This window comes from Proteus sp. CD3, from assembly GCF_008808075.1.
In the GTDB taxonomy this organism is placed as follows: domain Bacteria; phylum Pseudomonadota; class Gammaproteobacteria; order Enterobacterales; family Enterobacteriaceae; genus Proteus; species Proteus appendicitidis.
Map to the genome: position 1 here is coordinate 1,730,146 of NZ_CP019686.1, position 57,671 is coordinate 1,787,816.

Annotated in this window: 46 protein-coding genes and 1 pseudogene (1 of these 47 running past the window's edge); 15 read left to right on the forward strand and 32 right to left on the reverse strand. The window is 35.9% G+C overall.

Annotation, left to right across the window (positions count from 1 at the left end; translation table 11 throughout):
- Window positions 1-341 precede the first annotated feature (341 nt).
- From BTA34_RS07925 to BTA34_RS07940, 4 genes are all read right to left on the reverse strand, one after another.
- Window positions 342-545 carry a hypothetical protein gene (locus tag BTA34_RS07925; RefSeq protein ID WP_151435187.1) on the reverse strand — a complete coding sequence of 68 codons (204 nt, stop codon included), beginning with the start codon at window positions 543-545 and terminating at the stop codon, window positions 342-344.
- A gap of 347 nt (window positions 546-892) precedes the next feature.
- Window positions 893-2,020, reverse strand: a complete 1,128-nt coding sequence (locus tag BTA34_RS07930; protein WP_151435188.1) for an ABC transporter permease — start codon at window positions 2,018-2,020, stop codon at window positions 893-895.
- Window positions 2,021-4,777: a ribosome-associated ATPase/putative transporter RbbA gene (rbbA, locus tag BTA34_RS07935; protein WP_265576326.1), complete on the reverse strand. Its 2,757-nt coding sequence runs from the start codon at window positions 4,775-4,777 to the stop codon at window positions 2,021-2,023.
- Between the two features lie 8 nt (window positions 4,778-4,785).
- Window positions 4,786-5,859 carry an HlyD family secretion protein gene (locus BTA34_RS07940; protein WP_151435190.1) on the reverse strand — a complete coding sequence of 358 codons (1,074 nt, stop codon included), beginning with the start codon at window positions 5,857-5,859 and terminating at the stop codon, window positions 4,786-4,788.
- A gap of 863 nt (window positions 5,860-6,722) precedes the next feature.
- Here BTA34_RS07940 and BTA34_RS07945 point away from each other — a divergent pair.
- Together BTA34_RS07945 and BTA34_RS07950 are read left to right on the forward strand one after the other, a co-directional pair.
- Window positions 6,723-7,757: an isoaspartyl peptidase/L-asparaginase family protein gene (locus tag BTA34_RS07945; protein WP_151435191.1), complete on the forward strand. Its 1,035-nt coding sequence runs from the start codon at window positions 6,723-6,725 to the stop codon at window positions 7,755-7,757.
- 339 nt (window positions 7,758-8,096) lie between these two features.
- Entirely contained in the window at window positions 8,097-9,089 is a 993-nt protein-coding gene (locus BTA34_RS07950) for a tyrosine-type recombinase/integrase (RefSeq protein WP_151435192.1), read from the forward strand.
- A 109-nt stretch (window positions 9,090-9,198) separates the two neighbouring features.
- Here the strand turns inward: BTA34_RS07950 and BTA34_RS07955 are convergent, their stop codons facing one another.
- The 4 genes from BTA34_RS07955 to BTA34_RS07970 all read right to left on the reverse strand — a co-directional run bounded on the left by BTA34_RS07955 (window position 9,199) and on the right by BTA34_RS07970 (window position 13,721).
- Complete coding sequence (locus BTA34_RS07955; protein WP_151435193.1) at window positions 9,199-10,650, reverse strand: AMP nucleosidase; 1,452 nt, start codon at window positions 10,648-10,650, stop codon at window positions 9,199-9,201.
- Between the two features lie 64 nt (window positions 10,651-10,714).
- Window positions 10,715-12,013 carry a hypothetical protein gene (locus tag BTA34_RS07960; RefSeq protein WP_151435194.1) on the reverse strand — a complete coding sequence of 433 codons (1,299 nt, stop codon included), beginning with the start codon at window positions 12,011-12,013 and terminating at the stop codon, window positions 10,715-10,717.
- A 120-nt stretch (window positions 12,014-12,133) separates the two neighbouring features.
- Window positions 12,134-13,042: an AEC family transporter gene (locus BTA34_RS07965; protein WP_151435195.1), complete on the reverse strand. Its 909-nt coding sequence runs from the start codon at window positions 13,040-13,042 to the stop codon at window positions 12,134-12,136.
- A gap of 193 nt (window positions 13,043-13,235) precedes the next feature.
- Entirely contained in the window at window positions 13,236-13,721 is a 486-nt protein-coding gene (locus tag BTA34_RS07970; RefSeq protein ID WP_151435196.1) for a GNAT family N-acetyltransferase, read from the reverse strand.
- 143 nt (window positions 13,722-13,864) lie between these two features.
- Between BTA34_RS07970 and BTA34_RS07975 the strand changes: the two genes are divergently transcribed.
- From BTA34_RS07975 to BTA34_RS07985, 3 genes are read left to right on the forward strand one after another with little or no spacing between them, the layout of a single operon-like run.
- On the forward strand, window positions 13,865-14,974 hold the full coding sequence (locus BTA34_RS07975; RefSeq protein ID WP_151435197.1) for a 1-acyl-sn-glycerol-3-phosphate acyltransferase: 1,110 nt from the start codon (window positions 13,865-13,867) through the stop codon (window positions 14,972-14,974).
- A 14-nt stretch (window positions 14,975-14,988) separates the two neighbouring features.
- Window positions 14,989-15,849, forward strand: a complete 861-nt coding sequence (locus BTA34_RS07980) for a phosphatase PAP2 family protein (protein ID WP_265576304.1) — start codon at window positions 14,989-14,991, stop codon at window positions 15,847-15,849.
- Window positions 15,833-18,346: a PEP/pyruvate-binding domain-containing protein gene (locus BTA34_RS07985; RefSeq protein ID WP_151435199.1), complete on the forward strand. Its 2,514-nt coding sequence runs from the start codon at window positions 15,833-15,835 to the stop codon at window positions 18,344-18,346. Before BTA34_RS07980 ends, BTA34_RS07985 begins: the two co-directional genes overlap by 17 nt.
- A 74-nt stretch (window positions 18,347-18,420) precedes the next feature.
- Here BTA34_RS07985 and BTA34_RS07990 read toward each other — a convergent pair whose 3' ends face one another.
- The 3 genes from BTA34_RS07990 to BTA34_RS08000 form a co-directional block, all read right to left on the reverse strand.
- Complete coding sequence (locus tag BTA34_RS07990; RefSeq protein WP_265576305.1) at window positions 18,421-18,906, reverse strand: hypothetical protein; 486 nt, start codon at window positions 18,904-18,906, stop codon at window positions 18,421-18,423.
- Between the two features lie 162 nt (window positions 18,907-19,068).
- A complete protein-coding gene (locus BTA34_RS07995; RefSeq protein WP_151435201.1) occupies window positions 19,069-20,061 on the reverse strand; it encodes an alpha/beta hydrolase family protein in 993 nt (330 codons plus the stop codon).
- A gap of 350 nt (window positions 20,062-20,411) precedes the next feature.
- Complete coding sequence (locus BTA34_RS08000) at window positions 20,412-21,551, reverse strand: MBL fold metallo-hydrolase (protein WP_151435202.1); 1,140 nt, start codon at window positions 21,549-21,551, stop codon at window positions 20,412-20,414.
- A 263-nt stretch (window positions 21,552-21,814) separates the two neighbouring features.
- On the opposite strand from BTA34_RS08000, the gene BTA34_RS08005 reads away from it, so the two are divergent.
- Window positions 21,815-22,018 (forward strand): hypothetical protein, encoded by a 204-nt coding sequence (locus BTA34_RS08005; protein WP_109849530.1) that lies wholly within the window; start codon window positions 21,815-21,817, stop codon window positions 22,016-22,018.
- Window positions 22,019-22,064: 46 nt separating this feature from the next.
- Here BTA34_RS08005 and BTA34_RS08010 read toward each other — a convergent pair whose 3' ends face one another.
- Genes BTA34_RS08010 through BTA34_RS08020 form a run of 3 tightly spaced genes read right to left on the reverse strand, consistent with a single transcriptional unit; the run spans window position 22,065 to window position 23,897 of the window.
- Entirely contained in the window at window positions 22,065-22,283 is a 219-nt protein-coding gene (locus tag BTA34_RS08010) for an ogr/Delta-like zinc finger family protein (RefSeq protein WP_151435203.1), read from the reverse strand.
- A gap of 52 nt (window positions 22,284-22,335) precedes the next feature.
- Window positions 22,336-23,433: a phage late control D family protein gene (locus BTA34_RS08015; RefSeq protein ID WP_151435204.1), complete on the reverse strand. Its 1,098-nt coding sequence runs from the start codon at window positions 23,431-23,433 to the stop codon at window positions 22,336-22,338.
- Entirely contained in the window at window positions 23,433-23,897 is a 465-nt protein-coding gene (locus BTA34_RS08020; protein ID WP_151435205.1) for a phage tail protein, read from the reverse strand. Before BTA34_RS08020 ends, BTA34_RS08015 begins: the two co-directional genes overlap by 1 nt.
- 155 nt (window positions 23,898-24,052) lie before the next feature.
- Here BTA34_RS08020 and BTA34_RS08025 point away from each other — a divergent pair, with 155 nt between their 5' ends.
- Window positions 24,053-25,792 (forward strand): terminase ATPase subunit family protein, encoded by a 1,740-nt coding sequence (locus BTA34_RS08025; protein WP_151435206.1) that lies wholly within the window; start codon window positions 24,053-24,055, stop codon window positions 25,790-25,792.
- The gene (locus BTA34_RS08030) at window positions 25,792-26,820 is read left to right on the forward strand and encodes a phage portal protein (RefSeq protein ID WP_151435207.1); all 1,029 of its coding nucleotides are present in this window, start codon (window positions 25,792-25,794) and stop codon (window positions 26,818-26,820) included. Before BTA34_RS08025 ends, BTA34_RS08030 begins: the two co-directional genes overlap by 1 nt.
- Window positions 26,821-27,249: 429 nt before the next feature.
- Here BTA34_RS08030 and BTA34_RS08035 read toward each other — a convergent pair whose 3' ends face one another.
- From BTA34_RS08035 to BTA34_RS08045, 3 genes are all read right to left on the reverse strand, one after another.
- Window positions 27,250-28,086, reverse strand: coding sequence for a DUF4435 domain-containing protein (locus BTA34_RS08035; RefSeq protein ID WP_151435208.1), 837 nt, complete (start codon window positions 28,084-28,086; stop codon window positions 27,250-27,252).
- Window positions 28,079-29,362 (reverse strand): AAA family ATPase, encoded by a 1,284-nt coding sequence (locus tag BTA34_RS08040; protein ID WP_151435209.1) that lies wholly within the window; start codon window positions 29,360-29,362, stop codon window positions 28,079-28,081. Before BTA34_RS08040 ends, BTA34_RS08035 begins: the two co-directional genes overlap by 8 nt.
- Window positions 29,363-29,750: 388 nt before the next feature.
- Window positions 29,751-29,939: a hypothetical protein gene (locus tag BTA34_RS08045; RefSeq protein ID WP_151435210.1), complete on the reverse strand. Its 189-nt coding sequence runs from the start codon at window positions 29,937-29,939 to the stop codon at window positions 29,751-29,753.
- 245 nt (window positions 29,940-30,184) lie between these two features.
- On the opposite strand from BTA34_RS08045, the gene BTA34_RS08050 reads away from it, so the two are divergent.
- On the forward strand, window positions 30,185-30,784 hold the full coding sequence (locus tag BTA34_RS08050) for a hypothetical protein (RefSeq protein ID WP_151435211.1): 600 nt from the start codon (window positions 30,185-30,187) through the stop codon (window positions 30,782-30,784).
- A gap of 558 nt (window positions 30,785-31,342) precedes the next feature.
- Here BTA34_RS08050 and BTA34_RS08055 read toward each other — a convergent pair.
- Complete coding sequence (locus tag BTA34_RS08055; RefSeq protein ID WP_265576306.1) at window positions 31,343-33,709, reverse strand: toprim domain-containing protein; 2,367 nt, start codon at window positions 33,707-33,709, stop codon at window positions 31,343-31,345.
- Window positions 33,710-33,724: 15 nt separating this feature from the next.
- Here BTA34_RS08055 and BTA34_RS08060 point away from each other — a divergent pair.
- Window positions 33,725-33,964: pseudogene (locus tag BTA34_RS08060) on the forward strand (tyrosine-type recombinase/integrase); the annotation flags it as partial.
- 131 nt (window positions 33,965-34,095) lie between these two features.
- On the opposite strand, the gene ahpF reads toward BTA34_RS08060, so the two are convergent.
- From ahpF to BTA34_RS08075, 3 genes are all read right to left on the reverse strand, one after another.
- A complete protein-coding gene (ahpF, locus tag BTA34_RS08065; protein ID WP_151435212.1) occupies window positions 34,096-35,661 on the reverse strand; it encodes an alkyl hydroperoxide reductase subunit F in 1,566 nt (521 codons plus the stop codon).
- A 70-nt stretch (window positions 35,662-35,731) separates the two neighbouring features.
- The gene (gene ahpC, locus BTA34_RS08070; protein ID WP_151435213.1) at window positions 35,732-36,295 is read right to left on the reverse strand and encodes an alkyl hydroperoxide reductase subunit C; all 564 of its coding nucleotides are present in this window, start codon (window positions 36,293-36,295) and stop codon (window positions 35,732-35,734) included.
- Between the two features lie 294 nt (window positions 36,296-36,589).
- Complete coding sequence (locus BTA34_RS08075) at window positions 36,590-37,240, reverse strand: hypothetical protein (protein WP_265576307.1); 651 nt, start codon at window positions 37,238-37,240, stop codon at window positions 36,590-36,592.
- 251 nt (window positions 37,241-37,491) lie between these two features.
- Between BTA34_RS08075 and BTA34_RS08080 the strand changes: the two genes are divergently transcribed.
- On the forward strand, window positions 37,492-38,277 hold the full coding sequence (locus BTA34_RS08080; RefSeq protein WP_151435214.1) for an ATP-grasp domain-containing protein: 786 nt from the start codon (window positions 37,492-37,494) through the stop codon (window positions 38,275-38,277).
- A 124-nt stretch (window positions 38,278-38,401) separates the two neighbouring features.
- On the opposite strand, the gene BTA34_RS08085 is transcribed toward BTA34_RS08080, so the two are convergent.
- The 9 genes from BTA34_RS08085 to BTA34_RS08120 all read right to left on the reverse strand — a co-directional run bounded on the left by BTA34_RS08085 (window position 38,402) and on the right by BTA34_RS08120 (window position 50,366).
- A complete protein-coding gene (locus BTA34_RS08085; protein ID WP_151435215.1) occupies window positions 38,402-39,913 on the reverse strand; it encodes a carbohydrate porin in 1,512 nt (503 codons plus the stop codon).
- A gap of 733 nt (window positions 39,914-40,646) precedes the next feature.
- Window positions 40,647-40,802 carry a hypothetical protein gene (locus tag BTA34_RS18355; RefSeq protein ID WP_164996164.1) on the reverse strand — a complete coding sequence of 52 codons (156 nt, stop codon included), beginning with the start codon at window positions 40,800-40,802 and terminating at the stop codon, window positions 40,647-40,649.
- The gene (locus BTA34_RS08090) at window positions 40,795-41,661 is read right to left on the reverse strand and encodes a PadR family transcriptional regulator (protein ID WP_151435216.1); all 867 of its coding nucleotides are present in this window, start codon (window positions 41,659-41,661) and stop codon (window positions 40,795-40,797) included. The genes BTA34_RS18355 and BTA34_RS08090 overlap by 8 nt, the downstream gene beginning before the upstream one ends.
- Before the next feature lie 415 nt (window positions 41,662-42,076).
- Entirely contained in the window at window positions 42,077-43,912 is a 1,836-nt protein-coding gene (locus BTA34_RS08095; RefSeq protein ID WP_151435217.1) for a tyrosine decarboxylase, read from the reverse strand.
- A gap of 516 nt (window positions 43,913-44,428) precedes the next feature.
- Window positions 44,429-45,454 carry an NAD(P)H-quinone oxidoreductase gene (locus BTA34_RS08100; protein WP_151435218.1) on the reverse strand — a complete coding sequence of 342 codons (1,026 nt, stop codon included), beginning with the start codon at window positions 45,452-45,454 and terminating at the stop codon, window positions 44,429-44,431.
- A 127-nt stretch (window positions 45,455-45,581) separates the two neighbouring features.
- Window positions 45,582-46,466 carry a 4Fe-4S binding protein gene (locus BTA34_RS08105; RefSeq protein WP_151435219.1) on the reverse strand — a complete coding sequence of 295 codons (885 nt, stop codon included), beginning with the start codon at window positions 46,464-46,466 and terminating at the stop codon, window positions 45,582-45,584.
- Window positions 46,467-46,480: 14 nt separating this feature from the next.
- On the reverse strand, window positions 46,481-47,353 hold the full coding sequence (locus tag BTA34_RS08110; protein WP_151435220.1) for a dimethyl sulfoxide reductase anchor subunit family protein: 873 nt from the start codon (window positions 47,351-47,353) through the stop codon (window positions 46,481-46,483).
- The gene (locus BTA34_RS08115; RefSeq protein WP_151435221.1) at window positions 47,350-47,979 is read right to left on the reverse strand and encodes a DMSO/selenate family reductase complex B subunit; all 630 of its coding nucleotides are present in this window, start codon (window positions 47,977-47,979) and stop codon (window positions 47,350-47,352) included. The genes BTA34_RS08110 and BTA34_RS08115 overlap by 4 nt, the downstream gene beginning before the upstream one ends.
- Entirely contained in the window at window positions 47,976-50,366 is a 2,391-nt protein-coding gene (locus BTA34_RS08120; protein WP_151435222.1) for a DMSO/selenate family reductase complex A subunit, read from the reverse strand. The genes BTA34_RS08115 and BTA34_RS08120 overlap by 4 nt, the downstream gene beginning before the upstream one ends.
- A gap of 572 nt (window positions 50,367-50,938) precedes the next feature.
- Between BTA34_RS08120 and BTA34_RS08125 the strand changes: the two genes are divergently transcribed.
- Together BTA34_RS08125 and uspE are read left to right on the forward strand one after the other, a co-directional pair.
- Window positions 50,939-51,697: an FNR family transcription factor gene (locus tag BTA34_RS08125; RefSeq protein WP_036912995.1), complete on the forward strand. Its 759-nt coding sequence runs from the start codon at window positions 50,939-50,941 to the stop codon at window positions 51,695-51,697.
- Window positions 51,698-51,838: 141 nt separating this feature from the next.
- The gene (gene uspE, locus BTA34_RS08130) at window positions 51,839-52,789 is read left to right on the forward strand and encodes a universal stress protein UspE (RefSeq protein ID WP_151435223.1); all 951 of its coding nucleotides are present in this window, start codon (window positions 51,839-51,841) and stop codon (window positions 52,787-52,789) included.
- An 80-nt stretch (window positions 52,790-52,869) separates the two neighbouring features.
- Here the strand turns inward: uspE and pntB are convergent, their stop codons facing one another.
- Entirely contained in the window at window positions 52,870-54,258 is a 1,389-nt protein-coding gene (gene pntB / locus BTA34_RS08135) for a Re/Si-specific NAD(P)(+) transhydrogenase subunit beta (RefSeq protein ID WP_109372271.1), read from the reverse strand.
- 11 nt (window positions 54,259-54,269) lie between these two features.
- Entirely contained in the window at window positions 54,270-55,799 is a 1,530-nt protein-coding gene (pntA, locus tag BTA34_RS08140; protein WP_151435224.1) for a Re/Si-specific NAD(P)(+) transhydrogenase subunit alpha, read from the reverse strand.
- A 386-nt stretch (window positions 55,800-56,185) separates the two neighbouring features.
- On the opposite strand from pntA, the gene ydgH reads away from it, so the two are divergent.
- Entirely contained in the window at window positions 56,186-57,139 is a 954-nt protein-coding gene (gene ydgH / locus BTA34_RS08145; protein ID WP_151435225.1) for a DUF1471 family protein YdgH, read from the forward strand.
- 264 nt (window positions 57,140-57,403) lie between these two features.
- Window positions 57,404-57,671, forward strand: the 5' portion of a protein-coding gene (locus BTA34_RS08150) for a basic amino acid/polyamine antiporter (protein WP_151435226.1). 1,127 nt of this gene lie beyond the right edge of the window; only the first 268 of its 1,395 coding nucleotides appear in the window; it begins with the start codon at window positions 57,404-57,406; the stop codon falls past the right edge of the window.

Genomic DNA, 57,671 nt, shown 5'->3' on the forward strand with positions numbered 1-57,671 from the left:
AAAAAAACAGAATGAGTGATTTAATATATTTTCTCTCGATTAGCTTCCACCCTTGCCAGAAGCTAATAAATTAAAAACCAATAAGAAAAACTTATATTTAAAACCAATAAGAAAATCTTATCTTTTATGGTGCGGATGTACATAACTTTTCAAAGGGAAATGTAATAAATCTAACGCAAGGCAAAGTTTCGCAAGTTATTTCTATTATTTTCTTATGTTTCAGTGACTTTTCCTAAAAATAGTCTATGCTTCGTTTGGGCAGTCTCTTAGCATTAAGGTATCATCAGGGGCGCTGTTGGTTAGCCAAAAGCCCACCATCATTTTACTGTTCTCTTTGAGTATCACAGATTGACCTTTAGTTGTTGTATACCATTAGGTTGTGATTCTAAGCGTGTATATCCGACTGTATGTCTATTATTTGATAAAATACCATCAGGATTAAAAACAAAATGCTGTTTACTTCTATCTATTGTTAAACCCGTTTTATTATCTAAAAAACGTTGATGCCCAAATAACAAATTATCTCTAATTGGTTTAACATCCATTATATCTATGCCAATCTTTTATTCTTTATTAAATTTCCTTTCTCCTATTATTTTTTTTAATATCTTTATTATTCTCATAAAATTAGCCTTATTAAAAATAAATTTAACTCAATCAATAAAAATATATAAACTATGTCATTCAATTAATGGATAAAATTCTTTATTAATGAATTTCACTTAACGCTTTGACTTAAATGAATTATTTACCTTCATGAATGTTATTTATGAAATTTAATCGTTAAGTAAAAACACCAACATTAAATAATTAAATTAATAAAAAACCTATTTCCTTCTATATTTAATAATAGAAGAAAATAGGTTAATTTATCGATTAATATTTAAATTTATTAGGCCATAGCCGAAATGGTTTTTCTAAAACGTAATAAAGCTAATGAAAAAAACACCGAGCCAATAACAATTAAGATAATGAATTGAGGCCACACAATCGAGAAGTCAGCACCACGATATAAAATAGCTTGGGCTAAGCTAACAAAGTGTGTAGTGGGCATTGTTTGCATTACATCCTGTACAAACTGAGGCATACTTTCTCGCGATGTCATCCCTCCTGATAACATATTTAATGGCAACAAGACCATAATCATCAATAAACCAAATTGAGGCATTGAACGAGCCATTGTTCCTAAAAAAATACCTATTGAAGTTGTCGCAAATAAGCTTAAAGCAACACCACACATAAATAGTAGAACAGAACCTTCAATAGGCACATGAAGTAAAGATTTCACGACTAATACCAGCGACATAACTGATGCCAATAATACAACCAATCCCATTGACCATATCTTAGAAAGCATGATTTCAAAGGGCGTTACAGGCATAACCAGTAAGTGTTCAATGGTGCCATGCTCTCGCTCTCTTATTAATGCAGCCCCCGTTAATACTATCGATAACATAGTGATATTATTGATAATTGCCATAACAGAACCAAACCAAGATTGTGTTAGATTCGGGTTGAAACTCATTCTAACTTCCAAATCAACAGGCAGTGGATCGTTGGTTCTATTTTTCGCTAAAAAGGTTTTTGCTTCACCCATTACAATATTTTGAATATAGCTATTACCTAAAAAAGCTTGGCTCATTCTTGTTGCATCAATATTAACTTGTATTTCAGGTTTCCGACCAGCTAAGAGATCACGCTGAAAATTAGGCGGAATATCAAGTGCAAAGGTATATGTTCCTCTATCTAACAAACCATCAATTTGCTCAGGAGTAATCTCAGCGGGAGGTAAGAAATAAGGCATATAAAAACTATTTACAATACGTGCAGATAGCTGTGATTTATCTTGATCAGCAACAGCAATCGGTGCGTGATGTAACGAGCCGGGTGTCACAGTTGCTGATGAATAAATAGACACAGTAAAAGCAAACACAATTAACGCTAACATCGCTTTATCACGAGAGAGACTGCGTAGCTCTTTTACGCCTAAATTAAACACATTTTGAATTGTGCGCCACATTTAAGCCTCCTGCTTTTTCAAGAAAAAGATACTCAACCCAATAACAATTGGGATAGTGATAAGCAAAGGAATAAAAGACCAAGGTAAATCAAAAAGGTTTAATCCCTTAGAGAATGTCCCTCTTGAGATAGTTAAAAAGTGAGATGTAGGATAAATATGCCCTATCCATTTACCTATACCTTCCAGTGACGAAACAGGGTCAATCATTCCTGAAAATTGAGTTGCCGGAATTAAGGTAATAATTGAAGTACCAAAAATGGCGGCAATCTGGCTTTTCATAAAGCAAGAAATGAGTAATCCCATTCCTGTGGCAATAGTGATATAGAGTAATGCGCCTAAAGAAAGCGTTAACATACTCCCTTTAAAACTCACGCCAAACACAAAGACAGAAAGCGCACAGAGCATGAAAAAGTTAAACATACCCAATAAGATATAAGGAAACTGCTTACCTAATAAAAACTCTGCTTTGGTGATAGGTGTAACATAAAGGTTGATAATAGAACCTAGCTCTTTTTCACGAACGACGCTCAACGCACTTAACATTGCGGGGATCATCATTAATAAAAGAGGAATAACTGCTGGTACAATCGCGGGTAAACTTTTTACATCAGGATTATAACGATAACGGGTTTCGATATTAATAGGTGACAATTTATCAACCACATTAGTGGGTTGACGCATAGCCATATCAAGCATCCATGTTGTATGCATTGCCTGAATATAACCGCGAACAGTTTCAGCCCGATTAGGCATTGCACCATCAATCCAAACACCTATTTTTACAGTGTGACCTTTGGCTACATCCCGCGCAAAATTAGGCGGAATTTCAATCGCAACTGTAATATCACCACTACGTAACCGCTTTTCCAGTTGGTCATAATCGGTGATAGGCGCTTTTTCAATAAAATAGCGAGAGCCTGAAAGGTTTTGGCTATATGCCTGACTTAACCCTGTTTTATCTCTATCCATAATACCAAAGCGTAGATTTTCAACATCCAAACTAATACCGTAACCCATAATAAACATCAGGATCACCGTACCTAATAGCGCTAAAGTAAGGCGTACCGGATCTCGGCGCAATTCCATACCTTCACGAATGCTATAACTAAATAAACGCCGTAAGCTAAATCGCTGCTTTAATGCTTTTTCTGCACTTTCATGGCTAGATGCAGGAAGTTGTAGGCTTTTTTCATCAAGTTCAGGTGTTTCTTGTTCTCCAGATGCCTTTTTAAGGTAATCAATAAAGACTTCTTCAAGCGTATCAAATTGGCTATTTTTAACTAAATTTGCAGGTGTATCTGTGACTAATACTTTACCAGCATGCATCAGCGACATTCGGTCGCAACGCGCTGCTTCATTCATAAAGTGAGTTGAGATAAAAATAGTGACACCGTCACGTCTTGATAGGTCAACCATCAAGTTCCAGAACATATCTCGCGCAATGGGGTCCACTCCTGAAGTCGGTTCATCCAATATCAACATTTCAGGTTTATGGATAACCGCGACTGCAAGTGATAAACGCTGACGAATACCTAACGGCAAACCATCAGGCATTATTTCTTCAACCTCAGTTAAATTAAAACGCTCACTCATTTCCTTAACACGTTGAGGAATTTCCTCTTCTGGAATATGAAAAAGTTTGGCGTGTAATTCAAGGTTTTGTCGTACAGTCAATTCACTATAAAGTGAAAATGCTTGAGACATATAACCAACACGGCGACGCGTTTCGATATCTTTAGGATCAACTTCTTGACCAAATAACCAAGCTCGCCCTTCACTCGCTTCGAGTAAACCTGTTAGCATTTTCATGGTGGTTGATTTACCACAACCATTCGATCCTAAAAATCCAAAAATTTCCCCTTTAGGAATACGAAAGCTTACATGGTCTACGGCAACAAATTGTCCGAAACGCATAGTTAAATCTTGCGCTTCAATGGCGATAGTATCATCGTCACTTTTATCTCTTGGAGGGATAATCACTTTTTGGTGATCTTTCTTTTTCTCTTCTGGCAATAACTCGATAAAAGCAGCTTCTAGTTCATCAGTATGGGTTTGGGCTTTTAATTCATCGGCATGGCCTGTTGCTAATATTTTTCCGGCATCCATAGCAACTAACCAATCAAAACGCTCAGCTTCTTCCATATAAGCGGTCGCAACTAATACGCTCATATTTTTTTGACGCTTACGTATACGATTAATTAATTCCCAAAATTGCGCTCGTGATAATGGGTCAACCCCAGTAGTAGGCTCATCAAGAATAAGTAATTCTGGATCATGAATAAGCGCACAACATAAACCCAGTTTTTGTTTCATTCCCCCAGAAAGTTTACCAGCGGGTCTATCACGAAACGGTGCTAAACCGGTACTTTCAAGTAAGTCATTTATGCGTTCTGCACGCTCTTGTTTGGATTGACCAAATAAACGGCCAAAGAAATCAACGTTCTCAAAAACAGAAAGTGTGTGATAAAGGTTTTTACCTAATCCTTGAGGCATATAAGCAATGCGAGGACAAACGGCTCTTCGGTGTTCAACATCATTCATATCACCGTTTAAAACAATTATTTGCCCAGTTTGGATTTCTCTCGCACCAGCAATAAGAGAAATCAAGCTCGATTTCCCTACGCCATCTGGACCAATTAACCCGACCATTTTTCCAGCAGGAATAGCCAATGTCACATCATCAAGCGCTTTGGTATCGCCATAATGTTGGGATACATGAGTCAATTCAATGATATGAGAATGACTTTGCGTTCTCATTGTTTGACTCATTGCGGTAATTTCACCTCTAAATCAGTTGGCCAAGATTGGTTATTATCTAAACGAATATAAGCACGACCCGGTAAACCTGTTTTTACATATTCAAGGTGTTTTTCAAGTAATTCAGGTGCTATACGCGCTCTTACACGGAACATGAGTTTTAATCGTTCATTATCAGTTTCAACAGTTTTTGGTGTAAATTGAGCGACACTAGCAACGTAGGTTGTTTTTGCAGGAATAACAATATGAGGTGCCGCATCTAAAATAATGTGAACTTCACTTCCTAATGCCGCTTTACCAGCAGCTTCTGTTGGTAAAAAGAACGTCATATAAACATCACTTAGATCGACCATATTTAATACACGACCGCCAGCACCTAAAACTTCACCTGGCTCTGCAACACGATATTGAACTCGACCATTACGCGGTGCTTTTAAAATGCTGTCATCCAATTCCGCCAAAATGCGTCTTTCGGTTGCCGTTGCAGCATCCACTTTTGTATTAGCTTGAATGATCCCCGCTTTAGCTGATTCTATTGCTGCAATCGTTGCGGTTTCTTGAGCTTTAGCGGCTTCAACTGCCGCTCTAGCGCCTTCTGTTCTTGCAATATCATCATCTAATTGTTGAATAGAAATAGCATTAGTTTTTACTAATGCACGAGAACGATTAAGCCTTTTTTGTGCAGCATCAAGTTCTGCAATACGTTGACGAACAACTGCTTGAGCTGCAAGTTGTTCACTTTTACGTTGTGATAATGCTGATTGTGCAGTGACCACACTGCTTTTTGCTTGGTTTAATTGAGCTTGAACTTCATGAAGTTGTTCTTTAAGGGTTCGAGTGTCCATGCTTGCTAACACTTCACCCGCTTTAACAAAATCACCTTCTTGAACTAAAATAGAGTCTATTCTTCCCGGGCTCTTTGTTGAAATATCAATTTCGGTTGCTTCTATTCTCCCATTACTTTGAGCAAATCCTGAAGGAAGAGTTGGCGCTTGAGATTTCCACCAAAAAATTCCCGCGACAACAACCGCGATGAGAATGATGCTATAAACAAAAAAACGACTCTTTTTTTGATTTTTCATATAAATTATTTAACCTTCCTTTAGCCATAAAAGAATACCAAAAATATGTTTATCCGCTGTATGTAAGAAAATAGTTAAATAATGAGACGTCTTAAATTTTTATTTTTTATTTATATTTAAAAATAGTTCATTTGTATTGATAAAGCTAATGCACTCACTATAAAAAAACAAAATATTAGATGCTAACCTTATGAATTATAAATATTATGTTATTATAATAGAGCCTTAACTCAAATTAATGTAGTACTTTTATCACATAATCCACCATCTATTTTTGATTATTCGAGGAACCACACAAATTGTATATAGAAAACCTGTTTTCGTTACATTAAAATACAAATGAAATAGTAACATTGAGTTATTACATATTAATCAATATTAAAGTAACACTTAACATTATGATGAAATTTCAATTCATAACTGAATTATTACCTAATTTAAAATGATAAAAATTGTATTTTTTATATCATTTAATAAATTTTATATTTTAAATTTCATCATATAAAATAAAAACAAAAAATAAAAATAGCATTATTATTTTTGTTTTTAAAAAAACACTATTAGCTACGTTTTATATTTATTCCTTTCATTTAATCAAGAAACATTAAAAACACGTAACACTTTGATTTATCTATTTAAAATAAATAAAAACAATAATAACAACCACCTATTACATGATAAAGATCGACAAATTAAAAAGAAAGTTGAGTGTTCAGACCACTTATGCCTTAAACTTTTTATATAGTGATTATTGCAGTTAGTTATCAAAGTACGTTGATGCAATTAATTAGAATTTAAGATCAAGATCGTAATATCCATATGATGATACCACGTCAATTTTAATTAAAAATAAGAAGGGTTATATGAATAATATTAAGTATAAACTCGCCACAATGACACTTTGCACTCTGTTTGCTACCACTGTTTTCGCAAATAACAATCCCCCTATTCGCCTTGTCATTCATGGTGGTGCCGGAACAATCACTAAAGACACCATTACGCCAGAACAAGAAAAAGAATATAAAGAAAAACTAACCGAGGCATTAAATGCTGGATATGCTGTTTTAAATAGTGGAGGCACCAGCATAGAAGCAGTTCAAAAATCCATTAATGTCATGGAAGATTCGCCATTATTTAATGCGGGGAAAGGTGCCGTTTTTACCCATGATGGTCGTAATGAACTTGATGCTTCTATTATGGATGGCAAAACTCGTAAAGCTGGCGCTGTTGCGGGTGTAACTACGGTTAAAAATCCAATTAACGCAGCCATTGCTGTAATGGAAAAAAGCCCACATGTTATGATGGTTTCTAATGGTGCTGATCTTTTTGCTAAAGAACAAGGGCTTACTATTGTTGACCCTTCCTATTTTAGAACTGAACATCGTTGGCAACAACTTCAAAAAGCAATAGAAAAAGAACAAGTCGTTTTAGATCATGATGGTAAAACAGCAGCTCTTTTTGTTGATCCTATGATGTACGATTATAAATATGGCACCGTGGGTGCAGTCGCTCTTGACCAACATGGCAACTTGGCGGCAGGAACTTCTACGGGAGGAATGACAAATAAGCGTTATGGTCGAGTTGGTGATTCCCCAATTATAGGTGCGGGTAATTATGCTGATAATGAAACCGTTGCTGTATCTGCAACAGGATCTGGTGAAATGTTTATCAGAACATTAACGGCATTTAATATCGCAGCCCAAGTTAAATATAAAAATTTACCTTTAGAAGAAGCAGCTCAAAATGCACTTGATGAAGTTAAAGCGATTGATGGTAGTGGCGGTGTTATCGTATTAGATAAAACAGGTAACTACACAATGAGTTTTAATTCTGAAGGCATGTATCGTGGCACAATTGGTAATGATGGAAAACCTGTTGTCGCAATTTATAAAGAGTAATTTAAATAACCATTGATTATTTCGCACTCAATTTTTGCCGTTATCTTCATTATTTTTAAATCAATAAAAGATGAAAATCTTGGGTGCGAAAACCATATAAACTCCCTTTTACCCGTCTTATTCCCTACTCTTTTTCTTAACGCTATTTACCTCATTTTTTCCTTAGTTCGATTTGACTGTTATTTACCCCAAAAAAGCTCACCAAACAACCTTATTGGTGAGGAAATAAACAAGATCATTTCTACTTATTAAAATGATCCTTTGAAAAAGTAGCTTTTTTCTTTTTTGGATCTGTTAGAATATTCATCATGGTTATGTTGATTTAATAAGGAAATCACAGTGGAATTTCACCACGACGATCAGGATTTAACGCCTGAAACATCGCTAGTCTTGCCTGAAAAACAAGCAATATTGGATCTGAATGCAACATTCACCTCGCCTGCTCATACTAATCCTGCAATGGCATATTTAATGAGTTTAGGTTCAAAACGTAGTCGTCAAACAATGGGATCGTTTCTAACTATTGTTGCTAAGATGATCGGTTTCTCTTCTCTTAAAAATTGCCAATGGGGAGCACTTCGTCGTCACCATATTCAAGCAATTATTGATATGTTGTCTGATGCCAATAAAGCTCCTGCCACTATCAATACTTATCTTGCCGCATTAAAAGGTGTCGCTTTAGAAGCTTGGGCAATGAAACAAATGGATACTGAAAGTTATCAGCATATCCGCCAAGTTAAATCAGTAAGAGGAAGTCGGTTACCCAAAGGTCGAGCGCTAACTAGTAGTGAAATTCGTGCGTTATTTAGAAGTTGTGAAAAAGACAATTCATCGAAAGGTTTAAGGGATGCCGCAATATTAGGTGTGCTATTAGGTTGTGGATTGCGTCGCTCAGAAATTGTGGCTCTAAATTACGAACATATTCAGTTTCGTGATCAAGCCTTTATTGTCAGAGGTAAAGGTAATAAAGAACGCATGTCTTATATGCCTGATGATACTTGGGATCGTGTTCAATTATGGATCGATGAAATAAGAGGTACTCAAGATGGCGCCCTTTTTACTCGAATTCGTCGGTTCGATGATGTTACTGATGAGCGAATAACAGACCAAGCGATTTACTATATTTTAGAAATACGCCAACAAGAAAGTGGTATTGATAAATTTGCTCCCCATGATTTGAGAAGAACCTTTGCTTCAGCAATGCTTGATAACGGTGAAGATATTGTCACGGTAAAAGATGCTATGGGACATGCCAGTATTATGACAACTCAGCGTTATGATAGACGTGGAGATGATCGACTAAGAAAAGCGGCTCGACATTTACGTTTTTAGTTTTTACTCTGAAAAATACCCAATTTAATAAATTAAATTGGGTATTTAAATTAAGCTTATTTTTATAACATACTATTTTGCTGTTATTTTACTGTTATTTTGTTGTGGTTTATCTGAAAGGTGGTTCGTTAAACGTTCTTAACTTACGAGAATGTAATTTATCTTCTTCTTCTTTTAATAGCTCAATCGCTTGAATACCAATTTGCAGATGTTCTGATACCGCACCTTCATAAAAATGATTAGCCTGACCAGGCAATTTAATTTCACCATGTAACGGTTTATCTGATACACACAATAAAGTGCCATAAGGAACGCGAAAACGATAACCTTGAGCAGCAATTGTGGCACTTTCCATATCAACAGCGACGGCGCGACTTAAGTTAAATCTTCTCGCTGAAACGGAAAAACGTAATTCCCAGTTGCGATCATCCGTTGTAACAACAGTTCCTGTTCTTAATCTCTGTTTTATTTCATGCCCTGGTTTACCGCTGATCATCTTCGTAGCATCATAAAGTGCTCGTTGTACTTCAGCAATATTTGGGATAGGAATATCAGGAGGTAAAACGTCATCTAAAATATGATCATCACGTAAATAAGCATGAGCTAATACATAATCACCAAGTTGCTGGCTCTCACGTAATCCCCCACAATGACCAATCATTAGCCAAACATGAGGACGTAAAACCGCTAAATGATCGCAAATTGTTTTCGCATTTGAAGGGCCAACACCAATATTGACTAATGTTATTCCGGGACCTTCTTTAGCAATTAAGTGATAAGCTGGCATTTGATATTTCTTCCAAGTTAAATCAGAAATTAACTTTTCAGGATCAACCGTTTCTGCCGTAATTTGCTGAAACCCCGCACAAGAGAGTGCGCAATATGCGCTATTCTTATCTGCAACTTGTTCGCAAGCCCAACGAACAAACTCATCAACATAACGATTATAATTTGTGTATAAAATATATGGCTGAACGTCTTCAGGTAATGTACCTGTATAATGTTTTAAACGCGCCAGTGAAAAATCAGTACGCAATGCATCAAAATGAGAAAGTGGCAACACTTCCCTATCACAAATTAAGCCGTCGGTAATTTCATCACCGATTTTAGACAAGTCAGTTGTTGGAAAATATTTTGCTAAAGAGGCACTCATCTTTCTATCAAAGCCAATGCCTGTTCCATCAATGACAAAAGGATAAGGAATTTCTTGTTTTGAAGCAGTTACTTCAAAAGTGGCATGGTAAGCATCAGCAATAAGTTGCAGTTGTTCTGACAGATAATTTTCAAATAAAGCCGGATTAGTAATCGTGGTAGAATAATTACCTGATTTTGATAATCGACCATAAGCACGCGTTTTATCTTCTGTTTTAACTTCACCATACCAATGTACAGTTAATTGAGGGTAAGCAAATATCCCTTCAGCTCTTTGTTTTATATCTGGTAATTTTCCATCTTGAACATAAGCAATAATGGCATTGCGTAATGCATCAACAGCATTTTGATATTGTTGTTTTAACTCATTAATAATTCTTTGAATTTCTAGGTTATGAGGTTGTGGCATAAAAAGAGCCTCTTGTTTATTATTGGTCTGTCTACATGATAGCAAGAAGCTCTGTTTAGCCCAATTAAGATTTTAACAAGTCATATTCAATTTTACTTTTTTCAGGAATAACGGTCAGTTTTTTTACTGCATTAGGATTGAATTCAAATTGAAGATTTATACATTCTGTTAATAAATTAAACCTTTTTTGTTCATAATTAAATTTATCCCCAATAAAATTATCCATTCTTTTGTTTAATTCATTAGAGTATTTACCTAATGCCTTATCCATTTTTTCTTTGGTTAATGTTCCCTCTGTAAAATTTTCAGCGTATAAGTCCATAGTGTCTCTATCAAAGCTATTGATAATATAGCTATATAATGAATTTATCTTCTCAATATTTTCCTCTGTAATATCATTACTATATTTTACAGTTATAGTATATTTATTGTCATTACTTTCTATATCGACATTCATACGTCCATCAATCGGTGAATACATAGTCGCGATAGGGTCATATTTTTCGAAACTATTTTTTATTATTTGGAAAACACCCTGATTCAATAATTCAAAAATAAACATCTTGTCATCTCTATTTAAATTTTCTAATTTTTTATCTAATGACATAATACTGGTTATATTCTCACCATTATATTTTAATGAATATCTTGGTATATCAATTTTCACCATATTTATCAATTTATTATAATTATCACTTTTTGAGACACACACTGCATCAGTCAAATTAGAAATTAATTTAGCACTATCTAATTCAACAGAATAAGTTTTTCTATTGTTGTTTAAGTATTCTAACTTTTCTCCAAATGATGTTTTTTTATTAAACTCATCAATATAAAATCGATCACTTTTATTTTTATTATCAATGCATTCCATAAGAGTCGCTCTAAAAGCGATAAATTTTTCTTCATAATTTACATTATCATTTTTTATGGCTGATAACTTCGAATAGTTATTAATGAAGCTTTCCAAGTCTTCATTTCCATAATTTTTCAAATTAAGATTCAATTTATTTTCTATACTCTCGAAAAAAGGTTTGATGTCGAATTCAGTAGCTATGTAGCCATCTTGAAAATTAATTTTATAAACGATATGATCATCAACCACATTAAGTTTAAAGTTGTTTTTATATTGCCCATAAGCTAAGTTACGCAATTCAAAAAAATACTTATTTTTATCTATAATAGATATATCTTTATCAAAATAGATATCACGTATAAGTGTCAGTACTTTTTTTTCATTACTCAACCCTAGCCAATCTTTTATTTTTTCCCAAATACTCATTACACTAGATGGTTTATGAGTATCCTCTAGTTTAGTTAGCTTTTCTTGGCTTATTTTTGCATTTGAAACATTTATAATCATAATTATTTACTCCATAAAAAATCAATAAAGAGTAAATATAAGAAAGAAAATAAAATTTTAATATAAAGAAACGACTTTATTTTTAATAAATATTTTCATATAAATACATGCTTTTAGAAATCAAGATGATAAAAAGCTTAATATAATAGGTAATGTAATCGCAGCAAACATTGTTTGAGAAGTAATGATCCCCGCCATAAGTTCAGAATCCCCGCCTAATTGTCTGGTTAGAATATAAGAAGTAGGAGCAGTTGGAATAGAAAAGAAAATAACGAGAAGTATTGTAACAAGTGATGATAAACCTAAAAAGTAGGCGACACTATAGGCGATTATTGGCACAATAAGTAAACGAGTAATCGTATTAATACTAATCATTTTACTTTCTGCTTTTAGTGTTGATAAATGTAATGCCGCACCAATACAAATAAGCCCCAAGGGTAAGCTGGTTGCTGCTAGCAATTTAAGAAATTGATCGCTACCAAAAGGAAGCCCCATTCCTGACAGATTTATTATGATCCCAATAACACAAGAGATAATTAAAGGGTTTTTTATGATAGGAAATATCAATTGACGCAAAGTCACATTTTGCCCTGCGGTTAAACAAAGTACTGAAGTGACATTTGATAGAGGAACCAGTGTTGCTAATATCAAGGCGGCGATCCCCAAACCTTCAACACCAAATAAATCAGCGACAATGGCTAAACCTAAATAGGTGTTAAATCGAATATTGCCTTGAACGATTGCTCCAAAGCGCCCAGCAGACCAACCTGTTATCTTTTTCAAAATAACACACAAAATAGTGACAATAATGACTACAGAAAAAATAGCCCCAGCTAAGTGAGGTAATTGAGGATCAGATAAAGGTGCATTTGCCAAACTATTAATTAGTAAAGCGGGAAAAAGTAAAAAATAATTTAATTTTTCAGCCCCCACCCAAAACGCAGGCTCAAACGTTTTATTTTTTCTTAAAATTGCACCTAGCGCAATTAACGCAAATAACGGCCATAACGTTAATAACACATTTTGCATAATATTTATCCTAGAGATATTGTGATACTTTACAATATCGCAACATTATACAAATTGCTATTTCATGTTATTTAATATAAAAGCTAATTCAAAAAATGATAAAAATAAATTTATACCGCATTTTAAGAATAGCTTTTTTTATTATTAGTCTATTATAAAAACCATCCTTTTAAGATGGTTAAAATACAAACAACTAATCTAAATCAATGTACATGCGGTAACAATGCAAATTTGCTTTCGCTAAATCAGAATAATAATCACGTTCTTCTAATGCTTTAAAACCCTGCTTTAAATAAAATAATACCGCATTAGGTGTTGCATCTAAAAATAACTTAGATTGCCCTCTCTTAATTGCTTCATGTTTAAGTTGTTTTAAAATTAGTCCAGCGAATCCTTTCCCCATATATTCAGGTAATGTAAAAATAGCTTCAGCAAAACCCGTTTTAACATCTAAAAAACCCGAAGCAACAGGAATATTATATTCTTTATAATCAATCACATAAAATGGATTATCAATAATAGCTTGCCGATATCCTTCAGGCATTTCATCAGGAGTCCAAGCGGCTAAAATCTCTGATGGATAAACATTCTCACAACCAAATCGCAGTGCTTGATTTCGTAAATACCACAATCTTTTGGCTTCCTGTGGTTCAGCGAGTCTAAGTTGAATCATACTCATTTCCATCTTATTCATTAGAATTAACAGCCTCAAATTAGTGAAATAATTTATTCTAATAATGCTTTTTAAATTTTAATTTTTTAGTGTTACTTTTTTTAAGAGCGTGATATGTTTTTGAAGAAGGAATAATGTAAGGAAATCTCATGTTTAATTCAATATTGCCTTCATCAATAAAAAAAACCTCCTCTTTTGTTGCTGGTTCTCCACTTCCTTTTTATTATCGCTTCATCTCGAGTGCAATTAGAGAAATCTACTTTTCCAAAGTCTCACTTATTTACCATAGTAGATCTCAAGCTGAAAATACACATCCAAAGTTAATTCTATGTAGTCATCGGAACAGTGCTTTTGATGGTTACATTGTATTAAAAGCATTTTCTAACATTCAAGCTTTGGCTTCAATTCAATTATTGAATAGTCCTTTAATGAGAAGTTTTTTTACGGGTATTCCCGTAGTCAGGAAAAAGGATAGACAACGTTTAGGTATAAAAGCAAATATATTTTCAAGCCCTTCAGATGCTGCAATTGCACATATAAAGGCAGGTGGTAATCTACTTTTATTTCCAGAAGGCAGTAGTGAGTGGGGTTTCCAACCATTGCCTTATCAACGAGGTGCCGCGAGGATTATTAGAACCTTGATCAGTGAGGGAGTAGTTTTTGATATTATTCCTATGGGATTGTTTTATATAGCCCCAGATAAATTCAGTTCAAAAGTAGAAGTTTATATTGGTGAGAATATTTGTATAAATTCACAAAAAGGTAATTTGTCAATCAGAGAATGGGAGCAAAATATACATACAGAAGTTTCTACATCACTAAATAAAATTTCTGTTAATTGTCCAAATATTGATATTTTTGAGAAAGCATCTTCCTATGCTTTTAATAAAAATAAGAATGGTAAATCTTATGCTGAATCCTTTATTGATTATCAAAATAATCCATTTAAATCAAATAATGATAATCAGTATATAGAAAATAATTCTCAATATTCTTTATTAATTTGGCGTTATATTTCATTTTTATTTATGTATATTTTATTTCCAATATTATTATCCTCACTTGTTGCATCTCATTTTGCTGATGCCCGTAATACTATTAGCTTTTTTAAAATACTAGGTGGCGCAATAGCAACTGCAATTTGGCTCCCTATCTTAGTCATACTCCTATTCTTTTTCCCCATGTTTATTGGTATAAGTTTAGTCAGTGCACTATTCGGTTTTATCTTAATAAGGAAGAAAGGCGCTCAAATATGTTAACCACGAAAGCCAGGATGCTTTTTAACCATTTATTTTCTCTACAACTGTTTATTATTTGGGCCTTGGGAACGTATGGAAGTTGGTTGACAAATGCGACAGAAATGTTGATCCCCATATTTTTAGGCTTCTTTTTATGGGTATTGCTCATTTTTGTTGGATATAAGACACAACAAACTACCTCTCATTCTAGATTCTATTGGTTTGGTTTATTACAACTGATCGTTTGTTGGACTATATTTCCTCTGTTTAAATCGATTCGCTATGGTTTATACCAATGGAGTTTTGATAACATCTTATATAATCTAGACAAATTCTTATGGTTTGGAAAAAGTTTGCCAGAATGGGCAATCTCTTTACAGTCTGGTTGGCTAAGTGAATTTCTCTCTTTTTGCTATTTTAGTTTCTACTTTTTAATTATTGGCAGCGCCCTTTTCTTCTTTTTTAGCCGAAATAGCATACTAACTAAAAACTATTTTTTCGGCTTAATACTAATGTATTTTTGGGGCTTTATTGGTTACTTCGCTATCCCTGCGGCGGGTCCTTACTCTGCTTTTCCTTCTGATTTTAACTACCCTGTTTACTCTGGTGCCATGACATTATTTCTAACTGATCTTGTTGATAAAGGAATTACAGGAATGGATGTTTTTCCTTCATTACATACAGGGATCACGCTTTATATTGTTGGTTTTTTCTATTTTTCAGGTTATCGAAAAATAGCGTATTGTTTGTCTCCTATCTTAATAGGACTTGTTTTGGCAACTGTCTATTTGCATTACCACTACGGCATTGATGTTATTGTCGGTGCATTACTTGCATTATTAGTGCTTTACATCACTTGTAAAAATAATAAGGTCGAATATGGAACTCATTTATAAAATTAACGAGCCTATTGCTTCTGAAGTCTCTATTAGTGGGGGTAAAGGCGCGAGTTTAGCAAAAACAATTCAGTCATTGCCTGTTCCTGATGGTTTAATTCTGTCTTGCCAAGCTTATCAGTTATTTATCACACCATTACTACCTGAAATTAGCCGCTTATTATCAGAAAAAAAGCAAGAAATTGAAGCTGTTAGTAAAAATATTCGCCACTTAATTTTACAATCACCTATGCCAGAGGACTTAATTCATTCTTTAAGTTCAAAATTAAATGAGCTTCAATTAAATAATACTGCGTTGGCCGTAAGATCTTCTGGGACATTAGAAGATATGCCAGGAGCCGCCTTTGCAGGGCAACACGATACTATATTAGGTATTAAAACGTTGCCTAATTTATTAGATGCTATTCGCCAATGTTATGCATCTTTATGGCACACACACGTTATGCTCTATCGTCAGCATTTAAATTTACCCCATACTCAAGCATCGATGGCTGTTGTGTTACAAAGAATGATTAACGTCCAAGAAAATGAAGCGGCAGGTGTCGCTTTTTCTGTTGATCCGGTTCAAGGCTCTCTTTCAACTGTATTAATTAATGCCGCATTTGGATTAGGTGAAACCGTCGTTGCTGGTGAAGATCCTGTTGATGAATTTATTATTGATAGAAAAAGTTTCGCGTTAAAACAAGAAACGATTGCTCAAAAAATAAATGCCATTGTTATGGTTGATAATGGTACTAAAATCTTACCTCTCAGATCTGCCCAACAGTCCATATCTTCATTGACAGCAGAACAATGCAAACAAGTTGCGGAACTTGCTATTTCAGCGGAAAAATATTTTGATTTTCCACAAGATATAGAATGGGCATTTCATGATGGAAAATTGTGGCTTTTGCAATCACGCAATGTGACACAAATCGCCCCTATATGGACAAGAGAAGAATCGGCAGAAAGGTTCCCTAATCCTATCACGCCATTAACATGGGATATGTGTGAAGCTGGTTTTCATTCATCATTAAACTTTAGCCTTAATCTTATGGGGCTTCCTTCATTTAATGGTAAATGGTTCGGGATGCAAGATTATTATATTTATGGCAACCAAAATGCGGTTTCCTTGTATAGTAATCGTCTCCCTACATCGATGATGAATGATTTACCTACCCTATTAAAATCTTTGCCCGAAATTGCACAAAAATTCAGTTGGGTGCAGGAATTGCCTATTACTTGGATGCGTGACTTAGATAAATATTTAATCTCTATTGGTGCATTGATGAATGAACCATTGCAAGATAAAAGCTTGCCTCAATTATGGGATTATGTGCAAAGAATTAATAAGTTAGGTGCTGATTACTTTTTACCTAATATTGCCATATCGTTAACTCAACGCTCACTCTATTCCGCATTGATGGCATTGTTAAAACTCTTCTTTAAAGAAGAAAAATATGCACATACCGCGTTCGATAATTTAATTGCTATGTCTGAAACTAAAACAGGACAAGTGAATGCGGAACTCTGGACGCTTTCTCGTTATGTGCGTCAGCACCCTCAACTGCTAAAACTTATAACATCCATTGTCCCTGAAAGTATTATGCAAGAAATTGAGGCATGTGATCCTCATTTTCACCAACAATTTACTTTATTCTTAGCTAATCATGGCCATAGAGAATTAGATTTTGATGCATATCATCCTACTTGGTTAGATGCCCCACATATTGTATTAACTCAAATTAAAGCAATGGCAGACTTAGCAGATGATAAACAAACTGATGATCCACTAGGTAAAAAAATTCTGCAGTCAGAAACAGAATTTTCAATTATCTCTGATGCACCTGAAGAGTTACGCTTTTTCTTACAAGAGATTATTCGATTAGCTCGAGTTTATACTGCACTTGATGACTTAGAGCATTATCAAACAACTCGATTAGCCCTACCTATGCGTCGCGGGCTAAAAGCATTAGGAGAACGATTGGTTATTCGTAGCGTCTTAGATTGCCCAATGGATATTTATTTTGCTAATGAAAAACCTTTAGCTGATGCAATTCTTGCAGATAATCCCACTGATTGGAATCAGTTACGTCATCATATATATCAAAATAAGGCTGGATATCTAAAAGCAAAATCAGTCACACCACAATGGATCTATGGTGAGGATAGTTGTAATGCGCTAAATACAAATGAGCATCAATTAAAGGGGCTAGCTGGTAGTGCCGGTATTGTTGAAGATGAAGTTTATCTGGTTTATGGCCCAGAGAATTTTGCTGAATTTCCGCAGAATGCTATTTTAGTTGCAAGAACAACTAACCCTGCTTGGACAGCCCTCTTTTATCGTGCATCTGGCATTATTACAGAAAGTGGTGGGCCATTATCTCATGGTGCGGTTACTGCTAGAGAATTAGGATTGCCCGCAGTCATGGGAGTACGTAATGTTCTAAATATATTAAAGAATGGGCAAAAAGTAAGGGTTGATGGGCAAAAAGGTATTATAGAGATCTTATCTTGATTATTAGATAAATAATGCCTATTAAGCAGAAAAAGCATCTAACAGATGCTTTTTCTGCTTAATTTACTTACTTTTTAGTTATTTATTTCACTATTATTTTCTTTTGAGTCTTTATTAATATCAACTTTATAAGCGGATGGTGCTAATAAAGCAACCAGCCCAGTTATTAATAAAATAGAAATCCACACTATGAACATAGATGGTGCATTAAATAACAAGTATGGTGTTAAGAAAATAGGACTAGCCGTTAAAATAAGTGAAATAATAACAGGATAGCCTATACCTATATCTCTTATTCGTTGGGATAAAATAAGTGTAAATATGTAGACTTGTACTATTAGAAACACTATTTCCATTAGACCATATGATGTAAAAGAAAATTGATAGTAAAAATAATTTTCAGTAATTAACTCGATATTTTCGGGATAAAGCTCTATATACCATCGATCAGCTAAGTTTTCTGCAATAAAAAAGAAAATTGACCAAGCAATTTCTAGACCTAAAAAAGAGAGTCTCCCACGTCTTTGTTGTTTCCATTGATAAGCAAGTTTAGCTTGCATAATAAATCCCTTCATTTTTTAAATAGTAATCTTTTTATCATAATACACTTAATATCTTTCTCAAAATAATGTATTGACTTTTAGATGAAAAAATCGCCCTTTTATCAATTAAATAAAAGGGCGAATTATTAAAATAAATTTCTTCAAATATAAATTAAATTATTATCGAACTTGTTTATTGACCCATTTAATCTCTTCATTAGTGAATCGAATATTACTTTCTTTTGTCGTATCAGTATCTAACAAGATTTTATCTTTAATTAATTTACTGACAGGCACAATAATATTGAAATGGTCACCATTTTTAATGCTATATATTTTTAATGGAATATCATGCACCATTGCAACTGCTCGTAGTTCATTAAACTCATTCCAAAAATAGTCACGTCCTTCAAAATAGAACGTTGGTGTTTTTATTGATTTAATATAGCGATAAACAGAGCGGACATTAAACTCTTCTTCGTTATTTCTATCAAAAGGCAATTCAACTATCATATCACCTTCAGCCCTTAATTTAAGATCAGGTATTCCGCCCAAGGAAAAAATAGCTCTAAATTTATCACTATATTCACTCGCTAATAATGCCCGTGTTCCCCCCGTACTATGCCCAACAACATAGATACGTTTAGAGTCAATATAAGGCAGTGATGCTAAATATTCTCTCGCTGATTCTAAATCTTCTAATTCGCCATAAAACATTTCATAACGACCAGGATTGGTATTTTCACCTCGGAAAGATGGGATCATCAACACCATATTAGGATCACGAAAAGTAGCGCCTGTCTGGTCATTATCAACCGGTTTAGGTTGCCAAAAATAATCGTCACCACCAATTCCGCCATAGCCTCCATTTAACCAAATCACAGCAGGTAATTTCGTTTTTTTATTTGCTGGAGGTGGTGTTAAATAGGCATACATATCTCCCGGTTTTGCCGGATATTTAATCACATTAAATATTTCTGCCGGTGCTTCCCAAGGCGGATCAATATTATCAAAACTGTCGTTTATAATTTCGGTTTTAAAGCGCTGATGCGCTTCAAATAAGCTTTCATCACGAACTTCAATATCTGCATTAACAGAAAAAGAGCTAGCACATAGCAGAGAAAAAAGTAGCGCAGGAATAACCTGTTTAAAACACATTTTATTTATATTCATATCAACTTCCCTATAGATTATTAATTTTGCGTGATAATAACATAGGTTGTTTAGAGTTGATGAATAGGATTTTAAGGCAAGTAGGAACTAATGCAGAAAAAAGCATCTCAATTGAGATGCTTTAAGCAATATAAAATAATTAATTTTTTTAACGATAATTTGCTTATTTTGCACTGGTGCGAATTAAGTAATCAAATGCGCTAAGCGAGGCTTTTTATACTGATTTAATAGATTGATATAAAAGGATTTAATCAGCGTCAATGTCCACATATTGACCACATTTCGGAAAGCCTCTTGCAAGAGAGGCTTTTTTATTTTGAATGCTTTTCAATATGTAATTGTGATTTAAGTTATCTTTCATCTATAAAAAAACGTAATATTGTTGATGGTTTTTCTGTAACTTCGAACAAAATACCAGCATTTTTTTCAATAAGCTTTCTTGTACATGGGCTAGGATGGCCATGCCTATTTTTTTCTCCATACGAGATAACAGAATAGATGTTATGTCTTTCGTTTATGTCTTTACTATAATTTTCAAATGAACCATGATGAGGTATTTGAATAGTACAAACAGAGTTATAATACTCTTTCAATCTATTCTTAATTAATTCCAATGCACCTTTATTTTTAGCCTCATAATCACCAAAATATATACAACTACTTTCATTCATTCCCAAAACATTTCTTTCAAAATTAATTTCATCTTCTTCGATTTCTTTTTCAGTGAGAGAAATATGATTAATTTTACTAAATGAATAATTATTTATACTAGAGCCAGAATACACCACCATTGAGTTTTCATTTGGACTATATGATAAATCCCTGAATGTGTTAATGACATTCTTTCTTTTATCTTTTCTACTCCAGACCTTAACAAAATCATCAGTATTTCTAAATTCAATATTTAACTTCTTAAGCTCTTCACTAAATACATGTGATCGAGATTTATCCTTATAATTAATAGGAATAAATATCCAATTAGGAATTGGAGAAGACAACATTTCACCACTATTCAGATAGTTATCTGGAGATACTTCATAATCATTGATATCATCTTCAATGATACTATCACCATAGTCATGTCTAACTAAAGTTACTTCTGTATCTATTGATATAGATTTTATTGTTTCAATAGGATCTAAAATTAATTTATTATCGAATAAGTTAATGTCTATTTTTTCATAATCGCCTTCATTACTTGTATTAAAAAGCTCAATTACTCGCTCATAAATATCATACTGAGGAATAAAAATACGTTTGACAGTATATTTTGAAAGTAAATATTCCAGTCCATTAATATGATCTCTATGAAAATGGGATATAAATAAAAAATTTATTTCCTCATTTATATCAAAATGATTACTTACATATTTTTCTATTCTCTTTTTACCATCTGTATCTGTGCCACAATCATAAACAAAGGTGAAATTATCAAATTCCTCTGTATAAAATGCACCTTGCCCAATAGGGTGAAATGTTCTTATCATCATATTTTTCTGTTCCAAATAAGATATTAATATCTATTTAGCGTACATGGATTTTAATGAAAATTAATAGACTCCTATCAAGATATTTAAATTTTATTATTAGTATTTGTATCTAATAGTAACAAAATAAAATTAGAAAAATTTAATGTTAAAAGTAATTTCGTACAAGTATATTGATAACACTCCATCTCCAACATGCAAAATTTATACTACAATAATAACTCTTCAACTTATCTCAAATAACCTTACTGACAGGAATATTTGTAATGAACAAAGTTATTATTTCCACCCTAATAATTACACTTCTCAGCTTGTTTTCAATAAATACTGTATCAGCTCAAAACTACCCTTGTTCTGGTAAAAAAGGCGGTGTATCTCACTGTGAGAATGGTAAATTTATTTGTAATGATGGAAGCACAAGTAAATCAAAACGAGTTTGTACTGATGAAAGTGAGACAAAGAAAAAATAGAACATTTCAGATATAAACAACGCCCGGAACATTCCGGGCATTTTCATCAAATCGCTAACACCTGCTGACAATACTTATCAATATGTGGCTCTACTCGCTCAATCAATTGAGGCTTTGAAATAAACCGCGTTACGGTTTCATGGCTGACGAACGTTGCGCCACAATTGATATTCTGGCACTGGTTATAACGTTCTTTGGTATCGGAAGATATTTGCTGACTACTACGAGTATGCGCGGCATGACCACAAACAGGACAAATCATCATAAACGGGTTACCTCTTTATGATGTGGAAATTACCTGTAATTATACACAGGCACTATTCCTTATCCATATCTATATCACTGCTTTTAACTTCTAATTCTAACGAGGTGGTAAATCCGCTATTGTTCAGGGAATGACTCACCGTGACCAACGTCCAATAGGCTTCATCAATTTCAGGTTTAAATCCGCTGACTTGTACCGGTAATTCAGGAAAGAGATCCGCTCGCCCTTTCGCAAGGGTAATACTAAAAGAGGCAACGCCCCGCTGTATTTTTTCCCACGCGGCTTTCGCGGCACGTTCGGCATTGGTTTTACTTGCGTAAGTGTGAGACAACACCATCACATTACCTTCTTCACCAACAAGGTACTCCCCTTGTTTCTCTTCTTCTTTTTTCGGTTTATCGGTAGTCGGTTTTCTACGGCGAATTTGTGACTGTGTTTTTTCTTGTGGCTTACGGGTATTTAAATAATTGGCAGTCACGCCAGTATAAGCACCTCTATCGACTAATGAAAAACGGTGTCCATCCCCCACACTGCGGGTGATTTGTACTAGAGGTAATGCTTGACCACTGACGGTGGTATTGCCCCCTTGCACCATAAACAGCAAACTCCCGTTTTTAACACAGGCGGTGGCACCATTTAATTGCCCTAAGCGCGTTAAAAAACTGCCGTCTGACTCATTGGTCTGGTCGATGTGTTCAATCTTCACTGTATCAAGACCAGGATCAACCACCGCCGTGACATTATTACGCCCTGCAATGGTTCTCACGATATCGCCTAATGTTTTTTGATGATACGACATTTCACGGCGAACATTGAGTGTTGCCCTAAAATCCACACTACGAGCGCGCAATGTCATTTTATCCGGTACACCTGAATGCTCTATCTCATCGACCGTAAACGAGCCTTTATGAATAAGATTTTCACCCTGCCAACCAAGATGTAAGGTTAACACCTCACCCCGCTTTGGCATCATTAATGCGCCGTCAGAATCATCTAACTCAATATCAAGCCGGTCAGCTTCAAAGCCCCGATTATCCGTTAATGAAAGCGAAATTAATCGCCCTTGAATTTTGGCGCTGATATCTTCGTCACCGGCAATTAACACGAAAGCCGGTGTGCTACTTTTACCGGTGATCATTTCTGGCAACATTATGATAAAACCCCTTTCATCGCTTCACCGGCACCATTGGCCATCATGCCTAATTGGTCGCTTAAATCCCCCAACATCTGGCTGATAGAGTCATCCACCCGTTTTAATGTCAGCGAAAAATCAATTTTTCTGGCGGCGCCGTCTTGGAAAAATTCGGTGTGGGTGCGTTGTAAATCGGTGATCACAAACATGCCGTGAATGGTGCCCGTACCATCAATAAACGACCACGCTTTACCACTATCCGCCATTAATTCCAATGCCAACAACGACACTTTACCGCCGGTTAATGAGGGATAAAGCGCTCCCGATAAAGTGATCACATCAGTATCAGGGCCAATAAATTGTTGTGCCGGTCGGCGTGCGACACGTTGAGTAAAACCATGTCGCCACGTTTGTTGTTTTTGTAGAGATTGATAAGGTACTGTGCGTAACTCAAACACAAATACCCCAAGTGTTGCCATCATTGCCGTTTATTCGTTGGTCTGTATGTTGTCGGTTAAAAGGGGCGTTAAACAATGGATAAGGCTTGTTTGAGAAATGGCACAAGGGGAATGAAGCGAATCGGTGATCAGCGGTCAATAGACTAGCCGTAACTTAAGCAAGAAATAGTGATTGTGCAATGGCTATTACCGAAACATTTGATAACCGAAAAAAAGCAATGCACCTGTATTTTTCAGGTTACCGCATTGCCCGCATAGCGGAATCGCTAGGCGAAAAGGCGTCCACTATTCACAGTTGGAAACGCCGTGATAATTGGGATGAAATTAACCCAACCGAGCGCGCAGAGTTAACCGTTGAAGCGCGTTATTGCAATCTGATTTTAAAAGAGAGCAAAGAAGGCAAAGATTTTAAAGAAATCGACTTATTAGGGCGTCAACTTGAACGCATGGCGCGGATCAGAAAATATCAAAACGGTGGTAATGAAACTGACCTTAACCCTAAGATTGCCAACCGCAATAAAGGCGAACGCCGTCAACCAGAGAAAAACTTCTTTTCAGAAGAACAAATCGAAAAATTAGAAGATGAGTTTCGCAATACGTTATTTGAATATCAAAAGGTGTGGTATCGCGCCGGTCATCACCGCATTCGCAATATTTTAAAATCCCGTCAAATCGGCGCAACATTCTACTTTGCGCGAGAAGCCTTTATTGATGCCCTGACCACCGGGCGTAATCAAGTTTTCCTCTCCGCCAGTAAAGCGCAAGCCTATATGTTCCGTGAATACATTATCAAAATGGCATTAGAGGTTGATGTTGAATTAAAAGGCGATCCATTGATGTTAAGTAACGGTGCAACGCTCTATTTCCTCGGCACTAATGCCCGCACGGCACAAAGTTATCACGGTAATTTGTATCTGGATGAAACCTTTTGGATACCCAAGTTTCAAGAGTTACGCAAAGTCACTTCCGGTATGGCCATACAAAAACATTGGCGACAAACTTACTTTTCAACACCGTCAACCATGAGCCATGAAGCGTACCCTTTTTGGTCGGGCAAGCTGTATAACCGCGGACGCAAAAAAGAAGATCGCGTTGATATTGATATCTCACATGAAGCGTTAGTGAATGGGCGTTTATGTGAGGATGGGCAGTGGCGACAAATCGTCAATATTGAAGATGCCTTACGGGGCGGTTGTGATTTATTCGATTTAGAGCAACTCAAAAAAGAGTATAGCCCAGACGAATATAACAACCTGTTAATGTGCCACTTTATGGATGATATCGAATCCCTATTCAACTTTAACATGATGCAAAATTGCATGGTGGACAGTTGGGAAGTGTGGGACGACATTCAACCGTTAGCCCTGCGCCCTTATGGTTATGATCCGGTTTGGGTAGGTTACGACCCCAGCAAAGGCGGTGAAAATGGTGATAGTGCCGGTTGTGTGGTTATCGCTCCGCCGAAAGTACCCGGAGGGAAATTCCGCATATTAGAGCGCCATCAATGGCGTGGTATGGATTTTCGCGAACAAGCTGACTCCATTAAAAAAATTACTGAACGTTTCTATGTGGAATATATGGGCATTGATACCACGGGCTTAGGCCATGGTGTTTATCAGAATGTCATTCAGTTTTTCCCTGCTGCGCGTGAGTTTATTTATAACCCGAATGTCAAAAATGCCTTAGTGATTAAAGCCTATGATGTGATTAGTCACGGGCGTTTAGAGTTCGATGCACAGTGCGTTGATATCATTCAATCTTTTACTTCCACCGGAAGCGGTAACCGCCCTACTTATGAAGCCTCACGCAGTGAAGAAAGCGGACATGCTGACCTAGCGTGGGCAACGATGCACGCCCTATTCAACGAACCATTAACTGGCACCACCGAGAACAGTAATAACATTGTGGAGATTTATTGATGAGCCGTAAAAATAAAAAAAGTTTTAAAGCACAACAAACAGCAACCGCCAATAACGGTATGGAAGCCTTTACCTTCGATAGTCCTGTTCCGGTGTTAGATAAACGAGAAATCTTTGATTATCTGGAATGTGCGCAAGTTGATAATTGGTACGAGCCACCGATTAGTTTTGACGCATTATCAAAGCTATTTCGTGCTACACCCCATCATAGCAGTGCGATTTATGTGAAACGTAATATCTTAGTGAGTACCTTCCAACCTACCCGCTTTCTATCTAAGTTAGACTTTAGCCGGTTTGCTCTCGACTTCTTAACGTTTGGCAATGCCTATCTTGAACGGCGTAATAATATGGTGGGTAATTTATTAAAACTCACACCAACGTTAGCAAAATATACCCGCCGTGGTGTTGCCGATGATAGCTACTGGTTTGTACGCTATGGCTATGACTCACAACCTTATGAGTTTAAACCCGGTAGCGTGTTTCAGTTATATGAACCCGATTTAAATCAAGAGTTATACGGGTTACCGGAATATCTAGCGTCTACTATGTCAGTGCTACTGAATGAAGCGGCTACCCTGTTCCGCGTTAAGTATTATCGTAATGGAAGCCATGCGGGATTTATTTTATACATTAGTGATGCCTCACAAACGCCAAGTGATATTGATAAAATTCGTGATGCAATGAAAAATTCCAAAGGCCCCGGCAATTTTCGTAATTTACTTATCAATGCTCCGAACGGCAAGAAAGACGGAGTACAAGTTATTCCACTAAGTGAGATTGCGGCAAAAGATGAGTTCATGAATATCAAGAATGTCAGTCGTGACGATATGTTAGCCGCACACCGTGTACCGCCTCAAATGATGGGGATCATTCCACAGAATACCGGTGGCTTTGGTGACGTAGAAAAAGCGGCAAAGGTTTTCTTTCGTAATGAGTTGGCACCACTGCAAAGCAAGATATTACAAATTAATGATTGGCTAGGTGAAGAAGTGATTAAGTTTGACAAATACACACTAGATGATGAGTAACCTTACCGCACAAAGAACAATACCGCCGACACTGGCGGTATTTTTTTACCTGTAAGGTATAAGTATCGGTCTGACTAATAATAATAGTAACCCAATTCTATTATACTGCTTACCCCTTGATAAGGCGAATCCGCCTAATTTTCACCCTCTCAAACCCGTATTCAATGCGCCTACAATCCATTTTAAGCGCACGTAATTTATTTGATATTTAGATATCTTTTTCTTGTTTTAATCGCTCTACGCGCCGGAAATTTGCGAGGAATAATGTTTTCAACCCCCTCAAAACGCAATCGTGACCCCGCCACGCCCGCGCACTAAATCGACCTGTTTTTATGCACCTGCATGAGTGCCACAAAAGCCCGTGATATCTGGCGCCTTCGAGCAACTTTGAGCCTTTTTTGATCTTGCACTTTTCGTATAATTACTATCTCATGTAATATGACTAACGATATTTTTGTAATAATTATTCTCTTCATTATCTGCATCTAAACAATTTTCATACGATTGAATAAATTGAGCATATAATGCATCATCAGAAACATTTGTCTTTTTACCTATTTTGGTTAAAGTCCCTCTAATATAATTAGCTACCATTGAAAATAAAAAATGCCCTTTAATCCAGTGTAAATATAATGTGCTTTTTTCTTCTATAATCTTATCTATAGTTAATGAATCATATTCATGAATAACCGTCTTTAAATTTTCCACATGTTCATTTATTTTATCTTCACATAACTCAACTTCCCCTTTTTTTAATAAAAAAGGATGTACTGTATCAGAAATAACCGATGCACTACATTTGAAAATATGATTGTAAATATCTATTTTTATTAACTCTTCCAATAAATCAATTTGATTTGATAACCAAGACGATATTTCTATTTTAGATATATCTTCCTTGGATAATCTGCCTAAAGATTTAATTGTTTTTTCTATTACACTTAAATTTAAATATGAGTTTTCTATTGAATAACCAAATGTTCTTAATATATTACAATGTGAGGTTTTTTTATTATTAAATATAGAAAAATCAGAATCAGTAGCAACAATGATATTCAATTCCCCTGAAGCAATCCCTTCAATAAAAGAGGTTAATTCTTCACAACCATTAACTTCTTGAATTTCAAATTTTAAACTACTAAATTTTGATAATAAAATCTCCCAAAAACATATATCATCTTTCCCTTCAACATAAACCATATAATTTACTTGATGAAATAAACCTAATACATTAGTGGCCTCAGTAGAGTAATTCCAATTAGTCATTAATTAAATTCTCCATATCAAAAATATACTTTCTATACTTTGAAGCTACTTCTGGAGAATGTGTCGCTGCAACTATTTGCGCATTAGGGTTAAGTGTTTTAATTGCAGGTATAATCTGTCTTTGCCAAGCTATATGTAATGATAACTCAGGCTCATCAGTAAGGAAAATATTCGTTTTATTTTGTTGAATGAGAGTTTCAATAAATAAAATTAATAATTGTTTTTCTCCAGAAGATAAACTAGAGTGTGGTATTATCCCATGAGTGTTATACAAAACTAGCTCACCATTATCGAACTTAAAACTTTTCTCCTCCATAAATTGTTTAAGTATTTCTAAAAATAAAGTTATAGGCTTGAATATGTCAGCAATTTCTTTTTCCGCATTTAAAGACATTTTTGTAATTCGTTGTGTTTTTCGTAAAGCCTCTAAAGATCTTATATCTATTTTCTTTTCAATTAATTTTTCACTTGAAACTGCATTTCCTTTTTTTGTGTTTTTCTTTATTTCAATAATTGTTTTATCTATTGCATCAATATGAAAAATGATTTTTTTCTTAACATCATCATCAAACGCTTTCAATTGTTTAAATGCGATAATTAACTCATTCCTTTCCCTTTCTTTATCAAAAGATATTTTTTGTGTACTTTCTTCTGCATCTTCTTTATTATAAAGAATTGATGCCAACACTTCTTTTTGAAGATTATTAGAAACCTTCATTGATTTTTGAGATAAATATAGTTGATATCTAGTTAATTCTTGTAATAACGCATTTAATTTATAATCCACTGGATTAATATAATCAATATTATTATTCCCTCGTAATTCTAAATCTTCACTACTTCTCATCCTGTACACTGATATAGATGATAAAGATGTGAACTTATTCAATTCATATTTTAATTTTAAAGCATCTTCTTTAATTTTTTTTCTATATGATAGAGGCATTCTATTACCATCACCATATGACCTTATAGTATATTTTTTATTTGAGATAATATAATTAATTAAAAAAAATGATCTATATTGTTCTTCCTCGAAATTGACTTTTATTGTTTTATTTTTGTTTCCTTCTTTTAAAATAATTTTTACTGAAGAAAAATCATTAGAACTCAATGATTCAACATCTACCGATAAAACAGCAGTTAATATATTCATGAAAGTCGTTTTACCTGTTCCATTTTTTCCAATGATGATGTTTACATCATCATTAAATGTACAAGAAACATTAAATCGCCCCCAAAAACCTTCTATTTCAACACTCGATAATGTATACATTTTTACCTCAAGCAAATTTTTAATCCATATAATATCTTAATAATTAAATTAATTTAATAGGCTTAACCACTGTTTATTTAAACAGCATTATTATTTTTAAATCGTTTTTATGAATATATTTAATAACAATTAAATTTCATTAGAAATTCTCTTTAAATTTATATAATAACCCATAAATAAAACCAGATTGAAATTATCACTTATATTTATTAGGTGTAAAATTAAAAAAATAATAAAATATGTAAAATGAGACATTTGGAATTTAATGTTTTTTTAATGCAAACCCAAATTATTATATTAAAATCATATCAAAATAGAATAAAAAACCAAATAAATCGATAATAAAGTAAAGAATATCTACATATCTTAACTAAATTTAATTTACTTTTTAATTTCTTCTTTTATACAAAATCTGCCCCCTACACCCATCAAACCAAATCACTTCATCACCGTAACTAAGGCGCATACCGTTCATCACCATTGACCACATTGAGTCGGGCGGTAAATCCAATCCCATTTTTTCGGCAAAAGCTTTGAACTCAGGTATCAAACGTTCCTGATTTTCACTTAATGACACCGTTGAAATTATCCGCTGACTCTTTTTATGCTCTAAAACCTCGCCCAATTATTTATCCCAATCGCTATATTGTGAACGTAGGTCAAAAACATCAGGCTCAGAAATCCCCCATACGGGCGATTTTAAGCACCTATCGTGTGGATTTTTAATATCAGGTGAACTGCCCGATCCACAGTTATTGACAGGACTCCAAGTAAGGCAATAAATAAGTTAATATCAGTTAATTATTAACTTGGAGAAAAAATATGCATCCTTCAAAAGTAAGAATTTATGTATTTGATTGGAATACTTTCATTATGGCATTGGGAATAATCTTATCATTATGTCTTCATCTTTCTACTCAAAGTAACATCGCAGAAAGAGATAAAAAAAATATAGAAAATGAAAGAAATAACATAAGAACAATGTTTGCCTATGAGATCTCACATAATCAATCAAGTCTAAAATTTTTAGAGGGAACAAAAAATGTAGGTTTTAATAAAGAAAAGTGCCAAGAAAAAACCTGTACTCCTAGCGCTGTTGAACTCAATATATTTGCTGACATAAGATTGAGGGTTCTAAACTCGCTAAGAGATGATGTATATACTATTTATCTACCTCAGATATACCTTCTTGAACAAAAAGAAGTCTCGTTAATAATGAATTATTATTACAGCCAGAAAGAACTACTACAAAACTCAAAAGCTATTCAAATTGAATTATCTCAAAATAGAGAGAATAAGAAATGGCTTGAAGAAAAAACAGATCTTCTTAATCATGATTTTGAGAAAGAATACTCATTAGGCGAACAAATACTATTAATGTATAAAGCTTATATTCCTAATGAGTTAGTGGATAAACGTTAACATTCAAAAAAATGATATAGCTAATCTACACTCTGAAATCTATAAGTTTAGTTTGTTCAGAGTGTTAGCCTTTTAAATTTTATCTCCCCTCTCGGAAACCGGTTACATCGGTTACACCCTACAAAAATCACCTCTAACCATATGATTTAAAACAACTCTGTTGTAACTTTTTACAGGTTACAACGGGTTACAAAACAGAGGTTAAAAAGTTACATCCTTATAAAACAATAAGTTATATTTTTAATTTGTAACCTCTTTAAACGGTTACACGTAACTACAAAGTAACCCATTTGTAACCTTTCCCAATCTCTATATTTCTACATTTAATCAATAAGATATAAACCTATTTTAATTTTGTAACCATTGTAACCGCTTTCCGAACCCCTCCCACAAATTCTCTATCTATATAAAAGAGATTAAATAATGATTGTTTATTGTACAAATATTTATATCTTCTCTATTTTGTTGCTCTTGGTAATTATGATAATTACTTGATGATTTGCTATAGATAAAAGAAAGGCTGCACATCGGCAGCCTTTAGATGAATGAAGGGAGAAACTAACTCTCGGTATTTTCCTGAAACACCCAACACTTAATTACTTCGGGCCTTTTAAGCGCACTCCCTATCGCCAGTGAATTATTAAATTGACTGTTTACTACACTCCTCACTGTCTTGATACCTACAAACTTACGCATACGCCCTGCTTTCAGTAAGTTTTTAATATCCGTATTTAATAACATGGATTGTCTGTGTTCGCTGGCAACCTGCTCAATATGGTTAAAATTCACTGCATAAACGCCCTGTTCAATACTATGATTAACACCAAATGGCTCATTATCTTGTAGATAATCAAACATATCCCAAAATTCCATAACTGGCGGTTGATCCAACTGAATAGCTTGTACGCGTTGTTTAGCTAACTCAATAATAAAGTTACGTGTCTGTCGGATATGCGCATCTTTTACAGGCAATACCAATGCTAATGTTTCCAATAAAGCGATTAACTGTGCATGGTTCTTGGCGATCCGCTCATGGTTAATCGCCTTATCCGCAAATAACTGCGCCTGCAAATCATCTACACGCTCATTATATTGTTTTAATATTGCAGCCTCTTTCATTAACACCTTAGGTAAAAAACCTGAAAGTTTCTCAATAGGATAACGCTCAAGAGCAATGGCAGCATAACGGGTTTCTACGCTTTGCTCAGCCTTATCAGTATAAAGATGAATAATCCTCTCTAAAATCGCTCGTGAGGCATTAATCTCGGCATTCTGTGCAATCACAATACTGCCTTTAAATAATGGCTCGTAAGTTTCATTACCACTGTTTTTTACGCCTAATGAACGAGTCGCACGACCGTTATACAAAGATTTCAACTCTTCCCAATCAAACGCTTTCAACTTTGCGTTATCTTGTACGCGATCACTTTCAATTAAACACACAGGTAAATTACTAATTTGTGAAAAATTACGCCCTCGAGCTGCAACACTCGATTTTGATGCATCGAACCCTTCATAATCTGCGCGACCACATAAACGCCATAAAAATTCAATTAAGGTACTTTTACCCGAACCTGGTTCACCGCAAATCTCTAAAAAAGGATAGCTCTTATGTGTTTTTCGTATTTGTTCAGCAAAAAGAGAACCTACCCAAAACGCTAATACGACATAGCCTTTCACACCAAAAGCCTCCCAAAGAGAACTTAACCAACTGGTATCAAATTCACTAAAATCCGTATTAATAGATAATGATGGACTAAGGCTTAACGTCTTAATATCGAGTTTATTTAAAGAAAAATAATCTTCCTCATTCAACGTAAAACACTTACCGTCTTGTATTGCCACATCATTAAATACATACACACCGTATTCTTTGTTATATCCCACATAATTTTGAGTGATCACCTCTTTGATATCAGGCAATGCCTGTTTGCAAATACGATCTAATTGCAAAGTTGTACCTGTATAAACAGCTCCTTTTGCCACATGTAATAAACGCTTTTTAAATTCACTGGCACTCGTTAATTGTGAGGCGGTAAAAGTCGCTTTAACTTGTGGCTGTCGAGGAAAATCAACGCGGATGTAATACCATGATTCATCGGTTTCTACCGACTTTTGGAAATATAATGGCGTCGGATAACAGTTGGCTATTTCAATTACAGTGCCAGACTCTTTAACGGCTTTTTGTCTGGCTTCATCTTCATCTAAATCAGGCTCTGCATCATGAATACGCTCAATCGTCTTCATCATTTTGTCGATGTCCAACTTAAACCAATACAAACGGTTATCATGCTGAAAATCAAACTCTGAACGCTCCGTCCAATTAAACATTAAACGTGCTTTTTCAAACGCAGTGGAAGCTAATAGCAACTTCCCATAATAACGATAACGAGCCATATCTCGTTCAGTTAACTTGCCTTTCATGTGCAAGTCATTCCAATCGTTCCCATTATCAACTTCTGCTGGTCTGGCGGCAGTAGCTTTCCAACCCTCTTCATAACTACGCGCAACAAACTTTCTCATAGCCCGTTCGCCAGCTGCGCCATTATCTAATGCCCAAACCAATAACGGTTTTTTATTATTGCCCAGTTCTGTTTTTAACTTGGCCAAAGCAATTTCAGGATAATTATGACAAGTCATCAGTGAAACTGCTGTCATACCATTTTGAATAAGACTTAGCGCATCAAAAATACCCTCAGTAAGCCAGATCTCTTTAGCTTGTGTTAAATCTTGTTGAGGTAATGACCACCAATGCCCTTTATAAGAACCAAAAAAGTTAGCTTTACGATCAAATCTTGATGGTCTATCAATAATACGTTCCCAATATGCTCCCTCTGGTAACGCAAATTTAACTGTTGCAGCACCTAAACCATTAGCATGATAACTAGACTCTGAATAGAGCCCCTTTAATGCCTCAATGTTCAATCCTCTAATTACATGTTTCGTAGAGCAATTAAAAAAGTGAAGCCCAGTATGGCATTAGGTCAGGCAACCCACGCATTGCGCCATACATTCGCCACCCATTTTATGATGAACGGCGGAAGTATTATTACGTTACAACGCATCTTAGGACACACTAATTTGCAACAAACGTTGACCTATGCACACTTTGCGCCAGACTTCTTATAAGATGCCATTCAATATAACCCTTTGAAAGGTAGCACAGAATTACTGGTTTAGAGTGTCCACATATTGTCCACACTTGAACACTTAAGGGCACTTTTTAGCCCTTTTTGATGGTTTTATGTACAAAAAAAGGCATCTTAAAAAAGATGCCTTCCTCTATAACTTATTGATTATCTTTGATTTGCTTATTTTGCACTGGTGCGAATTAAGTAATCAAAGGCGCTAAGTGAGGCTTTTGCACCTTCGCCAGCAGCAATAATGATTTGCTTATAAGGTACTGTTGTACAGTCACCGGCTGCAAACACACCTTTGATATTAGTTTCACCACGGGCATCAACAACAATTTCGCCCATTTTATTACGTTCAACAGTACCTTCTAACCACTGTGTATTAGGTAATAAACCGATTTGAACGAAAATACCGGCTAATGCAATATCATGCATAGAATCATTAGTACGATCTTTATATTTTAGACCGGTTAACTTAGTGCCATCGCCATATACTTCTGTAGTTTGCGCATTTAAGATAACTTCTACATTGCTTAAGCTACGTAATTTTTTCTGTAATACCGCATCTGCTCTCATTTCTGGAGCAAATTCTAACACTGTTACATGTTCAACTAAGCCAGCTAAGTCAATTGCAGCTTCAACACCAGAGTTACCACCACCAATAACAGCAACTCTTTTGCCTTTAAACAGTGGACCATCACAGTGTGGACAATAAGTAACACCACGAGTGCGGTATTCATTTTCGCCAGGAACATTCATATTTCTCCAGCGAGCGCCTGTTGCAATAATTAAGCTACGAGTTTTTAAAATTGCGCCTGATGCTGTTTCAATTTGATGTAACTCCCCTTCTGATGCTCCCGGAATTAAGCGACTAACCGTTTGGCTATCAATCACATCCACTTGATAATCATCAACGTGAGCTTTTAACGCACCAGCAAGTTTTGCACCTTCAGTTTTTGGTACTGAGATATAGTTTTCAATATCAACAGTATCAAGAACTTGGCCACCAAAACGTTCACCGATAAGACCTGTATTTAAACCTTTACGAGCAGAATAAACCGCCGCTGATGCACCCGCAGGACCACTTCCCACAATTAATACATCAAATGCATCTTTTTGGTTTAATAATTCTGCGGTACGTTTTTCTGCATTGCTGTCTACTTTGTTAACAATTTCAGCTAAGGTCATACGACCCTGGCCAAACTCGTTACCATTTAAGAATACAGCAGGAACGCCCATAATATTACGTTCCTGAATTTCATTTTGGAACATGCCTCCGTCAATCGCAGTATGTGTGACCTTCGGATTTAAAATCGCCATTAAGTTTAATGCCTGAACAACATCAGGGCAGTTATGACAAGAGAGCGAATAATAGGTTTCGAAATGAAACTCACCGTCTAACTGACGAATTTGTTCAAGTAATTCTTGTGCTTCTTTTGATGGGTGTCCACCAGTTTGTAATAATGCTAAAACTAATGAAGTAAATTCATGACCTAATGGCGAACCAGCAAAACGAACACCGGTTTCTTTCCCTGGGTTGGTAATAAGAAAAGATGGTTTACGTACATTCGCGTTATTATCTTCACGATAAGTGACTTTATCGGATAATGGTTCGATTTCTTTTAATAGCGCTTGGATATCAGCAGAATGTTTACTGTCGTCTAATGTTGCTACTAACTCAACTGGCTGGGTTAATCGTTCTAAATAAGCTTTCAATTGAGCTTTTAAATTATTATCTAACATTTTTGCACCCTCAATAAAATCGGGTGCCGAAACACCCGATAAATAACTTTTTTAGTGGCTTAATTCTTATTTAGATTTTGCCAACTAAATCCAGTGATGGAGCTAAAGTTGCATCACCTTCTTTCCATTTTGCAGGGCAAACTTCGCCTGGGTGGCTAGCTACATACTGAGCTGCTTTAATTTTACGTAGCAGGTCTGATGCATCACGGCCAATGCCTTCAGCTGTGATTTCAATTGCTTGGATGATACCTTGTGGGTCAACAACGAAAGTACCACGGTCTGCAAGACCTTCGTTCTCACGCATATTTTCGAAGTTACGAGTTAATGCGCCAGTTGGATCGCCAATCATGCCATATTTGATTTTACCGATAGTTTCTGAGCTGCTATGCCATGCTTTATGGGTAAAATGTGTGTCAGTAGAAACTGAGTAAATTTCTACGCCCATTTTTTGGAACTCAGCATAATGATCAGCTAAGTCACCTAATTCAGTTGGGCACACAAAAGTGAAGTCTGCAGGGTAAAAGAAGAAAACGCTCCATTTGCCTTCGACGTCCTTTTCAGTCACTTCTACGAATTGACCGTCTTTAAATGCCATGTTTTTGAATGGTTTGATTGGGGTATTAATTAAAGACATTGTATTTCCTCCTGTTTGGTATGGGACTAATGTACCTATTCCATTTGAGAATAGCTAATACATTCCTGCTATCAGTTCAATAGGTTTTACCTAATGAGTTGAAGAAATTGATAGAGATAGGTTAACGAAATGTAGCTATTAAAGCAAATGGACAACAAGCCAATTACGTCTACCTTTTATTAACCTACTTTCTTAACCTACTCTCTATTTAATATCCTTAACTTCGATAAGAGTATGATTGTAACACCATGAATTATAAAGTTAATATTCAATCCGGCATAGATAGATTCAATACTATTGCGCTAATTTGGCAGGTTTAAGAATTGTATAAGTACATTCAAATGCCGCCTTTTGAATACGATAAACATCTTGGCTATCTGTTGTGGATTGCACAATAGCATCGCCCGATTGAAAACGTTGTAATTCTCCCCAAGGAGCCTTCATTGCAAACGCTGGTGTAGATTCAGGCACAATAAAATAATTCATTTCGATACCTTTGGGGATAAAAGGCTGATAGTTATCAGGATAAGACGTTATATTGATTTGATTTTTATCTGTTTCACTATAACGCTGAATAAATTTGTTTTTTCTTACCAGAATTTCTTCATTTCCCGTTTCAGGACAAATATTTTGCACTACCCAATCACCTACTTTTGCCGGTTCTGAAACTGTTTCAACCCCTTCACCTTTAATTATCGTTGTAATGATCTCACCTTCTTTGGCTGGTCTTGCTAGAACAGGCTTTGTTTTAATTGCAACACCAGTGATCCCTGCTTGCTGAGCTTGCGTAAAGTAAGTTACGCGTTCTTTTTGCGGTAATTGAGAAAGATCATTAGCAAAGACAAATGAAGGAATTAAGGCTAAGCCGATTAATAGTGGTTTTGTTCTATTTTTCTTATCGGTTTTGTCACTATTTGAATTACTGTTTTGTATATAAAAAGGCATTGAATGATTTCCTAATAAATATCATTTGCACTTAATACGCGAGTTAAGTGTCTGTAAACATTAAGTCGATTATGGCAGGAAATAAAACAATGGCACGAGTAAAATCAGATACCTAGTCGAAAAAGTTCAAAAAATCGAGAGATCTCACAACTTAGAAAAGAGAACATGTAATTGATAGGAAAAAGGTTCAAGTCGTTAAATAAAGCGTTAGGATGTTCTTCACAAACCTATTTAATTAAAAGGAATTTCTTATGCAAATAATTTACCCTGATGACTATTCGAAAACAGGAAAACCCGATGAGGCTTTTGAACAAGAATATCATTGCGCCCAAATGCTAAATATTCATTGTTTGTTACTCTCATCAGAAGATATGGCATTAGGTAAATATAAGTTTTCACACCCTTTTAAATCAGACTCTCCCGTTATTTGGCGTGGATGGATGCTAAATAAAGACGAATATCAACAACTATACGATGCTGTTAATACTTATGGTGGTCAAATGCTCGAAACGCCTGAAGATTATATCCAAAACCACCATATAGCGGGTTGGTATGAAAAATGTAAAGAGTTCACACCCAAAACAGTTATCACAACCATGGATACTGACTTTGAAAGCTTAACTAACCAACTTCAATGGCCAGCTTACTTTGTAAAAGACTATGTAAAATCTTTAACCACCACAAGAGGTTCCATCGCTAAAAATGCAGATGAAATTAAAGAAATACTAAAACTTATTGCGCAGTATAGAGGGAACATTGAAGGTGGTGTAAGTCTTCGCTATATTGAGGAATTTATTAATGAGAGTGAACGTAGATATTTTGTTTTAAATAAGAAAATATTCTCTGCGGATGATGAAGTTCCTGAGTTTGTAAAAAAAGTAGCACAGCATATAAATACCCCCTTTTATTCCATTGATGTAGTTAAAAATGCAGTAGGAGAATTACGTTTAGTTGAAATTGGTGATGGGCAAGTTTCAGACATTAAAGAGTGGTCAGCTGAAAAGTTAGTTAAGGCTTTTTCCTTATCTGGTATTTGATGTTTTATATCCCTGCAACTGTGCACACTATATAAAAATATAAAGACCTCAATTAGTCACAATACTCTGTATCTTGAAGTCTTTATATAAAATCAATCGCTAACAAAAAGTGCTAAAAATGAAGTTAAAATAGATATTTAAAACGGATACGAGCGCCGTAACGATCTTTGTCACTGCTGTGTACATTAATATCGTCTTTACCATCTATACGTGAATAATAAGCACCTAAATAGGTTTTAAAATTATCCATATCTAAAATATTAGGCAGTTCATAAGACGCAAATACCGTGTTGATATTGTACTTACCAGGATTGAGCGTTAAATAGGTGTCATTTTGACCACTGTTGTTCCCACTTTTGTGATAGTAAGCTTTAATATCATTATGAGCATAAATATAACCGAGTTGAAATTTGCGCCATAAAACATTACTACCAATAGAAAAATCATTTTCATCTTTAGCATCAAGATAAGCAGTACTTAAATTTGCAACAATGCCGTTGATAGGATCATCAGCTAAAGTGTCCCATTTTACAGTTAAGCCATAACCTGTACGTCGCGATTGATCTTGGAATTTTCCATTTTCATCATCATAGCCATAGGCTTTGCTTATCACGTTCGCATCTATTGCTCCTGCAATAGTTAAATTATCTTTCTGCCATGCAACAACCGGACGCATATAAATAACATTTTTGCGGTTATCAAGTTTACGTCCATGATATTCATTGTCTTTAAAAACAGAAGTTCCATCTTCAACTAAAGCATTTAACTCAAAATACCAGTCGTTATAGTGTGTATTAACCATCATACTACCACCATCACTACTACGACCTCGCCCTTCTTTCATCATATAGATATAGCCAAAACCATCACCATATAAATCATTTGCTGTATTACCTGAATATTCAACAAATGTATCTTGGTTTAAAGGGAACATGTCGTAAGCTTCATAACGACCAATTTTATATTGCCATTTATCGCGTTGACCAAAGTAGAAAACAGCATCATCTAGATTCATTTTACCTGTCATGTCAGCCATAGGCTGAGCACGAAAACCTGCATAATTGCCGTTTTTTAATTCTCGTTCACCATCCACACCAATTAAAATGCGTCCATTAAGTGACCACTTTTCATTGTCATCAAAGTCTTTTTGATTACCGGGCATCGTTCTCATCGATGTTAGTTGCCCTTTTTTACTCGCAGCATCGATATTATATTCAACGTCACCATACAATTTGAGATCACCCCAATTTGTATTGGTAGAGAAAAAACCCGTACCTTCTTTATTTTTCGTATTAGCAAGTTGGTCTGATTGTTTTTGTTGGATTTCATTAAGTTGAGTTTGTGCAATGTTTACTTTTGCTTGAGCCTCATCAGATTGCTTTTCTAATATCGCAACGCGTTGCTCCATGCCGACGGTTGTAACATGATCTGTTTGAGATTGGCTGTTGGAGTTAATTAATTGCTCAAGCCGAGCCGCTTTTTGTTCTGCAGCAGCAGCTCTAGCCTCAGCAGCTGTTGCACGTTGTTCAAGTGCATTTAACCTTGCTTCAATTGCACTTATATCAGTTTGTGCGTTTGCACATAATGGTGTAGCGAGTATTAAACTTATCACAGCAGATAATGCTTTTACTTTCATTCGAATATTCCTAAATTAGCAAATGTTGGTTTAACAGGTACGGCAAATACATAACAATCAATTTAGTTGATCGATTGTTCTATCTGGTGAGCGTATTGTTATTTTTATTCGATAATATTTTTATAAATATCAATCGGTTATTCGCATCATTATTTCTATTCTTAATAATAAATAAGCCGATACCTGATCATTTTGCCATTACTTATGCGGGTAGCTTCCTGCTTCATAAGTAAGGCTACGTTTGAACGAAGGTACTTCTTTTCATTTAAGTACTTCTTCTCATTTAAGTACTTATTCTCGTTTAAGTACTTACAAACGTTTATTATTTTGACTCAGTATTTAATTTATTATTATTTCAAGCATATCTCTGGTTTAAGTTTTCAAATTTTATAATGGCTTCACTCGCTAAATAAAATAATCGCTAATATGGAACATTTCCACAACCATTTGTGATTTTTTTGAGGTTAGTACAATAACCTAAGAAAAACGACACAAATAACCATCAAAAAAGAGAATATAGAAAGAAAATAAAGCTATTGATTAAGAGGAATATAAACTAAGCAAATGATAGTTAAGATTGGAAGAGAATAATTTTATCACGGTGTTGTTAGCTTCTATTATTTAGAAACCTTACTTACTATAAAAAGGCGTTAATACGGTGGGGAGAGTAAATAGGATGAGAAAGGAGAAGAATTGACAGAGGTCATGTCATTATAACCTCCGTCCATCATTATCATATTCTGCCAGGTTTACGTAACGCTCTACGAAAGTAAGAAACTGGCATTTTAGGGCAAATTTGTTCTTTTACTGCTGGATTATTTTCCAAATCATCTTTATCTATTTCATTATTTCTTCTTGAATTTTGTAGCTGAGTATCTGTTTTATTCATCTTCCCTTTCCTCTGAGATCAATGCCTCATTGATAGCTTCAATTTTCTCAACTGCTTCATTAAGAATAGAAGCAATACGTCCTGCTCTTTCCACCGAAAGCTCTTTTAACACTAATTTGTGGCGTAAAACTGCTTTTAATTTACCAACAGCAGATTCAATTTCCTCAGAAACACCACCTGCGTTTTGAGATAAATCTCTTGCATAAGCCAGTTTTCTTTGAATATTGGCATCTATATCTTGATGTTCTGCTAAAAATGCAGTGCCTTCAGATGTAATGCTGTAGCTTTTACGACCTTTTTCAGCAATCGTAGCAACTAATAGATCTTGCTCTTCAAGTAGTGTTAGCGTTGGATAAATAACACCAGGGCTAGGTACATATAATCCTGAAGAAGCCTCATCTATTTCTTTGATAATTTCATAGCCATGACTTGGTTTTTTCGAGATCATGCTAAGTAACAGAACGCGTAAATCACCATGATCAAACATACGTTTTAACTGGCGACCTTGGCCTTTACCTCTGCCACCGCACCCACGGCCACGTTGGTTTCCGTGCTCGTCAGAACCATGTTCACCATGACGACATTCACCACGACCTTCGTGTCCGTGACCATGCTCACCATGGCGGCATTCGCCACGACCTTCGTGTCCATGACCATGTTCACCATGGCGGCATTCACCATGACCTTCGCGTCCGTGACCATGTTCACCATGACAGCAATGCTCGCCATGATTTTCTTGGTGACGACTATGTTTACCTTTACCACCACAGCGACCTCTTCCGTGACCATGTCCATGACTACCATGTTCGCCATCTTCAGCACGCTGTTGATAAAGTGAGTTTAATGCTCGAATCATCATAAATATTCCCTCATTGTTTTAGATATATCGAATTCATGTAGTGCAATATAATCCGATATATCTAAACAATCAAGTTTTAGATATATCTAAATGCACATTTAAATCGACTCACTTATTAACAATATGATTTATCTATGATTAATTTTTTAAATCTGGGCTTAATTATGAATGATTATCATTCTCTAGCTTGCTTTTATGTGCTATCAATGAAAATAAATAATAAAGAAGAATACAAAACAGGCACCTTTAGCTTAAAATATGTACAAAAAATAAAACAGGTTTATAATACAATAAGTGACAACGTCACCTTAAATTCATTTTAAAAAAAAGCGAAGATAATGAGCAACAACCCACTACTTCGCTTTTTAACAAAATTTATTTTAATTGTAGGAAATATCACAAAAAAGCGATATCGCTACTGGTCTAATGCGGATAAAACCACTTTCTTAATATATTGATATCCAGCTTCAATTTGTTGTTCATCACAGACCTCAGTACTTTTTATAGTAAGCTGCAACAAATTTAAGTGTTTGATGGTTTCCCACTCATTGCTATCAAAACCACACTCAGAACAAAACTGCGCTGGTGCATCATCACTATTACGAGCGCAAAGCGTTAATAAACTTAAATCTTGTTTATGATGACTTTTTATAACCAAGTTTTCATAGATTGTTTTATTAAGATCATTTTGCGTTTCTAAGTCCTTATTTCCTTTCTTTACTATCGCAAAATTTAGTTTATTAAAGTCAGATGCAGATAAAATACGAATATAATAGCGATCACCTTCTTTTTCGAAAGCTGCGGCTTGATTAAAAAACTGCTCAAGTTTGATACGCGTTTCCCATTGAATTTGTGCATATTTCCCATATCCAGATGAAGTAAAAGGATAGAGTTGATGCACACTCCACATAGACGCCACTGCTGGTGCAGATTGAATACCATCAATTTCCGGAACATCATCTGCTTGCTCTGGGCATAATCTAGGGGGATTTGTTAAAAAGCGACTAATACGCGCATCTTTAATACAGACTACACCCGTAGGATATGGTGAAAATCCAGCTTGAAACGGTTCAAAAGAGACTGAATCAGCGAGAGAAAGCTGTGTAATGCTTTCATATATTTCGGATGTTAATTCAAGTAATGGAGCTTCTTTCTTTAATTTTTCACACAAAATCTGATAAGGGATAATTTCATAATTATCATCAAGAAATAAGCTTTTCATATAACCAAATTGCGATGCATCAATATGGATATAAAATGAATTGTTGTATTTTTCCTCACACTCTTTTCTTAGCTCAAAAAGTGGTTTTAACTTATCAACACAACCATAAGACGGTGCGCCTAATATTCCTATAACACCAAGAATAGGCTCACCTTGTTCAATCAGGCGAAAAATAATACTGCGTGTTTTTTCAATATCGGTTTTAAATGTTTCATCAATAGGCAATGCAATAAGGTTGTCATATCCCAACCCAAGTATATCCATTGCTTTTTTCCAAAATTCAAAACGGGAAACAGGAACAAGCAGTTTTCCTAAATGCATTGTTTTTGTCATGCCCGTTCCTCGGCATGTTAAATGACTTACATCATCAAAAATCCCGCGCTCATTGAGTTGTTCGCTTATGGCTAAAATATCTGTGACAGACATATTAAATAACTCAAAGGCTTTTTTATCTGCAACCAAATCTCGTGATTTTGGATGACGAGCAATTGCCATTGGTAATGTTTTTAAATTTCTAAGCGCCCATAATATTTCATAGCAAGCAAGAGTATGGCTTGTTGTGATATGACCAAATGCATCTTTTGATGAAAAACCGATTAATTTACAGAGATCATCTGTAATTTTCTTTTCTTGTTCTTTTAGTAAGGGGGAATGGTTATTAAAAACATTATCCGAGTTGTATGCTAATGCAGAAAGATAACCGAATTTCGCCAATTGCATCACTTGTGAATGATGATGGGAAAAATAAGGTTCAATATCAGATTGATTATAATTATTTTGCTGTTTTAAAGTCTCTAAAATACTTTCATAAGCATTATCTACTGCTTTTTTTTCAATAGCGTTACTTTTTATTTTAGCGTCTAAACTCTCGCTATTATTTCTTTTCATTTTATTTGCTTTAGGAAAAGAATACTCACTATTCATTAGTATTTTTGCCATCTCTCGATGATAACATGTAAGAGTATCAATGGTTCGGGTATGGTATACACGCTCTGCAGCACTCAGACAGGTTTGTTTGTGATTTGCCATCATCGCACCTATATATAAATTTTTATTATCTGTTTTAATGAAATTTGTGTTTATTAATCGTCGATACTTAATCTTTATTCAAATGATATACCACATGATGAGTAAGAATCTTCTTTATTTTATTGATATCAGTTAATATTTTTCTAATTTGATTTAAGCAAATGATATCTTAATGATAAATGATTTAGCTTTATTTGTTAGTTTCTTAAATTCACTATCAATTTTGATTTAAGTTATATTTCTGTAAATATGATATTATTTTTGCCAAGGTCAATACTTAAACCTACCTTAATCAGAATCAATGAATATTTCTATCGCTTAACATCTATAAAAAAGAATAGATATTAAATTACTTATCTAAAATAAAAATTTATTTATTTAAATGTTATTCATTTTTCCTTCAATACATAAAAAACACATAAAATATTTAGTATGTATTTTTCGGAATATTCGCTTTTTAGAAAGGAAAAGAAGTGCTTACCTCTTATATCAAATAAGTTTTAAGCACTCTTATTTTTACTCTTTTCCGTTATAAGATGGGATTTCAAGCATCACCTTACCAATTAAATCACCGGACTCCATTAACTGATGTGCTTTCCCTACTTCTTTTAATGGAAAAATAGCATTAATGATTGGTTTAATTTTTCCTTCAGCAATAAGTGGCCACACTTGCTGTTTTAATTCTTGTGCTATTTGCGCCTTCTCTTCTATTGAGCGAGACCGCATCGTGGAACCAGTATGAATTAAACGCTTAATCATCATTGGCATCATATTTAAATTTTTAGGCATTCCTTTCATCATACCCACTTGTATAACGCGCCCAAACTTGCTGGCAACTTGATAATTTTTCTCTACGTAATCCCCACCAATAATATCAAGAATAACATCAACGCCTTTCCCTTCAGTTAATATAGGAATTTCTTTAGCAAAATCGGCTTGTTTGTAATTGATGGCATAATCAGCGCCGAGTGCGCGAGCCACGGTAGCTTTTTCTTCAGAGCCAACCGTTGTATAAACTGTCGCACCGATTGTGTGAGCAAGCATGATGGCAGTTGATCCAATTCCCGATGTTCCGCCATGAATAAGAACAGATTCACCTTGTTTTAGTTTTCCTAACTGGAATAAATTAGCCCAAACAGTAAAGAAATTCTCAGGCAATGCTGCGGCTTCAATGTCCGTTAAATTCATTGACGGTAATGCGATATCTTCATGAGCAATACAATATTGAGCGTAACCACCACCAGCAACTAAAGCACAGACTCTATCTCCCAATTGCCATTTAGTGCAGCCTTCCCCTAATGCGAAAACCTCTCCGGCAACTTCAAGACCTGGGATAGGTGAAGCATCTGCTGGTGGCGGATAACTGCCTTGGCGTTGAAAAATATCCGGGCGATTAACACCAGAAGCTGCAACTTTGATCAAAAGATAATGTGGAGGAAGTAACGGTATCGGTGATAGTTGAGGTTGTAACTTATCTATACCACCTGGCTCTGTAATGGCAATTTCTAACATTTCCGCAGGTAAAACAGTTGGTTTCATCATATACTCCCATTTTATTTGGTCACTCTCGGAATTTAATGATAAATAAACAAAATCAACATCCTATCTCTTTTTTTATAAGGATAAGAGTTTATTAAGCAATAAATAACTTAAGTGTAATTGAGAGAGATTATAACCAACCTTGCTTCTGATGTTGTATGCAAATCGGGCACAATTTTGCTTCTGGACTCCAAGATAAGAAGGCTAAACGGCATTTTTCACAGTGGGCATCATAATAATGGTAGTGTGTTGGTTCGTTATTTTTAGCAACGTGTTTATTAACATGAATAGATTTAGGAAAACAAACCACTTCACAACTCATGCAACCAGTACAACGCTTTTCATCAAGCATGAATATATTATTTTCAAGTTTAATCGCACCTTCATCACACACTTTGGCGCAGGCAGAGCAAAGAATACAACTGTCTTTGTCTAACTGAATTTGAAACCAACTATCTTCAGGATAAAGTTGTTTTCTTGCATTTAATCCTGTTCTTACTTGATTTTTATTGAGTGGCTTTTCATCTAGTTTTTGACGAAAAAGCATAAAGCGACGCCCGCTATCAATATCCGTAGGTTCAGTGATTATTAATTGCCAAATAGGCTCTTGTAATGTTTTTAATTGAAGATTTAAGTTTGCTAAAACAGGAAGCCATTTATCCACTAAAGGTTGCGTTATCTTCATTCCTCTAATTTGATATTGGCGGTGCCACACTAATAATTCTTCTGTACTTGCTAACGGTTCATCATGATTAACAACAAGGTAATTATCTTGGTGTGTTCTTTCGTGGGGCGCGATATTTTCTATCGCGTCAACGGGACAAGTAAATAGACAATTACCACATTGAAAACAGCGTTCATTGTCTATTTTTACATCTAAGTGAGCAAAAGTGATAGCGCCCACAGGGCAAACTTTGGAGCAACTATCACATAGGCTTTGCTTGAGGCGTTTTCTAACACATTTATCATTAATAATTGGTTCAGGAGGAAGCTCCACCTTAATAAAACGCCTCATACATCACTACTCCACTACTTAACAATAAAGAATGCAAAACGATTAAGAATTTCTGCAATCAGTATTATTGCGCTACTTGCTAACACCATACGCAATCCTGAAGTAAATACAGCATTACGATATTTCCATACACTGTATCCCATCATTAAAATACCAAGAACTGACATAAGCCATGCAGATATTCTTAATCCGAATGTTTCATTATACGCAATGATAGGCGTATGAGGGAACGTTATTGCATCATTTGTTGAAATGACTGCTGACATCCATTCCAAATAGAACGGCTGTACAGCCATACGTAATGTTACAGCAAGAAAAACAACCACTAATGCACTTATTACAATTCTTTTTGCTAACTCATCATTCACAAATGCTTTAACACGAAATGCCGTTATTGATAGTGCAATAACCGAGCCAGCTGCAAATAATGCCCCTATAAACATAAAATAGGTATTTGCGTGCATCCATGTCAGCATTGAGGTGTTGTAATACAGTGATGCCATACAGAATATATCGATGATGCCAAGCAAACCAATAATTGCCAGTATGGTTTTATTCATATGCCCTTTTATCAAAACAACTAAGGTATAAAGGCATAATGCACCAAGATAAACTGCAGCAAATATGATTTCACGACTTAGCCATGATGAAGATATATGGCGTAATGCATGAAAAGCATTCCATGGGTATCCCATGTGTAATGTTGAAGCTAATAATCCCAAGCAACCTAAAATAGCACCCGTTAATAATACAGGACGCATAGCAACGGTTGCTCTTTGATTACCAATTGCTTTTTCTAACCAGCAAAAATAAAGTGCGGTGAAAATAGTCACACCCACAGAACTTTGGACGAATAAAGTAAAGGTAACTAATGGCCATTCACTCATGCTTGAACTCCTCCCTTTTTCGTCGCACCCATATGAGGTTTGATAACTAAATTCGGGTTTGTCATCGTAAAATCAGGCAATCCTTGAACTTGGTTTAAATGCCCATATTTCGCCCTGAGATCTTTAATTTTGCCAAACTTAATCGCATTTAGTGGACAGGTATCAACACAAATTGGATTTTTGCCTTCTGCTAACAAATCGATACAAAAATCGCATTTTGACATCTGCCCAGTTTCTTCATTCATTTGTGGTGCACCGTAAGGGCATGACCAAGCGCAGTAACCACAACCTACGCATTTAGAGGTATCGACACGGACAATACCATCACCTTCACGCTTATGCATTGCAGTAGTCGGGCAGTTTTTCACACAAACAGGTGAATCGCAGTGGTTACAAGATAGGGTTAATGTATAAGCAAAAACATTATTAACGAAACCTCCTTGTCCTGTTGGTGCAAAACCGCCACCTTTTACTTCATAAATACGGCGAAAACGACGTCCTACTTCTAAATTATTTTTGTCTTTGCATGCCACTTGGCAAGCTTTACAACCAGAGCAACGAGAGGAATCAATAAAGAAACCGAGCTGTTCATCACTCACTGGCGCATATTCTTTAAAGTCACTCATGCTTTGGTTACCTCAACTAAAACGGTTAAATGCGAGTTACCGTGTGCTAATGGTGTCATTCGTGTTGATGTTAAAACATTAGGGCATCCACCATGATCAACGCCATTTTCATCAGGCATCCACCATGCGCCCGCTTGCAATCCAACCACACCAGGAATAATGCGTTGTGTTACTAATGCAGAGATTTGAGTTATTCCTCTGTCGTTATAGACACGCACCATATCACCATTTTTGATACCTCTATTTTCAGCATCAATTGGGTTTATCCATACTTCTTGACGTTGTACTTCTTGTAACCACGGATTGGCATATTGTGTTGAATTTGCCCGGTTTTTTCCTTTCCAAGTTAGCATTTGTAATGGATACGTTGCTGTTAATTTATCTTCAGGACCTTCAATCGCTGGAACATAATGAGATAAAGCAGGAATATCCTGATCATTCATGTCATAAAGGCGCTTAGAGAAAATCTCAATTTTTCCTGATGGTGTTGGGAATGGGTTACTCGCAAAATCATTGATGTTTTCTTCAAAGGCAACGAAAGGCTCATCTTTGAAAAGGTAACGACGTGTTTTTACCAACTCGTCAAAATTAGGGAAGTCAGGTCTATCTTGAAAACGCGCTTTATTGGTATCAACAAGATGAGCTATCCACTCTTTTTCACTTCGACCTTCAGTAAATGCCTCTTTTACGCCCATTTTTTCTGCTACGTCTGTTATCCACTCATAGTCAGAGCGACGCTCAAAAGCCGGCTCTACCACTTTTTCGGACAGAAGAAAATAGTTACCCGTACCCCATGTATTACCAATGTTCCAACGCTCTAGAAAACTGGTTTCAGGTAAAACAAGATCGGCATATCTTGCAGATGGAGAGAGATATAAGTCACTAGCAACAATAAATTCAACTTTTGAATCATCTGCTAATAATTTAGCCGCTGCATTTACATCTGGGTTCTGGTTAACTAAATAGTTGCCGGCTAAAGAAAATATCATTTTGATATTGGTATCGAGTTTATCAACACCTAAAAGACCATCTTCAACACGTATTTGGCTTGCATCATCAACTGCTTGCATCCAGTTCATAATGGAAATTTGGGCTTTAACTGGATTCTTTCCAACATTAGGACCGCGCAGAGATTGTCGATTACCAATGCCACCATAACCAGCCGCCCATGCCCCTTTTTTACCTACATTTCCGGTGATCGCGGCCAATAATGTCGAACCTCGAGCGCTACGCTCACCACAAATATGGCGTTGAGGTCCCCAGCCTTGAATAAGAGCAGCAGGTTTTGTCATGGCATATTCGCGTGCGAGTTGACGAATAGTATTTGCGGGCACTCGAGTGATTTTTTCTGCCCATTCAGGCGTTTTTTCTATTCCATCTTTTTGACCTGTTAAATAAGCAACCAAGGACTCATTAGCAGGAACACCTTCAGGCATATGCTCTTCATCAAAACCAATGACATATTTATCAATAAAAGGTTTGTCATGAAGATTTTCGGTGACAATGACATACATCATTGCATCCATTAAGGCATTATCTGTTGTCGGTAAAAGAGGAACCCATTGATCAGCAAGAGACTGTGCCGTATCTGAATAACGAGGATCGACCACAATAAACTTAGTACCTTTATTTTTCATTTTCTGAAAATAATGGTTTGTGTGACCAAAAATAGTTTCATTGGGGTTATGACCCCATAAAATCACTAGTGGTGTATCTTCAAGTGTATCGAGTGAACTGCCTGTTTTAGATATGCCGTAAGTATAAGGGGTCACTTTGACCGTATTCCCTAAACTAACAGAATGATAATAAGGTAAGTATCCACCAGTTAAATTGAAGAGTTTCTTCATCATGGTATCACCAGAGAAGATCCCCCCTGTTACAGCGGTATTGACGGTTAAAAAGCGACTTGCTGCACCATGTTTTTCAGTTAAACGCGTAATATTTTCTGCAATAAGTGTTGTCGCTTCATCCCATGAAATACGTTCAAATTTACCCTCACCACGTTTGCCCACACGTTTCATTGGGTATTTTAGTCTGTCAGCATGATAAGAAAATTTACGATAACCTCTGCCACGCACGCACGCTCTCATAATAGGCATCGTTTCATCTAATTCATTATCAGGTCTTGTTGTGATCCGAGTGACAATTCCTTCTTTAATATTGGCTCGTATATCACACTTTCCACCGCAGTCAAAAGTACTACATGTCGTTACAACGGTAGCTGGGTTTCCTTCCATTTTTGCAATTGGCAAACTTTTATCTGCATTAGCTTGTGCATTTCGTGCGAAAAATGGCACAGTAACTAATGCAGCACTCGTTTGAACAAAGTGGCGACGACTTAGCGACATCTCCCCTCTATTTTTTTCACTTTTTTCTATTTTTTTCATTATCTTATCATTCTCACATAACAACGCTCATCAGTGAAAATGATAGGATATAGTGGTAAACCCTCATTGATGTATATCAATACCACTAAAGAGGTAATAGAATGTTTCAATATTCCACACTTCTTTGCAGATCCCCCACTTTTTATAAGGAAAAGCTAATTCAAGGTAGCATTAAGTTGTATCAAAAATACACCTCGTTAACTTTATCTAATTTTTTGTTATAAAAATAAAGAGTTATATATAAAAAACACGAATTTAAGGTAGAGCCGTAAATAAAATGTCAATATAAAGGTAAAAAATATTGAAGCGCCTCTTCATTTTTGGCTTTTGACAAGGATAATTTAGTAATAGCACTATGACTTCGTTAGAAAATCGAATAATATACCAATTGAGTATTGGGTTAGCGCAAATTGTTCTAAATAGACCTTTAAGCAAAACATTGTTTTTATCAAGATACATGTTTTGTTACATTCAGAATTATTTCCACACGTATCGTTATTCCCCTTACTAATTACTGCAGTATGTGTTAAAATTGACGCATATCAATATTTTTATTTGTAATGAGCAAGCTTATGATCCCAGAAAAACGCGTCGTTCGCCGAATCCAATCTGGCGGTTGTGCAATCCATTGTCAGGATTGCAGTATTAGCCAGCTCTGCATCCCGTTTACTTTAAACGAGCATGAGCTTGATCAACTCGATAATATTATCGAGCGTAAAAAGCCCATCCAGAAAGGTCAAACCTTGTTTAAAGCAGGTGATGAGCTGAAATCACTTTATGCCATACGTTCTGGTACAATTAAAAGTTATACCATCACGGAAGAAGGCGACGAGCAAATAACAGGATTTCATCTTGCTGGTGATTTGGTTGGCTTTGACGCCATTATTAATACTGAACACCCAAGTTTCGCACAAGCTTTAGAAACATCGATGGTTTGTGAAATTCCATTTGAAACTTTGGATGATCTGTCAGGCAAAATGCCTAACTTACGTCAACAAATGATGCGCCTAATGAGTGGTGAAATCAAAGGTGACCAAGAAATGATCTTACTGCTATCGAAAAAGAATGCAGAAGAGCGTCTGGCTGCTTTTATTTATAACCTCTCACGTCGTTTCGCACAGCGTGGTTTTTCTCCTCGTGAATTCCGTTTAACCATGACTCGTGGTGATATTGGTAATTACTTGGGTTTAACCGTCGAAACAATTAGTCGCTTGCTGGGCCGCTTCCAAAAAAGCGGTATGTTGAGCGTTAAAGGCAAATACATTACTATCGAAGATAGTACACTGTTAAGTGAACTTGCAGGCAAACTTCCTTCATCAGTTGAAGTTTAATCTGTTACATTTCACACGCTAATTTTATAACGGGGCACACAAATTTGTGCCCCGTTTTCTATTTTATGCTATTGCATTTTATCTTCTTGGGTTATCTTTAAATTGTAGATGGATAAATCCAGCCCTAAAGAGGATATTACAATGGAAAAATATCAAAACCTTCTCGTTGTCATTGATCCTAACCAAGATGACCAACCAGCACTTCGCCGTGCTGTCTATATCGTTCAGCGTAATGGTGGGCGGATAAAAGCTTTTCTACCTGTTTATGATCTCTCTTATGACATGACAACCCTTTTATCTCCCGATGAACGTAATGCAATGCGTAAAGGTGTTATCAGTCAAAAGGCTGCTTGGATCAAACAACAAGCGCGCTATTACCTTGAAGCGGGCATAGAGATTGATATAAAAGTCATTTGGCATAATCGCCCCTATGAAGCCATTATTGAAGAAGTTGTTGCACACCAACATGACTTACTCATAAAAATGGCTCACCAACATGATAAATTAGGTTCACTCATTTTTACTCCTCTGGATTGGCAATTGCTTAGAAAATGCCCTTGCCCTGTTTGGATGGTCAAAGATAAAGAGTGGCCTGAATATGGTACTATCGTTGTCGCCGCAAATTTATCGAATGAAGAATCTTATCATGATGCTCTTAATCTCAAACTGATTGAGCTAACAACTGACTTATCTCATCGCATACAAAAAAATCCTGATGTCCATTTGCTTAGCGCCTATCCTGTTGCGCCTATTAATATTGCAATTGAGCTACCTGATTTTGATCCAAATCTTTATAACACTGCATTACGTGGTCAGCATCTTATTGCGATGAAAGAGTTGCGCCAGAAATTCTCTATCCCTGAAGAGAAAACACATGTTAAAGAAGGATTGCCAGAGCAAGTGATCCCTCAAGTATGTGAAGAGTTAAATGCGGGTATTGTTGTTTTGGGTATTTTAGGCAGGACTGGTCTTTCTGCCGCCTTCTTAGGAAATACTGCAGAACAGCTCATTGATCATCTCAAATGTGATTTACTGGCCATCAAGCCAGATGGCTTTACCTGCCCTATTACTGTTGATAGTGATCACGATTAAACTTATTTAAGCTTATTGCTCTATATACAAAAAGCCAGTCAAATTTTGACTGGCTTTGTACTATTCGCTATCTGTATCTATTACAGTGCTTTTAAAATGGCATCCACACTGGCTTTAGCATCGCCAAACAACATTTGTGTATTCTCTTTAAAGAACAGTGGATTTTGCACCCCTGCATAACCGGTATTCATTGAGCGTTTAAACACAATAACATTCTGCGCTTTCCACACTTCTAATACTGGCATACCTGCAATTGGACTATTTGGATCATCTTGTGCCGCTGGGTTTACTGTATCGTTAGCGCCAATAACCAAGACTGTATCAGTGTCAGAGAAATCATCATTGATTTCATCCATTTCTAATACAACGTCATAAGGCACTTTAGCTTCTGCTAACAACACATTCATATGACCCGGTAAACGCCCTGCGACTGGATGAATACCAAAACGCACTTTCACACCACGTTGGCGTAATTTTTCCGTAATATCATGTACAGGGTATTGGGCTTGAGCAACCGCTAATCCATAACCTGGAGTGATAATGACAGAGGTTGAGTTTTTCAGCATGTCAGCCACTTCTTCAGCGGTTGTTTCGCGGTACTCACCCATTTCACCTTCTTCTGTTGAAGCTGAGCCATCAGTACCAAATCCGCCTGCGATTACGCTAATAAAAGAGCGATTCATCGCCTTACACATAATATAAGAAAGGATAGCACCTGAAGAACCCACTAATGCACCCGTTACAATTAACAAGTCATTGCTTAACATAAAACCGGCTGCGGCAGCTGCCCATCCAGAGTAAGAGTTCAGCATCGAAACAACAACTGGCATATCTGCGCCACCAATTGAAGCAACTAAATGCCAACCAAATGCCAAGGCAATCACTGTCATGATGATGATTAAGAAAACTTGTAAACCAACGCTGTCAGTTTTAACAAACCAAACCATCAATAAAAAAGAAACCACTAAAGCAGCAAGGTTTAATTTATGACGATTAGGTAACATCATCGGTTTAGAGGACATTTTTCCGCTTAATTTACCATAAGCGACGATTGAACCTGTAAATGTAACAGCACCAATGAAGATCCCTAAAAAGACTTCTGTTAGGTGAATATTCACCATGACAGGGTCCATTGCTGTATTGTGGTCAAGATAACTGTTAAAGCCCACTAAAACTGCCGCTAAACCTACAAAGCTGTGTAAGATTGCGACCAATTCTGGCATTTGAGTCATTTCGACTTTTTTAGCTAAACGGATACCAATAACGGCACCGATTACCATTGCAATAATGATCCAACCCACATTGCCAGCATAAGGCCCGAAAATGGTTGCGAACAAGGCAATTGCCATCCCTGCAATACCAAAATAGTTACCTTGTTTAGAGGTTTCATGCTTTGATAAGCCGGCAAGGCTGAAAATAAATAATATCGCGGCGACAATATATGCCGCTGTAACAACTCCGCTGGACATAATTGTCTCCCTTATCCTTTACGGAACATTTTCAACATACGTTGAGTAACAGTAAATCCACCAAAAATATTAATACTCGCAATCAATATTGCGATAAATGAAAATAGGCTAACCCAGCCACCGCTACCAATTTGGAGTAAAGCACCGACGACGATAATGCCCGAAATTGCATTAGTCACTGACATTAATGGCGTGTGCAATGAATGGCTTACATTCCAAACAACGTAATAACCTACAACACAAGAAAGTGCGAATACCGTAAAGTGAGATAAAAACTCTTTCGGTGCAACATTTGCAAGCCATGCAAACAATACAAAGGCTATCGCTAATAAACTGTATTTCTTCCAAGGTGAAACCGGTTTAGCAACAGGTTTTTCTTGAGGTTTTGCAGCAGGAGCGGCCTTAGGTTGTGCTGAGACTTGAATTGGTGGCGCAGGCCATGTGACTTCACCAGCACGAATGACAGTCACACCACGAATAACAACATCATCAAAATCAATATTGATATTACCGTCTTTTTCTTTACACAATAATTTCAATAGGTTAACTAAGTTAGTACCATAAAGTTGAGATGACTGTGCCGGTAAACGAGCCGCTAAATCAGTATAACCAATGATTTTTACACCATGTTCTGTCGTAAAGACTTCATTAGGCACGGTATATTCACAGTTACCACCATTTTGAGCCGCAAGGTCTACTACAACACTTCCCGGCTTCATTGAATCGACCATCTCTTTCGTAATTAAACGAGGGGCTGGTTTTCCCGGGATTAATGCCGTTGTAATGATGATATCCACATCTTTTGCTTGTTCTGCAAATAATGCCATTTCAGCATCAATAAATGCTTTTGACATTACCTTAGCATAGCCATCACCACTGCCTGCTTCTTCTTTAAAATCAAGCTCTAGGAATTCAGCGCCCATGCTTTGAACTTGCTCTTTAACTTCAGGACGAGTATCGAATGCACGAACAATTGCACCAAGGCTTCCTGCTGCACCAATCGCAGCAAGACCTGCAACACCAGCACCAATAACCATTACTTTAGCTGGTGGCACTTTACCTGCGGCAGTGATTTGCCCAGTAAAGAATCTTCCGAATTCATGGGCAGCTTCTACAACAGCGCGGTAACCAGCAATGTTTGCCATTGAACTTAACGCATCAAGAGATTGTGCACGAGAAATACGTGGCACACTATCCATTGCCATCACGTTAATATTCTTTTCAGCTAACTTTTCGAGTAATGCCGCATTTTGAGCTGGCCAAATAAAACTCACTAATGTTGCGCCATCTTGTAGCAACGCAATTTCATTATCCAGTGGTGCATTTACCTTCAAAATAATGTCTGATTCCCAAACATTTTGAAGAGAGAGGATCTCGGCACCGGCTTCCTGATAAGCTTTATCTTCAAAGCTTGAGGCAACGCCTGCACCATTTTCAACTACGACTGTAAATCCTAATTTTATGAGTTGAGTCACCGTAGCGGGTGTAGCTGCAACTCTTGTTTCATTAGAAAGTCGCTCTTTGGGTATACCAATTCGCATAATTTTCCCTTCTTATCCATAGCGTTCTGTTAAAATTTCTCCGTTAACTTCACATTCATGCAAAAAAAATGTTAAAAATAATAATATGCATGCTATTAATCGGAGTTCTAATAACCTACTGAAAATAAAACCAATAATCTATATCTGTGTAAAGCTAAAATTGAACTTAATTAGATCATTTTAGTCGAAAAGGCATATTTATGAATTATTCACTATATTCAGGTAAATATCTGGTAACATATACTGGTCATTTGACTCTGTGGTGACTCACTAAATAAAATAATGCGACAAATGCTATTATTACATGTAATAATTAATCCCTATGTGATAAACCACTACGTTCAGCACATGACCAATATTAATTGCGCAAGGCGGAAGGATTTTGTATGAAGCTGAAAACCTCAGTCATCGCAGCAGCGATGTTGTCTTTAACTAATATCACTGTTGCGCAGGCTGCTCAGGAATTAACACCCGAACAAGCTGCAGAACTAAAACCATTTGAAAGAATTACAGTTATCGGTCGTTTTAACGCTATTTATGAAGCCGCTGATGCGGTCTCTCGTCGTGCGGATAAAGTCGGTGCTGATAGTTTCTATATTCAAGGTCTAGATGATATTAGTGATAGCGGCAACATGAGTGTTACTGCTGATCTATACCATAAAGATGCACCAAAAGCAGATAAAGAAAACTATCGCGTCTTTCATGGCGTGAAAGAACTACCAAAACCTGAAGCAATTCTGCTACAACCATTTGATACCGTTTCTATCCGTGGTTACTACCCTACAACCCCTGATATTAACGACGCAATTGCAAAAGCGGCAGCTAAAAAAGGTGCAGCATCATTCTTTATTGTTCGTAACGTATCAACAAATGATGGTGGTAACCAAGAAGTAACAGCTTATATCTACAAAAAAGATGCGCCTAAACGTGCAATTCAAGCACCAGAGGCTGTCGTTCCTTATGATTCAGATGCAGGTCGTGCACTTATTGCAGAAGGCGGAGCCGCTGCCAATAAAGTTGAGAAACCAGGTCTTGCATCAAACACTGATTTTGATAGAAGTGTAGGAACATTTGCTGATACACAAACTTCAGGTGCTAGTGGTCGTTACACTGTCACATTACCTGATGGTACTGAAATCCAAGAAGTTAACAAAGCAGCAGCTGCATTAATGGACCCGTTTGATACCATTACATTTAGCGGATACTTTGTAAACTCACCAGAAATTTCTTATCAGGTTGCTAAACGTGCGGCAGCAAAAGGTGCCAAGTACTACCATATTACAAATGAATGGCAAAGTGATGGTGGTACAGTCACTATTACCGCCGACCTATTCAAGTAATAAAACTTTCTAATTAAAAAAACCTTGCTAATGCGAGGTTTTTTTTACTCAAAATATCATCAAACCAACCCCGCTTTACAAAAACTGCATAATTTTTATGATTTAATGCATAGACAACCAAGTCAACTCTCCGTAAAATCTCGCTGTTTTTTAGTGTTTTTATCTTTATTTAAATTTGAGATATTCATATTTATTCTATTTACTGACCAAAAAATAAGAAAATACGCTATTTATTTACAATTTTAATCACGTAGGTAATTATCCTTGAATAAGAAACTTGGCTTAATATCACTCACCGCTTTAGTATTAAGCTCAATGGTTGGTGCAGGTGTATTCAGTTTGCCTCAAAATATGGCCGAAGTTGCTAGCCCTGCCGCATTAATTATTGGTTGGGTGATAACCGGCATTGGTATTCTCTTTCTTGCTACATCTTTATTACTCCTCTCTCGCCTGCGACCTGATCTTGATGGAGGTATTTTTACCTACGCGAAAGAAGGATTTGGCGAATTCATTGGTTTTTGTTCAGCGTGGG

What these genes read in the sequence shown, in the direction of transcription:
- ahpF (WP_151435212.1), bottom strand. Translation starts at nt 35,661, where the DNA reads ATGTTAGATAATAATTTAAAAGCTCAATTGAAAGCTTATTTAGAACGA.
- ahpC (WP_151435213.1), bottom strand. Translation starts at nt 36,295, where the DNA reads ATGTCTTTAATTAATACCCCAATCAAACCATTCAAAAACATGGCATTT.
- BTA34_RS07940 (WP_151435190.1), bottom strand. Translation starts at nt 5,859, where the DNA reads ATGAAAAATCAAAAAAAGAGTCGTTTTTTTGTTTATAGCATCATTCTC.
- BTA34_RS07970 (WP_151435196.1), bottom strand. Translation starts at nt 13,721, where the DNA reads ATGAGTATGATTCAACTTAGACTCGCTGAACCACAGGAAGCCAAAAGA.
- BTA34_RS08020 (WP_151435205.1), bottom strand. Translation starts at nt 23,897, where the DNA reads ATGATGGCAACACTTGGGGTATTTGTGTTTGAGTTACGCACAGTACCT.
- pntA (WP_151435224.1), bottom strand. Translation starts at nt 55,799, where the DNA reads ATGCGAATTGGTATACCCAAAGAGCGACTTTCTAATGAAACAAGAGTT.
- pntB (WP_109372271.1), bottom strand. Translation starts at nt 54,258, where the DNA reads ATGTCCAGCGGAGTTGTTACAGCGGCATATATTGTCGCCGCGATATTA.
- BTA34_RS08095 (WP_151435217.1), bottom strand. Translation starts at nt 43,912, where the DNA reads ATGGCAAATCACAAACAAACCTGTCTGAGTGCTGCAGAGCGTGTATAC.
- BTA34_RS08015 (WP_151435204.1), bottom strand. Translation starts at nt 23,433, where the DNA reads ATGTTGCCAGAAATGATCACCGGTAAAAGTAGCACACCGGCTTTCGTG.
- BTA34_RS07985 (WP_151435199.1), top strand. Translation starts at nt 15,833, where the DNA reads ATGGAACTCATTTATAAAATTAACGAGCCTATTGCTTCTGAAGTCTCT.
- BTA34_RS07975 (WP_151435197.1), top strand. Translation starts at nt 13,865, where the DNA reads ATGTTTAATTCAATATTGCCTTCATCAATAAAAAAAACCTCCTCTTTT.
- BTA34_RS07945 (WP_151435191.1), top strand. Translation starts at nt 6,723, where the DNA reads ATGAATAATATTAAGTATAAACTCGCCACAATGACACTTTGCACTCTG.
- BTA34_RS07960 (WP_151435194.1), bottom strand. Translation starts at nt 12,013, where the DNA reads ATGATTATAAATGTTTCAAATGCAAAAATAAGCCAAGAAAAGCTAACT.
- BTA34_RS08025 (WP_151435206.1), top strand. Translation starts at nt 24,053, where the DNA reads ATGGCTATTACCGAAACATTTGATAACCGAAAAAAAGCAATGCACCTG.
- BTA34_RS07965 (WP_151435195.1), bottom strand. Translation starts at nt 13,042, where the DNA reads ATGCAAAATGTGTTATTAACGTTATGGCCGTTATTTGCGTTAATTGCG.
- BTA34_RS08050 (WP_151435211.1), top strand. Translation starts at nt 30,185, where the DNA reads ATGCATCCTTCAAAAGTAAGAATTTATGTATTTGATTGGAATACTTTC.
- BTA34_RS08080 (WP_151435214.1), top strand. Translation starts at nt 37,492, where the DNA reads ATGCAAATAATTTACCCTGATGACTATTCGAAAACAGGAAAACCCGAT.
- BTA34_RS08085 (WP_151435215.1), bottom strand. Translation starts at nt 39,913, where the DNA reads ATGAAAGTAAAAGCATTATCTGCTGTGATAAGTTTAATACTCGCTACA.
- BTA34_RS08120 (WP_151435222.1), bottom strand. Translation starts at nt 50,366, where the DNA reads ATGAAAAAAATAGAAAAAAGTGAAAAAAATAGAGGGGAGATGTCGCTA.
- BTA34_RS07980 (WP_265576304.1), top strand. Translation starts at nt 14,989, where the DNA reads ATGCTTTTTAACCATTTATTTTCTCTACAACTGTTTATTATTTGGGCC.
- BTA34_RS08125 (WP_036912995.1), top strand. Translation starts at nt 50,939, where the DNA reads ATGATCCCAGAAAAACGCGTCGTTCGCCGAATCCAATCTGGCGGTTGT.
- BTA34_RS08115 (WP_151435221.1), bottom strand. Translation starts at nt 47,979, where the DNA reads ATGAGTGACTTTAAAGAATATGCGCCAGTGAGTGATGAACAGCTCGGT.
- BTA34_RS08090 (WP_151435216.1), bottom strand. Translation starts at nt 41,661, where the DNA reads ATGATGATTCGAGCATTAAACTCACTTTATCAACAGCGTGCTGAAGAT.
- BTA34_RS08105 (WP_151435219.1), bottom strand. Translation starts at nt 46,466, where the DNA reads ATGAGGCGTTTTATTAAGGTGGAGCTTCCTCCTGAACCAATTATTAAT.
- BTA34_RS08040 (WP_151435209.1), bottom strand. Translation starts at nt 29,362, where the DNA reads ATGTATACATTATCGAGTGTTGAAATAGAAGGTTTTTGGGGGCGATTT.
- BTA34_RS08110 (WP_151435220.1), bottom strand. Translation starts at nt 47,353, where the DNA reads ATGAGTGAATGGCCATTAGTTACCTTTACTTTATTCGTCCAAAGTTCT.
- BTA34_RS08010 (WP_151435203.1), bottom strand. Translation starts at nt 22,283, where the DNA reads ATGATGATTTGTCCTGTTTGTGGTCATGCCGCGCATACTCGTAGTAGT.
- BTA34_RS18355 (WP_164996164.1), bottom strand. Translation starts at nt 40,802, where the DNA reads ATGAATAAAACAGATACTCAGCTACAAAATTCAAGAAGAAATAATGAA.
- BTA34_RS07930 (WP_151435188.1), bottom strand. Translation starts at nt 2,020, where the DNA reads ATGTGGCGCACAATTCAAAATGTGTTTAATTTAGGCGTAAAAGAGCTA.
- BTA34_RS07955 (WP_151435193.1), bottom strand. Translation starts at nt 10,650, where the DNA reads ATGCCACAACCTCATAACCTAGAAATTCAAAGAATTATTAATGAGTTA.
- uspE (WP_151435223.1), top strand. Translation starts at nt 51,839, where the DNA reads ATGGAAAAATATCAAAACCTTCTCGTTGTCATTGATCCTAACCAAGAT.
- BTA34_RS08100 (WP_151435218.1), bottom strand. Translation starts at nt 45,454, where the DNA reads ATGATGAAACCAACTGTTTTACCTGCGGAAATGTTAGAAATTGCCATT.
- BTA34_RS08035 (WP_151435208.1), bottom strand. Translation starts at nt 28,086, where the DNA reads ATGACTAATTGGAATTACTCTACTGAGGCCACTAATGTATTAGGTTTA.
- rbbA (WP_265576326.1), bottom strand. Translation starts at nt 4,777, where the DNA reads ATGAGAACGCAAAGTCATTCTCATATCATTGAATTGACTCATGTATCC.
- BTA34_RS07990 (WP_265576305.1), bottom strand. Translation starts at nt 18,906, where the DNA reads ATGCAAGCTAAACTTGCTTATCAATGGAAACAACAAAGACGTGGGAGA.
- BTA34_RS07925 (WP_151435187.1), bottom strand. Translation starts at nt 545, where the DNA reads ATGGATGTTAAACCAATTAGAGATAATTTGTTATTTGGGCATCAACGT.
- BTA34_RS08000 (WP_151435202.1), bottom strand. Translation starts at nt 21,551, where the DNA reads ATGATGATAAGAACATTTCACCCTATTGGGCAAGGTGCATTTTATACA.
- BTA34_RS08005 (WP_109849530.1), top strand. Translation starts at nt 21,815, where the DNA reads ATGAACAAAGTTATTATTTCCACCCTAATAATTACACTTCTCAGCTTG.
- BTA34_RS08075 (WP_265576307.1), bottom strand. Translation starts at nt 37,240, where the DNA reads ATGCCTTTTTATATACAAAACAGTAATTCAAATAGTGACAAAACCGAT.
- ydgH (WP_151435225.1), top strand. Translation starts at nt 56,186, where the DNA reads ATGAAGCTGAAAACCTCAGTCATCGCAGCAGCGATGTTGTCTTTAACT.
- BTA34_RS07995 (WP_151435201.1), bottom strand. Translation starts at nt 20,061, where the DNA reads ATGAATATAAATAAAATGTGTTTTAAACAGGTTATTCCTGCGCTACTT.
- BTA34_RS08030 (WP_151435207.1), top strand. Translation starts at nt 25,792, where the DNA reads ATGAGCCGTAAAAATAAAAAAAGTTTTAAAGCACAACAAACAGCAACC.